The sequence below is a fragment of the Algibacter sp. Ld11 genome (assembly GCF_045066735.1).
Classification (GTDB): Bacteria; Bacteroidota; Bacteroidia; order Flavobacteriales; family Flavobacteriaceae; genus Algibacter.
In genome coordinates this window covers 115,343-160,252 of sequence record NZ_JBISHH010000005.1, presented here as the reverse complement: position 1 = coordinate 160,252, position 44,910 = coordinate 115,343, and the positions used below count along the sequence as shown (strand labels likewise).

The 44,910-nt window shown below is 33.2% G+C and carries 33 protein-coding genes (1 of these 33 running past the window's edge); 18 read left to right on the top strand and 15 right to left on the bottom strand.

The window, feature by feature from the left end; all coding sequences use genetic code 11:
• Positions 1-58 precede the first annotated feature (58 nt).
• The 7 genes from ACJJV4_RS02695 to ACJJV4_RS02665 all read right to left on the bottom strand — a co-directional run bounded on the left by ACJJV4_RS02695 (position 59) and on the right by ACJJV4_RS02665 (position 2,907).
• Positions 59-220, bottom strand: a complete 162-nt coding sequence (locus ACJJV4_RS02695) for a DUF1328 domain-containing protein (RefSeq protein WP_405291866.1) — start codon at positions 218-220, stop codon at positions 59-61.
• Between the two features lie 350 nt (positions 221-570).
• Positions 571-753 (bottom strand): hypothetical protein, encoded by a 183-nt coding sequence (locus ACJJV4_RS02690; protein ID WP_405291868.1) that lies wholly within the window; start codon positions 751-753, stop codon positions 571-573.
• A gap of 75 nt (positions 754-828) precedes the next feature.
• Positions 829-990 (bottom strand): DUF1328 domain-containing protein, encoded by a 162-nt coding sequence (locus ACJJV4_RS02685; RefSeq protein WP_405291866.1) that lies wholly within the window; start codon positions 988-990, stop codon positions 829-831.
• 241 nt (positions 991-1,231) lie between these two features.
• A complete protein-coding gene (locus ACJJV4_RS02680; protein ID WP_405291864.1) occupies positions 1,232-1,681 on the bottom strand; it encodes a PA2169 family four-helix-bundle protein in 450 nt (149 codons plus the stop codon).
• A gap of 318 nt (positions 1,682-1,999) precedes the next feature.
• The gene (locus ACJJV4_RS02675) at positions 2,000-2,206 is read right to left on the bottom strand and encodes a DUF6327 family protein (RefSeq protein WP_405291862.1); all 207 of its coding nucleotides are present in this window, start codon (positions 2,204-2,206) and stop codon (positions 2,000-2,002) included.
• Positions 2,206-2,553, bottom strand: a complete 348-nt coding sequence (locus ACJJV4_RS02670; protein ID WP_405291860.1) for a hypothetical protein — start codon at positions 2,551-2,553, stop codon at positions 2,206-2,208. Before ACJJV4_RS02670 ends, ACJJV4_RS02675 begins: the two co-directional genes overlap by 1 nt.
• 24 nt (positions 2,554-2,577) lie before the next feature.
• Positions 2,578-2,907, bottom strand: a complete 330-nt coding sequence (locus ACJJV4_RS02665) for a YtxH domain-containing protein (protein WP_405291858.1) — start codon at positions 2,905-2,907, stop codon at positions 2,578-2,580.
• 199 nt (positions 2,908-3,106) lie between these two features.
• On the opposite strand from ACJJV4_RS02665, the gene ACJJV4_RS02660 reads away from it, so the two are divergent.
• Positions 3,107-4,462 carry an NAD-dependent succinate-semialdehyde dehydrogenase gene (locus tag ACJJV4_RS02660; protein ID WP_405291856.1) on the top strand — a complete coding sequence of 452 codons (1,356 nt, stop codon included), beginning with the start codon at positions 3,107-3,109 and terminating at the stop codon, positions 4,460-4,462.
• A gap of 161 nt (positions 4,463-4,623) precedes the next feature.
• Here the strand turns inward: ACJJV4_RS02660 and ACJJV4_RS02655 are convergent, their stop codons facing one another.
• From ACJJV4_RS02655 to ACJJV4_RS02625, 7 genes are all read right to left on the bottom strand, one after another.
• The gene (locus tag ACJJV4_RS02655; RefSeq protein ID WP_405291854.1) at positions 4,624-6,018 is read right to left on the bottom strand and encodes an NAD-dependent succinate-semialdehyde dehydrogenase; all 1,395 of its coding nucleotides are present in this window, start codon (positions 6,016-6,018) and stop codon (positions 4,624-4,626) included.
• Between the two features lie 44 nt (positions 6,019-6,062).
• Positions 6,063-6,371: a hypothetical protein gene (locus tag ACJJV4_RS02650; protein WP_405291852.1), complete on the bottom strand. Its 309-nt coding sequence runs from the start codon at positions 6,369-6,371 to the stop codon at positions 6,063-6,065.
• Between the two features lie 114 nt (positions 6,372-6,485).
• A complete protein-coding gene (hpf, locus tag ACJJV4_RS02645) occupies positions 6,486-6,785 on the bottom strand; it encodes a ribosome hibernation-promoting factor, HPF/YfiA family (protein ID WP_405291850.1) in 300 nt (99 codons plus the stop codon).
• A 50-nt stretch (positions 6,786-6,835) separates the two neighbouring features.
• Positions 6,836-7,477 (bottom strand): NADPH-dependent F420 reductase, encoded by a 642-nt coding sequence (locus ACJJV4_RS02640; protein ID WP_405291848.1) that lies wholly within the window; start codon positions 7,475-7,477, stop codon positions 6,836-6,838.
• A gap of 181 nt (positions 7,478-7,658) precedes the next feature.
• Positions 7,659-8,669 (bottom strand): AI-2E family transporter, encoded by a 1,011-nt coding sequence (locus tag ACJJV4_RS02635; protein ID WP_405291846.1) that lies wholly within the window; start codon positions 8,667-8,669, stop codon positions 7,659-7,661.
• A 107-nt stretch (positions 8,670-8,776) separates the two neighbouring features.
• Positions 8,777-9,682, bottom strand: coding sequence for a YihY/virulence factor BrkB family protein (locus ACJJV4_RS02630; RefSeq protein WP_405291844.1), 906 nt, complete (start codon positions 9,680-9,682; stop codon positions 8,777-8,779).
• Positions 9,683-9,815: 133 nt separating this feature from the next.
• Positions 9,816-10,448 (bottom strand): SDR family oxidoreductase, encoded by a 633-nt coding sequence (locus ACJJV4_RS02625; protein ID WP_405291842.1) that lies wholly within the window; start codon positions 10,446-10,448, stop codon positions 9,816-9,818.
• A gap of 257 nt (positions 10,449-10,705) precedes the next feature.
• Between ACJJV4_RS02625 and ACJJV4_RS02620 the strand changes: the two genes are divergently transcribed.
• The 8 genes from ACJJV4_RS02620 to ACJJV4_RS02585 all read left to right on the top strand — a co-directional run bounded on the left by ACJJV4_RS02620 (position 10,706) and on the right by ACJJV4_RS02585 (position 26,443).
• Positions 10,706-10,858, top strand: a complete 153-nt coding sequence (locus ACJJV4_RS02620) for a hypothetical protein (RefSeq protein ID WP_405291840.1) — start codon at positions 10,706-10,708, stop codon at positions 10,856-10,858.
• Positions 10,859-11,152: 294 nt separating this feature from the next.
• On the top strand, positions 11,153-12,385 hold the full coding sequence (locus ACJJV4_RS02615; RefSeq protein ID WP_405291838.1) for a DUF6786 family protein: 1,233 nt from the start codon (positions 11,153-11,155) through the stop codon (positions 12,383-12,385).
• Between the two features lie 142 nt (positions 12,386-12,527).
• Positions 12,528-13,442 carry a family 43 glycosylhydrolase gene (locus tag ACJJV4_RS02610; RefSeq protein ID WP_405291836.1) on the top strand — a complete coding sequence of 305 codons (915 nt, stop codon included), beginning with the start codon at positions 12,528-12,530 and terminating at the stop codon, positions 13,440-13,442.
• 270 nt (positions 13,443-13,712) lie between these two features.
• Positions 13,713-14,480 carry a T9SS type A sorting domain-containing protein gene (locus ACJJV4_RS02605; RefSeq protein WP_405291834.1) on the top strand — a complete coding sequence of 256 codons (768 nt, stop codon included), beginning with the start codon at positions 13,713-13,715 and terminating at the stop codon, positions 14,478-14,480.
• Positions 14,481-14,753: 273 nt separating this feature from the next.
• The gene (locus ACJJV4_RS02600; protein WP_405291832.1) at positions 14,754-19,031 is read left to right on the top strand and encodes a two-component regulator propeller domain-containing protein; all 4,278 of its coding nucleotides are present in this window, start codon (positions 14,754-14,756) and stop codon (positions 19,029-19,031) included.
• Positions 19,032-19,225: 194 nt separating this feature from the next.
• Positions 19,226-22,330 carry a SusC/RagA family TonB-linked outer membrane protein gene (locus ACJJV4_RS02595; RefSeq protein ID WP_405291830.1) on the top strand — a complete coding sequence of 1,035 codons (3,105 nt, stop codon included), beginning with the start codon at positions 19,226-19,228 and terminating at the stop codon, positions 22,328-22,330.
• 59 nt (positions 22,331-22,389) lie between these two features.
• Positions 22,390-24,342 (top strand): RagB/SusD family nutrient uptake outer membrane protein, encoded by a 1,953-nt coding sequence (locus ACJJV4_RS02590; protein ID WP_405291828.1) that lies wholly within the window; start codon positions 22,390-22,392, stop codon positions 24,340-24,342.
• A gap of 49 nt (positions 24,343-24,391) precedes the next feature.
• Complete coding sequence (locus ACJJV4_RS02585; protein ID WP_405291826.1) at positions 24,392-26,443, top strand: hypothetical protein; 2,052 nt, start codon at positions 24,392-24,394, stop codon at positions 26,441-26,443.
• 460 nt (positions 26,444-26,903) lie between these two features.
• On the opposite strand, the gene ACJJV4_RS02580 is transcribed toward ACJJV4_RS02585, so the two are convergent.
• Complete coding sequence (locus ACJJV4_RS02580; protein ID WP_405291824.1) at positions 26,904-30,575, bottom strand: T9SS type A sorting domain-containing protein; 3,672 nt, start codon at positions 30,573-30,575, stop codon at positions 26,904-26,906.
• Positions 30,576-30,981: 406 nt separating this feature from the next.
• Between ACJJV4_RS02580 and ACJJV4_RS02575 the strand changes: the two genes are divergently transcribed.
• The 9 genes from ACJJV4_RS02575 to ACJJV4_RS02535 form a co-directional block, all read left to right on the top strand.
• Complete coding sequence (locus ACJJV4_RS02575; protein ID WP_405291822.1) at positions 30,982-32,517, top strand: arylsulfatase; 1,536 nt, start codon at positions 30,982-30,984, stop codon at positions 32,515-32,517.
• Positions 32,518-32,551: 34 nt separating this feature from the next.
• Positions 32,552-34,129, top strand: coding sequence for a sulfatase (locus ACJJV4_RS02570; RefSeq protein ID WP_405291820.1), 1,578 nt, complete (start codon positions 32,552-32,554; stop codon positions 34,127-34,129).
• A gap of 229 nt (positions 34,130-34,358) precedes the next feature.
• Complete coding sequence (locus ACJJV4_RS02565; protein WP_405291818.1) at positions 34,359-35,777, top strand: sialate O-acetylesterase; 1,419 nt, start codon at positions 34,359-34,361, stop codon at positions 35,775-35,777.
• Between the two features lie 25 nt (positions 35,778-35,802).
• Positions 35,803-37,293 (top strand): sulfatase-like hydrolase/transferase, encoded by a 1,491-nt coding sequence (locus ACJJV4_RS02560; protein ID WP_405291816.1) that lies wholly within the window; start codon positions 35,803-35,805, stop codon positions 37,291-37,293.
• A gap of 62 nt (positions 37,294-37,355) precedes the next feature.
• The gene (locus ACJJV4_RS02555) at positions 37,356-38,873 is read left to right on the top strand and encodes an alpha-L-fucosidase (RefSeq protein ID WP_405291814.1); all 1,518 of its coding nucleotides are present in this window, start codon (positions 37,356-37,358) and stop codon (positions 38,871-38,873) included.
• Between the two features lie 7 nt (positions 38,874-38,880).
• A complete protein-coding gene (locus tag ACJJV4_RS02550; RefSeq protein ID WP_405291812.1) occupies positions 38,881-40,308 on the top strand; it encodes a sulfatase in 1,428 nt (475 codons plus the stop codon).
• A gap of 18 nt (positions 40,309-40,326) precedes the next feature.
• Positions 40,327-41,922, top strand: a complete 1,596-nt coding sequence (locus tag ACJJV4_RS02545; RefSeq protein ID WP_405291810.1) for an arylsulfatase — start codon at positions 40,327-40,329, stop codon at positions 41,920-41,922.
• 304 nt (positions 41,923-42,226) lie between these two features.
• A complete protein-coding gene (locus ACJJV4_RS02540; RefSeq protein WP_405291808.1) occupies positions 42,227-43,030 on the top strand; it encodes a DUF1080 domain-containing protein in 804 nt (267 codons plus the stop codon).
• 74 nt (positions 43,031-43,104) lie between these two features.
• A protein-coding gene (locus ACJJV4_RS02535; RefSeq protein WP_405291806.1) for an arylsulfatase crosses the window boundary here: on the top strand, positions 43,105-44,910 show its 5' portion. Its footprint extends 12 nt past the window's final position; 1,806 of the gene's 1,818 nt are visible here — the first part of the coding sequence; its start codon is at positions 43,105-43,107; its stop codon lies off the right edge, out of view.

Here is a 44,910-nt window from a genome sequence, read left to right as displayed (position 1 = left end):
GGTTAATTTATTATTGGTTTAATTAATTCTTGCTCCAATATTTGCAAGGTGTGTTTATTTATACGCTTTTTTTACCTCTGATTAAAGAGACTATAAATAGTACAATAAATATGAAGAATAATATTTTAGCGATGCTTGCCGCACCTGCTGCTATTCCTCCAAATCCGAAAACTCCGGCTATTAGTGCTAATATGATAAAAGTGACTGTCCAACGTAACATAGTAATTTTTTTTAAGGTTAATAAATCAGTTGATACTTTATCAACTTCCTTTATACAAAGATGCTTATAAACTGTCGTGTAGATTGCCGTAATCAGTTCTATTGTTAATCCATATAAGTTAGAGCGTAAAAAATTAAATGAAATAATTGCAAATAAATAATGCCGCTCTTTTAGAAATGATCTCAAAAAAAAAAGGAATGCTAAACAGCATTCCTTTTTTTCATTAAACACAAGTTAACTCATGTCTAAAAATAAATTCATAGTGAATAAGTCAGAACTAATTCCTTGATAATTTATAAAAATGATAATTTTGGTTTATAATTCAGTTCTGCTGTATTCGTGTATCGATATTAACTAGCATCATCAATTTCGTCTTCAATTTCTTCAACACCTTCTTCGATATTGTCTCCAGCATCATCAATAGTTTCTTCAACTTTTTCAGATGTCGATTTTTCATCTCTACAACTTGTAAAAGAAGAGATTGAAATGGTGAATAATAAGGCGTATGCTAAGAATAAGAATGATTTTTTCATTTTCTATATGTTTTAATGGTTAATGTATTATTGGTTTAATTAATTCTTGCTCCAATATTTGCAAGGTGTGTTTATTTATACGCTTTTTTTACCTCTGATTAAAGAGACTATAAATAGTACAATAAATATGAAGAATAATATTTTAGCGATGCTTGCCGCACCTGCTGCTATTCCTCCAAATCCGAAAACTCCGGCTATTAGTGCTAATATGATAAAAGTGACTGTCCAACGTAACATAGTAATTTGTTTTTAAGATTAATTTTCAGTTGATACTTTATCAACTTCCTTTATACAAAGATGCTTAATACCTAGGATGTAGATTGCCGTAATCGGTTCTATTGTTAGTTCATTTACGAATTAACCCAATAAAGAAGGGAGTTACGGTGATTAAAGCTAATGCTATTGTATAATAAATAGTTTTAAAACAAAAAAAAGGATGCCCGAAAGCATCCCTTTGTATTATTAAATATAAGTGGTATTAACTTAGATCTTCTAAAAACTTAATGGTGTTTAAGTCCGATTTAATGCTTTGCATCTGGTTACTTAGTAGGGTAGCTGTGCTTAATGGCAATGCAGTGTCTTTTAGAGCATCTTCATATTCTGCAACGGCAGCTTTTTCACCTCTAATAGATTCTTCTAACATAGATTCGGCGTCATTTGCAGAAAATAAGGCCTTGGTGTCCATCCAGGCTCTATGTACAGTTCCCGTTACGCTGCCACCTTTTTCTGGCTCTTCACCAAATTTTAAAATTTCGGCTTTTAAGTCGTGTCCAAAATTGTAACGTTCTTTACTACGTTTTTTAAAATATGGTTTTAATAAACTGTGGTCTGTGTTTTCTGCTGCTTTAGCATAACCTTTTTCAGCATCATATGTTTTTTCTAAAATTTCGTTTAGTTTGTTTCCTATTGTTTCTGTGTAAGTACTCATAGTATTTTTTGTTTTTAAATTAGTGGACTTTCTTTAATGATACAGCCCATTTAATATCACACTCAAATTTACTATTAATGAGAGGGTAACCTTAACGGAAACCATTTAGATATTAGCTCTAATGATAACTGGTCTATATTAGAAAGAACTTTAATTGAAGATTCTTTTTTAATTGAATGAAATTAGATCTAGTTTAAACTACTGATAATAAATAAAAGCTTCGGGACTACGCTTTAGAGTAAAAAAAAACAGCTAAACCTTTTAAAGTGTTTAGCTGTTTATGAGTATTATTTGTAAAAAAATCTTGGGAATATTTTACTATTTAATCATTTTTCGGAGTAGCATTAGTACGCCGTATTTTTTAATGCCTTTAAGCGCGGTGTTAATCCAATTGGCAGGAGTTAAATCTTCTTTTAATTGATGTTTCGTCAATTTTAGCTCTTCTAAATGTATCTCGCGTTGAATACTTAATAGATGTAGTTCCGTATTAATTTCCTCTAAGGAATTATAATTTTTCTTTTTCATTAGTCAAAATAGTTTTTAGAGAGTTTTTTAATAACGCTATTTTCTATCTTTTTTCTCAGTAAGTAAACAATACCGATTAAAACAAAAAACAGTCCTGCTATGCATAAGTAACCTAGAGCCGTACTTCCAAAGTATGAGCTTAAAGCGGCTGCTCCTGCAACAGCTAAAAATATAAGCGCCAACGTACAAAGTATAGCGTACATTGCTAGTTTTATACCCGCAGTAGATAAAATTGCTAACTGTTGAAATACTTTTAATTCAAAGTAATTCTTAGAGGTTTGCACATAATTTTCTCCTGTTTTTATAGCCTTTGAGCTGGTCTCGTCTAATGCTTCAATTATTCCCATTTATGATTTTTTTTATAGTTCTTATTATGATTTTTGAAGTTTTTTATTCTTCGCTTTAAGATCTGCTAATTTCGTTTCTAATGTAGAAATAACGTCTTCTGCTTTGTGACTTGCGTCTGATACAATATTATTTAATTGCGTATCTAAAGTTTCTCTTTTAGAGGCTACAGTAGAAGCAGCTTTATCTCTCATATCCAAAGTCGTTTCTGTAATGCTCTCTTTAGCAGCTTCTGCTTGCTCGGCAATTTTTTTTCTTGTTGCAGATCCTTTATCTGGAGCAAAAAGAATTCCTAATGCAGCACCAATTGCTGTTCCTGCTAATACTCCTAAAAATGTGTTTCCATTATTGTTCATGTTGTAAATGTTTTAAATTAATATTACTTCTTGTTTCTGTTACAAAGATGCAAGCTATTTACGGTTAGTATTAACGCAAACGCATAAAATATTGACTTAGTCGGCATATATGGATATGAGGTAAAATGTAAATGGATTGTGTTATCTTTATTGTTATTATGTGCATACCTTGTTGTGGTATATTTAAAAATAAATAATTATGATAACAACTAATAATCCCTTTACTAATGAGGATATAGAGACTTATAAATTACATACTGAGTCTGAAGTACAAGAAATAATTAATAAAGGCGCTAATGCTTTTAAAGATTGGAAAATGAAATCTATTGGTGATAGAACGGATATGCTTAATAAGGTATCTCAATTGCTATTAGAAAGAAAACAAGAGTACGCAGAACTCATGACCAAAGAAATGGGCAAACCTATTTCACAGAGTATAGCCGAAATCGAAAAGTGTAGTGCAGTTTGCGACTTTTATGTAAAAAATGCAGCTTATTTTTTAGCAGATGATATTATAAAAACCGATGCAAAGGAGAGTTTTATTAGTTATGATCCTTCAGGTATTATTTTAGCTATTATGCCTTGGAATTATCCATTTTGGCAAGTAATGCGTTTTGCCGCACCAACGCTTACAGCAGGAAATACGGCGATTTTAAAACACGCTAGTAATACTACTGGTTGTGCTTTGGCGATGGAGCAATTGTTTATAGATGCTGGATATCCTGTAGGTTGTTTTCAAACTGTATTAATCGGGCACGAAGATATTGAAACCATTATAGCTCATGAAAGTATTACCGGTGTTACGCTTACTGGAAGTGAAAAAGCAGGCCGAAGTATTGCTGCTCTAGCCGGAAAGCATTTAAAGAAATCGGTAATGGAATTAGGCGGAAACAACGCTTGTATTATTCTAGAAGATGCAAAATTAGAAAAGCATATCGATACTATAGTTATGGCGAGAATGCAAAATGCAGGACAAAGCTGTATTGCTGCTAAACGTTTTATTGTGGTCGATGCTATTTATGATAAATTTATAGAGGCTTTTAAAAAACGTGTTACTGAAATTAAAAAAGGAGATCCGATGGAGGAAGCTACCGAAATAGGCGTTATGGCTAGAAAGGATTTAGTAGAAGGCTTAGAAAAGCAAGTTGAAGACTCTATTAAAAAAGGCGCCAAAGTAACTTACGGTTATAATAATAACGGTAATTATTTTGAACCTACTATTTTAGAAAATGTTAAGCCAGGTATGCCAGCAGGAGATGAAGAATTGTTTGGACCTGTAGCAGCTATTATTCGTGTAGCAAATAAGAAAGAAGCTATAGAAACAGCAACACATTCTAAATTTGGTTTAGGTACCATGATATTTACAAAAGATTTAGAAGCAGCAAGAAAACTTGTTAGTAATATTCCTGATGGGGCATTTTTTATAAACGACATGGTAAAATCTGATCCGCAATTACCTTTTGGAGGAACAAAGGCTTCAGGTTATGGTCGCGAACTGTCTCAGGAAGGTATATTAGAATTCGTAAATAAGAAAACGGTATATATCAAGAAATAGAAATCTAATAGAATAGATTGAGTTAATATAAAAAGAGCCTTGTTATTAGGGCTCTTTTTATGTTTAGTACAAACAATAACCTCATCTTGAAATTAATTTCAAGATGAGGTTATTGTTATTTAATTTTGTTTAGTTTGTAAAGTCTATTCAAACTAAGCTTATTATTTTTGTTGTGTAATGGCTTTTGCATTAGTAAACTCGCGCACACCAAAACCACCGTGTTCTCTTCCGTACCCCGAATCTTTAACGCCTCCAAAAGGCATATTAGGATATGCTAAGCCGTAAGAATTAATATGTATCATTCCTGTGTCAAAATGATTTTTTGCTAGCTCTAAAGCTTTCTCTTCGTTTTTACTGAAAATTCCACCACCTAAACCAAACTTACTATCATTGGCAATACGCATAGCATCTTCATTATCTTTTGCTTTTATTAAAGAAGCTACAGGTCCAAAAAGTTCGTCGCTATATGCAGGTTGCCCTGGTTTTACGTTATCTAAAACTGTAGAAGGGTAGAAATAACCTTTTGTGTTTGGTATTTCTCCACCACATAAAATTTTAGCACCGTTTTCAACACTTTTTGTTACTTTATCGTGTAGCTCTTCTCTTAAATCTTTTCGAGCTATTGGGCCTAGATTGGTATCGGAATTTGTGGGATCACCGAGTTCCATACTCTCCATAAGGCTTACAAATTTTTCTTTAAAAGCATTATAAGCACTATCAACCACTATAAATCGTTTAGCGGCAACGCAGGTTTGTCCGTTATTATAAATTCTAGCTTTGGCACAAACTTCTGCAGCCAAGTCGATATCCGCATCATCTAAAACTACATAAGCATCGTTACTACCAAGTTCTAAAACGGTTTTCTTTAATACTTCGGCAGATTTTATGGCTACGTGTTTTCCGGCTCCAGAACTTCCTGTTAAGGTAACGCCTCTAACGGCATCGTTGGCAATAATTTCATCCGATACATCGTGATTAATAACTAGTACCTGAAACAAGTCTTTAGGAAGTCCTGCTTCTTCATATATTTTTTTCAGCATAATAGCCGATCCTGTTACGTTTTTAGCGTGTTTAAGTAAAACACCGTTTCCTGCCATTAAGTTGGCTATAGAATAACGAATAGGTTGGTATAACGGGAAATTCCATGGTTGAATACCGTAAATTACACCTATTGGCGAATAATGTATAGTTCCTTTTCCGCCATCATAAAGTGGTCTATGTTCATCTTGTAAATGTTTAAAGCCTTCTGTAGCGGTATAGTGGCAAATGCCAATACACAATTCTATTTCTTCATAACTCTGGGAAATTAGTTTACCCATTTCTTCAGTCATAAGTTTAGCATAAGCATCTTTATTTTTTTCTAAAGTTTTCCCAATAGATTGTATAATTTTTGCACGTTCGTCTAAAGACGTTAATTTCCAATCTAAAAATGCGTTGTGTGCATCTTTAACCTTACTGGCAGCCTCTTTGCTGTCCATGTATTCATATGTTGCTATTGTCTCTCCTGTTGCGGGATTAATAGTCTCAAATTTGGTTTTATCATTTGTATTACTCATAATGTTTTCTTTTTTTAATTTATATTTATCTACTCCAGCACTTTCTATTTCTCGGTTCTGCTTACATTGGCGCGCTCTGGAGCTTCTAAATTTTCGTTATCTTCACCGCCTTGCCCAAAAAGGGTGTTTTCTTCATCTGTAATAATTTGAGTGGTAATAATACCACTTCTGTTTCTTCCAGGAATGTCTAAATCTTTTCCTTGAAAATCTACCGATTCTTCGCGATCTATTAACAATCTATCATCTTCAGAATCTGCTCTCAGGCCTTTTTCTCCTATGGCACTAATATCATCTTCTGTAATGTTAGAATTATAAGTTTTATCTGCGGTTTTTTTATTTTCTGATGTTTTCATTGTATTTTATTTTAAGGTTAAACTGAAAATGGATTGATTTTAAATGAAATAGGTCTCAACATCCAAAAGATTGTTAAGACCATATTTAATCACTTATAATTTCTTCATAAGCTCTTATCTAGCTCCCATTTTATCTTTTGTCTTGTTTAGCTGAATTTCTAGGTCTTTAATGGTTTCAGCAATAGCTGCTTCGAAAGTTTCTGCATGTGTGGATGCAAATAATCTTGGACCAGGCAAACTTAAGCGTATGTCACAAATTTGTTCTTTATCGTCTGAGCGGTTTTGTACTTTAAAAAATACATCTGCTCGATGAACAAAGTTGAATTTTTTCTGTAAGGTTTCTAATTTTTCTTTAGTGATAGCTTCTAAGCTACTGCTTGCAGAAACATCGTGATATTCATATATAATTTGCATATGTTTTAGTTTTGATTAATTTCTTTTCATGAATTAAAGAAATTGTGGTGTTAAAATGATTTTTGAGAATGGATTGCATCTAAAAGCTCGTTTTTTGAAACCGACATGCCATAGATTTCTTGATCGGGATCCATAATTTTGGTATCACTTAAGTTCCCAACATAGACGGCATCGAAACCAATATCTTCAATAAGTTCTTTTACCACGTTTTTACTCCGCTCATCTTGCGCTGCAAAAGGGACTGAAAGTCTGTCTTTCGATCTAAAAGCGTAATTTTTTAAATGTTCTGCTTTTATGGTATTAAAAGCTTTGGCTGTTTTAGCAGTACCAAACTTCATGGCGGTATATTCCGATGCATTGTAATTAGCATCTCTAACATTTTTTGCCATATCGCCATCTCGTGATGGGTACGGGTTGGTCGCATCTAGAATGATACTATTTGCATATTCGCCAGCGTAAAGTTCAGCAATTTCGTCTACAGCTTTAAAAGGCATGGCTAATACATATACATCTGCTTTAGATTCAAAAGTTTCTGCTACAGTTAAAGCTTTGGCATTTGATTCAGCATCCTTTACAAGACTCCCTAATTCTTCGGGGTGTCTTGAGCTAAATAATACGTTATGGCCTGCTTGCGCCCAATGTTTTCCTAAGTTTCCTCCAATTTTTCCGCTTCCTATTATTCCTATTTTCATAATTGTATGTTTTTTATTCTGAAGTGTTTCAGAATGGTTCATTTTTCTTATTATCTCAAAATTACAACTCAATTACCGCGTGGGTTGACTTGTTTCCGTTCTTTTTTGATGCTATCCGTTATTAATGATAAACTGGTTGAAATGAAGACTTGTAAACTATATTGTAGTTGATGTGTAGTGCTTAATTAATTTCTCCGTATTGCTTTTTGTAAATGCGCAGTATGATAAGGAATAGACTAACTAATAAAGGCCCGAAAATTAACCCGATAAAACCAAATAGTGGTACCCCAACCAAAACGCCCACTAAGGTTATTAAGGGGTGTACATCGTCGAGCCTTTTTAAAATATATAGTCTAAACACATTATCTGTGGCCCCAATAGCCACAATACCATAAATTAATATTCCCCAAGCCTGGAAAGTGTCGCCGTTTGATAAGGCTAGTAAAAACACAGGAATAGTACCTAAAGCACTACCTACAAACGGAATCATAGACCCAACGGTAACTATGGCTGCCCAGAAAAATGGGTCGGAAATCCCAAAAATTAAAAAACCTATTAAACTCACCAAGCCTTGGCCTATAGCGACCAAAGGAATACCTAAAGCATTGGCTTTTACGTTAGCATTAGTTTCTTTACCTATAGTTTTTAGATTTTCATCTTTAATGGGGATATATTCAAATAACGATTCTTTTAATTTTTTTCTGTTAGTAAGCATAAAGAATAAAAGGAAATACATCAGGGTTATAGAAATAACCATATTAAATGTACCTCCAGCAAAATTTTGTAACTTATTTGATAACCAAGATGTAATGGCTCCAGTATCGATATCTGACGCCATGTTTATATTAAAATACGATTCTACTAAACCTAATTGCTCTTTACCAGCATTAATAACTTTCTGAGAATTATCAACTGCATATTGAACTTTACTTCCCATCATAACAGCTAAACCAGCTACGGGTACCATGATACATAAAAATGACATCAACATTAAAAAGATGGCTGCCATATTGGGATACCAACCTATATCAGTTAGTTTTTTCATGGGTTTTTTCAAAATAACATAAATAGTTATTGCTCCAAGAACACCGCTTAAATAAGGTAGGATTTCTTGAAATATGAGTACGCCCATGAGTATTATAAGTAGTAGTACAAAAACTTGTCTAATAATATTTGGGCTAATTTGTTTCATAAGAAGTATTGATTAATGGTTATTTTTCCATTACTTCAAAATTCAGGATTTAAAATGAAATCAATTAATGGTATCGATTAAAAAGTTAACTCGTATAGACCTGTGAGCTATTTTTTTATAATACCGATAGTCTTTGGCTCAATGCCTTTGCCATAACGTTTGGCATAGACATATGTAAATTCTGCACCAAAGAATAAGATAAGTGAAGAGTAGGAAACCCATAATAGAATTAGAACTATACTTCCGGCTGCTCCGTAGGTGGAACCTGGATCGGCTTGACCGAAATAAATACCTAGTAATAATTTACCAACAACAAATAGTATGGCGGTTAATATAGCACCAATCCATACAGTTCGCCATTTAATTTTGGCATCGGGTAAGTACTTAAACATTAAAGCGAAAAGTACTGAAATAATACCTACAGACAATACAAAATCTAATGTGTAAGCAATGTATAATAGAACATCTGGTAAGGCATCGCGTATGTAATTATTTAATGCGCTAATGGCTGCGGTAACTATAAAACTAACTAAAAGTAAAAAGCCTATAACCAATATGAAAGCAAAGCTTAAGGCACGATCGGTAATAATTTTCCAGATTTTAGCATTAGGATTGGTTTTTATTTTCCAAATTTCATTTAATGATATTTTTAGTTGATAAAACACACCTGTTGCACCAAAAAGTAGCGTACCAATACCGATAATGGTAGACAATAAATTACTTTCTGAATTTTGAGTTTCACTAATAATATTTTCTATAGCCATAGCTGCATCTTTACCTAAGGCGGCAGAAATTTCATCGGTTAATTGCCCTTGTACAATTTCTACACCCCAAATAGCACCGATTACATTTATTATAATCACTAGTAAAGCAGGTAGTGCTAATACAGTGTAATAAGCCACAATGGCACTGAGCCTAAAAGGGTCGTCGGCCATCCAAGAATTGTATGTTTCTTTTATTAAAGACGGAAGCTCTTTGATACCAAATTGATGTGTTGTTTGTAATTGTTCCATGCTACAGCGCAGTTTTAGCTGGGTTTTAAAAACCTAGATGAATAAAAATGAGTGTATTCCATTTATTAAAAAAGGTGTGTCTTTTTTATTGAAAAATAGAAAAGATACACCTTTAATTTTGAGTAAATATTTTTTATGCAGATAAGGTATCTAAGGCTTTCCCGATAAGTGTATCACCTTCTATAATTTCAAAAGTTTGGTTTATTGCTGCATCATCATGAAGTGATCTTACTAAGGTTTGAGCAACATCAGCCCTACTAATAGACCCGCTCTTATTCAAACTTTTTTGCAGTTCAATATGGTCTGTGGCTTTATTGTCCGTTAAGCTTCCTGGTCTAACAATAGAATATGTTAATTCGCTTAGTTTTAAATATTCATCAGCATTATGTTTAGCCATTAAATAATTTTTTAAGTCGCTTGCTTTTTCAGGATTTTCGGCGCCCATAGAGCTCAACATTACAAATTTTTTGACATTGGCTTTCTTTGAGGCATCTACTAATTTTTTTGCACCTTCTTGATCTACATCAACAACATTTTTCCCTCCAGAACCAGCTGCAAATATTACTTTATCTACACCTTCTAATGTGTGCGAGATATCTTTTTCTAAATCTCCTAAAACAGTTTTTATACCATCCTTTTTAAACTGTTTTTCTTGTTCGGCTTTGCGAACCATAGCAACAGGTTTAAAATATTGAGATGCGTTTAATAAGTTTACTATTTTTTTTCCGGTGGTACCATTGGCACCAGCTACTAATATATTTTCCATAATTTGTTTTTTTCAAAATTGCGAATTTTTGAGCTTTACTTTTGATTCAAAAAAAAATATTATTAACGCTAATGCGTTTAAAGGTAAAGTTGAGTCTTTAAAAAGTTCAGTTATTTTATTGCGTTAAAAATTTACAGTATTCCGTTAATCGGTTAGTGGTATTTGAAATATATTTGAATAAACACTAAAAAATAGATGAGATTATTATAATAATTTAATGGATCTCTTTATTAATAAATCAAAAAAATATAGAAAATATGAAGCAAGGAAAGGAAGATTTTAAATTTGTAAAAGAAAAGAATGATGATAAAGGAAATTATATTTTTCAGAAAGATAAACTAACGAGGTATGGTTTCTATTTCGTAGGTACAGTATTACTTATAATCGGCATTGTGCTTTTTACAGTATAAATAGACGATTCCTTGGCTAATGTAATGTAGTTTTCAGGGTGGTTTAATGATATATTAAAAATCTCGTTTTCAATAAGAAATCGAGATTTTTTTTTGCAATGATCTTTATTGTTATCAAGAATGTAAAAAGAGAGACTTTATGTTAGCTTTATCATTATAAAATATTTTATAATCAGAATTAGCTTTTAAATTGGCTACTTTTATATATAATTGATAACTTTTAAAAATTTTATGAAACATATACATCTAAAAAAACACTGTAACATAGGTTTTTTGTTATTATCAATATTATTTATGATTTCGTGTAATAATAAAAAGAAGACAAAAGAAGAAACCAAAACTAGGAATCTTGAACAACATTCACTAAAAGAAATAGAGGGCAATACCTACGGAGATGATGTTTCTTTCATGAAAGATTATGTGGATATAATTGAACTCACTGATGATTCGAATATGTCAATAGTGGCCGTTTCTGCTGCATTGCAAGGACGTGTAATGACAAGTAGTGCTGTTGGAGCAAAAGGAAGAGGTTATGGATGGATTAATAGGGAATTATTCAAATCTAGAGATACTTTAGATCACATTAATGTGTTTGGAGGAGAAGAACGATTTTGGTTAGGGCCGGAGGGCGGACAATATTCTATTTTCTTCAAGAAAGGAACTGAGTTTACCTTAGATGAGTGGTATACACCAAAATTAATAGATATAGAAAATTTCACCTTAAAAAGTGTATCATCAAATAAGGCCGTTTTCACTAAAAAGGCGTCATTAAAGAATTACTCTGGCTTTCAATTTGATTTAGGTATTGAGCGTGAGATTGCTGTTTTATCTAAAACTGAAATCCAAAAGGAATTAGGCGTAAATGTGCATTCAGATAAATTAAAAGCGGTTGCTTATCAAACTACTAATACGCTTACCAATTTAGGGGAAACAAATTGGGAAAAAGAAACAGGTTTACTTTCTGTTTGGTTGTTGGGCATGTTTAAGCATTCACCAAACACGACAATTATAGTGCCTTATGTTCAAGGTAATGAAGCTAAATTGGGTAAAATTGTAAATGATACTTATTTTGGAAAAGTACCTTCTAATCGTTTAGTTGCTAAAAATGGCGTTATATATTTTAAAGGGGATGGAGCTTTTAGAAGTAAAATAGGTTTATCGCCAAAAAGAGCAAAAAATATTGCTGGATCTTACGATTCTAAAAATGGTATTCTAACCCTTGTAAAATATAATAAACCCAAAAATGTAACCGATTATGTAAACTCCATGTGGGAGATACAAAATAAGCCTTTTGAGGGTGATGTTATAAATGCCTATAACGATGGAGAACCAGAACCAGGAGCAAAGCCTTTAGGGCCGTTTTATGAGTTAGAAACATCATCACCTGCATTGGGGTTAAAGTCCGGAGAAAGTGGCATACATGTACAATTAACATGCCATATAGAAGGAAATGAAACTAGCTTGAATCCTATTGTAGAAAAATTATTTGGAGTTTCTATTGAAGAAATCAAAAAGGCATTTTATTAAAACTAGAGTGATTTAACCAAAAAGCAAATTTTTAATTATGATTCTATTAAATAGAAATATGAGCTATTTTTTATTTTTTTTTACTATTTGTGCTTTTGTCTTAAGTAGTTGTAAGCATAAAGTTGAAAACGTAGCTAAAGATTTGAATATAAAAAAAACCATAAGTTTTACATACCAAGATATCTCTGGTATTGGAAAAGACTCAGTATACAACAGGCGTGATAATAGTGATATTATAAAAGTAGATAATACTTATTACATTTGGTATTCCAGAATGAATAGCCCAGTAACATCCGGGTATTGGGCGACTATTTGGTATGCGACTTCTAAAGATGAAGGTTATTCTTGGCAGGAGCAAGGCATGGCATTAGGTTTGGGAGCAGAGGGCGAATTTGATAGCCATTCTGTTTTTACTCCTAATATACTATCGTATAAAGGAAAATACTATATGTATTACACAGGAGTAAAGCCCACTCCAGGAAACGCTAAAGGCCAATTTGAAGGAAATCATACCACCGATTTTACTGCTTTTGGTCTTGCAGTAGCTAATAGCCCTGATGGACCTTTTGAAAGGGTTGAAAACAATCCTGTTTTAAAAATAAGTGATATCGCGGAAGATTTTGATAGTTATAGAATTGATGATGCTAGTTTATTGGTAAAAGATGAGAAGGTCTGGTTTTATTATAAAGGGCGATCTATAATTCATGGAAAAAAAGGACCAAGATTTACAAAAATGGGTGTTGCCATGGCGGAACAACCAGAGGGACCTTTTAAAAAATATAAAGAACCGTTAATTGATAAGGGACACGAAGTTTTAATTTGGAATTACGATGGAGGTATTGCATCATTAGCATCGTTAAGCAAATCAATTTATTGGGCCAATGATGGATTAGATTTTTCTTTAATCCATGAGAACCTCAAAAATATACCAATGGCTCCAGGCTTATACCGTCCGCACTTAGAAGGTGACAATTCTAGAACAACTATTCCTGGTTGGGGAATTTCGATGAAATATAAAAAAGGGCAGACTTATTTAGTTCGTTTTGAAATGAAATAATATGCTAAGCTTTTAGATTAAATTAAGCTATTTTTTTACGGGTATAAGAGTAAGAGATATTTGTGTTACGCATAAGTATCTCTTTCCTTTATTACATCCAATGCTCATTTTTGCTATATTTAATTTTTTACTATTTACGCTACTACTGAGCACTAAATAAGCCTTTTTCACCTTTTTAAAACCATTTGTAACCAAATGGAAATCATATAAGAATTTAGTTTTAAGTAATACTAATTAGTTTTGTAACACTAAATAAATTAAATCTATTTTATGATGAAAAAATTACTTAAAAAAATTATGTTAACCATGGCAATAGGTGTCGCCTCAGCTACTTTTGCTCAAATTGATGTAACGTTTGTTGCGGCACAACCTACTCAAATTGGGGATGGTGGCATGGTATCACAATCTGCAAAAATTACTTTTACCGGTATTCCTGATGCAAACCAAGATCTTACTTTTAGAGCTAGGCTTTACAATACAGGAAGTAGTATTACAGGGGGCGGACAAATTGCTCAGTCTAACTTTTTTGATTTGAATAAAAGTATAACTTATGATAATGCACAATTAAAATCTACGGTGACTGATAATGGAATGACGTATGATGTTGAAATTGAATTTAAATTATTTGGCGACACTAGTTTAACCATTTCTAATCCACCAGCAGTACCAAACGTAGATTTTATGTTTAGAGTATTTTTAAACGGGACTACACCAGATTTTACTGGTTCAACGGTACCAGCCGAAGGAACAGCCGCGCATAGAAATTTCAGATTCAATTCTAATTTACCTATTGTACCTGAAGTAACTTTAAGCAGTAAAAAGTTAGAAAATATTTCTAAAAGCATTTATCCAAACCCGGTATCATCAGAATTAATAATTGGTAAGGATGTTAAAACTAAAACGTATAGAATAACAAATGTTTTAGGTAGCACTGTGAAAGAGGCAGAGGCAACAGGAAAATTAGATGTCTCTGATTTGAAAAGTGGCTTATACTTATTAATGACTGATTCTGGCGTAGCCAAATTTATTAAAAAATAGGAGTCTTAACTCTAGGCAAGAGAAGAGAGACAAAAAAATGTCTCTCTTCTCTTGTCTTTTTGAGGGTGATTTCTCAATGATTTTTATATTTTTCAGAAAAGAAACTATCACGTTTTAAATAATGTTATTTCTTGGTTTTATGGTATATGTGATAAATAAACCAAGGCATTTAAATAGTTTGTAAACGATAATTTTTACATTTATCACTATCTTAATTACCACTAAGTTATTTATAGCTTAGTGGTAATTGCGTAAATGATAAATTTCTAAATTATGCCCATTTTGTTATATTTGAACGAAGCTATATTTTCCACTATGACTATAAAAAACATCTTTTTAAAAAATATTAAAGCCATTCTTTCATTGACTTTTTCAGTGCTTTGTTTTAATGGAGCATTAGCTCAAAATAATATAAATTTTGAGCATATAAGCACAAATGATGGGCTTTCACAAAGCGATATAAATTGCATTTATCAAGATAAAGAAGGATTTATGTGGTTTGGTACTTTCGATGGATTAAACAAATATGATGGCTATACTTTTAAAAATTATCTTCCCAAAACTAATGATGAGACCAGTATAAGTAGCAATATTGTATTTACTATAACGGGTGATAATAATGGTGCGCTTTGGATTGGAACAACAGGAGGAGGATTAAATAGATTTGATAAGAAAACTGAAAAATTTACAAGATATAAATATGATACAACTATTGAAGGAGGTATTGATAGTGATGTTGTTCGAAAGGTGTTTGTCGATAGTAAAAATAGACTTTGGGTTGGTACTGATAAGGGCTTAAATGTTGTTAATCTATCACAAAATATTCAAAATTACAATTTTGAACACGTATTAAGCGAAAGAGATTTATCTATTAAAGCGATTTATGAAGATCTTAAAGGAAATATATGGATTTCTACTAATCGTAAACTGTTTAATGTAGTTAAAAATAAGAATGGCAAGTATGAATTTCTAAATGTAAATTTCAATAGTAAAGAAAGGCCTCAATTTATTACATCTCTAGGTGAAAATAAAAAAGGAGAGATAGTTGCCGGAACCTCTAAGGGGCTCTTTAGTATTGTAGATATTGGTAACAATCAAAAACAACTTAACATACGAGCGCTTAAAAACATTAATGTAAAAGATTTTTTAATAGATGATAAAAATCAATACTGGTTGGGCGCAACAGACGGATTGTACCTTTATCAGTTAGATGAAGGTTCCGAAATACTGAAAGAAATAAGCCACTTTGAGTACGACCCTATAGACGCAAAAAGTATAAGTAAAAATATTATAAATTGTCTATATCAAGATAAAACTGGAATTATTTGGATTGGAACTAATGGAGGAGGAATAAATAAGGTAAATCCTCAAAAAAAACGCTTTCAACACATAAAAAGAACTTCTAGCTCAACAAGTTTAAGTTATGATAAAATTCGATCGTTTTGCGAAGACAGTTATGGTAATTTATGGATTGGTACTGAAGGTGGAGGACTAAACCTCTTGTCAAAAAAAAATAATGAAAAAGGACCTTATAATCAATTTCAGGTTTTTCCAAAGATAGACCGTGTTTTTGCATTAATTGAAGCTAATATTAACGGTAAACAAAAGCTTTTAATAGGCAGTGGGACAAATAAAACAATTTATAAAATAGATTTGGAAGGTGGTGAGAATAGTGGTAAGGTGCAAATAGAACCTTTTTTTGAAACTGACCGCGCTACTTTTGCTTTATTACAAGATTTTGATAATATTATTTGGGCAGGAACGTACGGAGGTGGGCTCTATAGGATAATATTCGATAAATCTTCGAATAGTTACAAAAAGGATGTTTTTCGATATAATGCTTCCAATAATTATAGTATTTCTGATGATATTATTAGGAGTATATACGAGGATAAAAAAGGAGATATTTGGATTGGAACCGGAAACGGCCTTTCCAGATTAGAAGCTAGTGAGAAACTTAAAGATTATCCTAAATTTAAATTTTATCGAAACAAAGAGGATGATACAACTTCCATAAGTCATAATTATATTATGCCTATTTATGAGACCAGCAAAGGAGAGCTATATATTGGTACATTTGGAGGGGGAATTAATAAATTTGTGCCAGGTAAGGACGGTAGCGAAGATAAATTTGTATCTTATAATCTAGACGATGGTCTAGCAAACAATGTTGTTAAATCTATTTTAGAAGACGATTTAGGTAACTTGTGGTTATCTACTAACAAAGGCTTATCCAAATTCAACCCGAAGACAAAAGTTTTTAAAAATTACGATGTTAATGATGGACTTCAGGATAATGAATTTCAAGAACTAGCAGGTATAAAAAGAAAAAATGGAGACTTAATATTTGGAGGTATTAACGGGTATAATGTGTTTTCTCCTAGCGAAATTAAAAATAATGATGTAGCTCCTGAAACCGTTATTTCAAGCTTTTCTGTATTTAATAAAGAGGTGGAAGTTGGTAAAGAGTATAGCGGTAAAGTGCTTTTAGATAGTGCTGTAAGTTACACCAAAAAAATTCATTTAAAATATGATCAAAATAGCTTTTCTATAGAGTTTTCGGGACTTCATTTTGCTGCGCCTTTAAAGAATAAATTCTTGTACCAGCTAAAAGGATACGACCAAAATTGGTATCCTTCTAGCTCAAGTAAAAAATTTGCTAATTACACCAATATTCCACCAGGCAACTATATTTTCAAAGTAAAATCTTCCAATGGCGATGGGGTTTGGGATAAAACTCCAAGTAAAATAAAAATTATAATATCTCCGCCATTTTGGAGAACTTACTTAGCTTATATTTTATATGGTTTGCTAATTGTAGGCTTATTGATAGCGTTTAGAAGGTATGCTATTATAAGTACTACCAAAAAGCATCAGTTTGAACTACAAGACCTAGAGAAAGAAAAAAACGAAGAGTTACAACGCGATAAATTAGAGTTTTTTACAAACGTATCTCACGAATTTAGAACGCCACTTACCCTAATAAAGGGGCCACTAGAATATCTTAAGGAATCTAAGGCTATACTTGATAATGATGTGTTGCTAGAGCAATGCGAAGTCATGGATAGTAATGTAGATTATCTCATGCGCTTGGTAAATCAGTTACTTGATTTTAGAAAAATCAATCAAGGTAAAATGCAATTGGTAATTAGACATACTGAAATTATTAAGTTTATTAAAGACATCGGAGAACCATTTCAGTTTATAGCTCACAAAAAGAATATCAATTTTAATATTAAGTCTGAAAATAAAACAATAAAAGCTTGGTTTGATCATGACGCTTTAGAAAAGATAATGAAGAACTTATTGTCTAATGCCTTTAAGTTTACTCCTGATAGCGGAGAAATAAATGTTGAAATTGCTAAGGAAGATGCTGCAAATCATGATGAATGTTTTGTTGTTATTAAGGTTAGAAATTCTGGGAATGGTATTTCTAAAGAAGAAATTGAAAATATTTTTGATAGGTTTTATTCCAAAACTAAAAAAATAGAAAATACTCAAACTAGCTCTGGTATTGGTTTAGCTTTTACAAAAAGCTTAATAAACCGTCACAAAGGAGAGATTGAAGTGGAGAGTGAACCAAATGGAATGATTTCCTTTAGCGTTAGGTTACCAAGAAAGAAAAGTATCTACGAAAATATAGAGGAAATTAGTATAAAGGAAAAAGATGATAGTGATTTCTTGATAAGAAGCTCAGAGTCCGAATCATTAGCTATTGATTTAAATGACGAAATTGAAGACGCTCCAATAGGAAATAAACGTTCTAAGTCACCAATATTATTAGTTGTAGATGATAATAAGGATATTAGAAAACTTATTAAAAATGCCTTAAAGAGTACTTTCGAAATATTAGAAGCGGCCAATGGTGTTGAGGGGCTTAAAATTGCTAATGAAGTGATACCAAATATTATTCTTACCGATGTATTAATGCCTGAAATGGGAGGTATAGAGTTTTGTAACCAACTAAAAAGTAATAATAAAACTAGCCATATACCTGTAATTATGCTTACAGCAAAAACTTCAAAAGAAAGCGAGATAGAAGGCTTAACTATTGGGGCTGACGGATATGTAAAGAAGCCATTTGATTTAAAAGTTCTAAGATTAAAATTAAGTAATACCTTAAATTATAGGCAAGAACTTAGGCGTAAGTTCAATAGAGAGGTAACCTTACAGCCAGAAGAAGTTACGGTGACTTCTATAGACGAAAAGTTTTTAGAAAACGCTATTAAAGTTGTAGAAAAACATATGATGAATACAGACTTTAGCGTAGAATTGATGGTACAAGAAATGGGACTTAGTAGAAGCCATTTGTACATAAAAATTAAAGAGTTAACAGGGTTATCTTCCAGTGCTTTTATTAGAAATATTCGACTTAAAAGAGCGGTGCAGTTGTTAGAGCAGAGTAATTTTACTGTTAAAGAAATAATGTACATGACTGGGTTTAATACGTCTTCTTACTTTTCAAAATGTTTTAAGAAACAATTTGGAGTTCTTCCAAGAGATTATATTAAAAATTTAAAGGCTGAAAAAGCAAAATTGAAAGACTCTTAAATAAAATCATTTCGTCTTTTTTACAGTAAAACCCTTTAAATAAGGTATTTATACGCATTGAACTCATATGTGCTAAAATTGAACTCATATAAGAAGCTTAAATAAATCTTAAATTTTAACATTTGGGGTAACTAAATTTAAACTAATTAAATATGAATTTGAAATTTTTGTTTAACTGCAAAGTTAAAACGTTCATGGCCGTATTACTAGGGCTATTAAGTTTTAGTCTTGCGAGTGCGCAGAGCAAGACAATTAATGGAAATGTGTTGGCAGAAGGCCAGCCACTTCCAGGAGTAAGTATTCTCGTAAAAGGCACCAACGTAGGTGCTGTTACAGATTTTGATGGCAACTACTTTATTAAGGCTAATCCAGATGCGATTTTAGTCTTTAGCTATGTAGGGTATGAAACCAGATCAATTTCTGTAAACGGAAAAACTACTTTAAATGTAACCCTTCAAACAGATTTGTCTACTTTAGATGAAGTTGTTGTTGTTGGTTATGGTAGCCAAAAAAAGCAAGAGGTTACTGGAGCGGTAGGCCAAGTTAAAGCAGAAGTGCTTGAGCAAACAACTACTGTAGATATTGGAGCTGCATTACAAGGGCAAATAGCTGGTGTAAATGTTACTTCTAGTTCAGGAGCTCCAGGAGAAGCTTCAAACATCTTAATTCGTGGGTTTAGCTCGCTTATGGATGGCCAAAATAGTCCACTTTATGTGGTGGATGGTATTCCTTTCGATTCGGATCCACAACTAAGCATTAGTGAAATTGAAACCATAAATGTGCTAAAAGATGCTGCATCAACTTCAATATATGGAGTAAGAGGTGCAGGAGGTGTAATTTTAATTACAACCAAGCAAGGTAAGGTTGGCCAAATGGATATTCGTTTTAATACGGAATATGGTATGCAACAAATTCAGTCAACGTTTAACAACATGACTAGGGAAGAGTATTCGTATCTTCATTTATTAAGATCAGCATTAAATACAAATAAACCTCAAGGAGGTGTTGATGGCGACATTCATAGAAACTCTAGTTATTTTACTAATGATACAGATATAAGTGATGTATTATTAAATAACAACGCTATTATTGAAAACCATTCCCTAAATATATCTGGAGGTAACGAAGGCTTAACCTATAATTTTAATGGTAGCTTTTTTCAACAAGAAGGTGTGTTTTTCAATTCTAATTACAAAAGGTTTAACGTGCGTGCCAATACACAGTTTACCAAAGGAAAATGGAAAATTGTAACAGGTTTAACTTTTAAAAGAGATGATAAATTGGTGCCTTGGGGAGGTATGATGAACCGAATTATGGATTATCAAAGTTTTAAACCAGCTATCGATTTAAGTGACGATGCTATTGCAAATATTTCTGAAGTAAGCTTGGATGACCCCTTGAATGATTGGCAACTTAATGAAGCGAGAAATTTAGCAAATGCTTTAAGAAATATTAAAACCGAAGAAAATAGGGCCGGAAATAGCCATACCGGGAATTTGCAAGTGGAATATGAAGTTTTAGATGGATTAAAATTAACCACGAGATTTGGCGCCACTTTTAATGATGAAAAATGGGTTAGAATTGTACCAAGGTATGATATTTATAATACTGAAGGTAGATTAATTACCAACCCTAATAATATTACACAGCAGAGAATTACAGATTTAACGTCGTCTAAAGTAACATCTGAAATGTTTGCAACATATAACAAAAAATATGGTAAGCATAAATTTAACTTACTTTTAGGAACATCTTTTGAAAAATCGAAATATGAACGTTACAGTTTAGAGGTTAGAAATAACCTAAACCCAGCCATTACAGTGTTAGATAATTATGAGTTACTTTGGGATATTGAGTCTGGAGGTTTCGATTATACTAGAACACTATCAGGTAACATTGCTAGACTACAATATAATTTTGCTGGTAAGTATTTATTAAGTGCAAGTGGAAGATATGATGGGTCTTCGCAATTTAGCGAAGGAAATAGATGGGGATTCTTTCCTTCTGCTTCAGTGGGTTGGAACGTAGATAGAGAAAATTTTTGGAAAGCTTTAAAACCTGTAGTGAATTCGTTTAAAATAAGAGCTGGTTATGGTACTGTGGGTAACGATAGGTTTGCTACTTATAGTAACCAAACGGTGGTGGAACCAGGAAGAGATTATGTATTTGGAAGTAATGATGTTTCAGGTGATATTAATAACGGAGGATCTGAACAAGGAGCTTTAGGTACAACACAATTAGAATATTCTAATGAAAACTTAGGCTGGGAAACCTCTGTTGAGCAAAATATAGGACTTGATCTTGGGTTATTTAAAAATAAGTTTACCATTACAGCAGACCTTTATAAGAATGAAAAGAAAGATTTATTATACCAAATTGTAAATCCGCCATCTACAGGAGTTTCTGGAGCATATCGTAATACAGTTTTTAATGTAGGTAATATGGAAAATACAGGTTTCGAACTTGGTACCAAATATAACTATAGAAAAAATGATTTTAACTTTAATATTTCAGGTACGTTCACAACTAACACCAATTTAGTAACCAAAACAAGTGTAAATAACCCAATTATTTTCTTAGATAGAGGATTTATATCAACTAAAGGGACTCAGGAAATTGTTACGGTTATTACTGAAGGTTATGAAGCGGCTTCTTTCTTTTTAAGAGAAACAGCAGGCATTATTAACACACCAGAACAATTATCAGCATATCAATTAATCGACCCTAGTGCTCAAATGGGGGAACTCATGTATGTAGATCAAAATGAGGATGGTGTTATTGATGGTGATGACAAGGTATATGCCGGTAGTGGAACTCCAGATTTTGAAACAGGTTTAAATATTTCGGCTAATTACAAAGGCATTGATTTTAGTATGCAGTGGTATGGAGCATTTGGTGCAGAAATAATGAATGGTAACAAGGCTTATGCTTACCAAGGTGGTGTGCATAAAGATTTATTTTACTCTTGGACAGAGAATAATACCAATGCAAATATTCCTTGGTACAATGGTAATAATACCAGATCATACAGAGGTGGATCAACTTTCTTTTTAGAAAATGGAGATTTCCTTAGACTTAGAAGTGTTATTATCGGTTTCTCATTTCCAAAAGATATTATTGCACAAATGGGCTTAAGTAAATTTAGGTTTTATGTTCAGGGACAAAATTTACTTACTATTACAGATTACACAGGGTTCGATCCCGAGGTAGGAGGTAATGGTTTAAGTACCAGAGGTATTGACCAAGGAAGATATCCTTTATCTTCTCAAATTAAGGCGGGTATCCAACTTCAATTTTAATTTAAAACAAGATGAAGATGGAATATATATATACAGAATTTAAAAAAATAATGTTCACAATGAAAAAGACATTTTTAAAAGGAATAATTCCTCTACTAGTGTTGGCTGCTACTTTGCAGTCATGTGTAGATGAGTTAGAACAAGTAAACCCTAATGCGCTTACTCTTAGTACGTTTTGGCAAAACTCTGGAGATTTAAACACAGGTTTAAATACGGTATACGCTGCATTACGAGACGAAAATATTCTAGGAATAGAATGGGATTATACACGAACGGATATTGCAGTACCATTTTCTATGAGAAGCAATACGTCAGGAAATCCAATTTATGAGCAATCGTTCGATTTAACAACCAATCAAGTTCAAAACAAATGGGATGCTTGTTTTCTAGGTGTATTTAGAGCAAATCAGGTTATAGACGCATACAAAAGGCTCGAACCTTCCCTTAATGGCGAAGAAGCCAAAACATCAGCTAGTTTAATATATGCTCAAGCTAGAGCTTTGAGAGGTTATTTTTATTACGTTTTACATCATTCTTATAACAATGGTAGCCTACCAATTTTTAGCACAGTTCCTATTGATATTGACGATTTTCAAGTTGCTTTTTCTTCCTCTGAAGACGTTAAAGAATTTTATAGAGAAGATCTTAACTTTGGTCTAGGTAATTTACCAGGAACTTATAACTTGTGGCAATCTGAAGTTGGTAGCGGTAATTTAGGCCGTATTACGGGTGGTTTTTGTGAAGCTTTAATTGCAAAAAGCTATATGAATGAAAACGATTTTACTAATGCAGAGTTGTATTTAAAAAATGTAATGAATAACTACGGTTATGAACTACAAGACGATTTAGCCAAGTGTTTTACAGGAATTGCAGAGTTTAATAATGAGTCTATTTTTGAAGTGAATTATTCTTACGATGCCAATCCGCTCGGAAACGATGAGCAAAACTTGTCTCAAAGAATTTCTCATAGATTAAACGATGGTAACCAAGTTCAATTTACAAGTTGGTTAACACTTAAGTATAGAAATGAGAGACCAGATCCAGCTGATGATGCGAATTATGTAGATAGAAAAATTTATGATGAGCAAGGTAATGCTGTGTTAGATCAATTTGGTAACGATAGTTTACAGGTTGATGTTTTAAGAATGTATGGCTGGCGTATGAATAATTCTATGTCTTCTGTAGACGATAGAGATGATTTAATGTATGGTGTTGAATCCGCAGAATATGGTAGATCGACTACCGCATCTACACATTCAAGACAATTTCCAAATTTTATTAAGAAATTTACAGGATGGAATACTGATAACGGAGGTTTAGGCGAAGATGAAGCGACTGAGAAAAATGATAGATCTGATATAAATATCCCTATTATGCGTTTAGCTGAGGTATATTTAATGTATGCTGAATGCATGATTGAAAAAGGAGATTTGTCGGAGGCGTTAAGATATATAAACCGTATTAGAAAACGTTCTCACTTAATATTATTAGGAAGCAGTAGTGATGCTGGTGCCGAGTTTGTTGGAAATTCAACATACTATAATGATATAGATTTAGATCCTTCAAATGGTGAAGAGGCGGTTACTTTAACAAATTTAATGGAGCATTTAAGATTTACCGAAAAACCATTAGAATTGTCGTTAGAGGGAGATAGAACTATTGATTTAAGACGATGGAACGTTTGGAAACAACAACTAGAGCATATATCTACTTTTGAGTACGATGCATGGCATTTTAGAAATAATGAAATGGGAAAAAACCCTATTAGATTTAGATGTTTTATAACACCTGCTGGTGTAATACCATCATTAGATCCAGCATATTTAAATACAGATACTCCGGATTATGCTTATAGGTTTCCAAACAATTTGCAAGCTAATAACAACAGGAGAGCAAATGAGCCGCATTTAAGAGATCATTTAGTAGGATCACAAAACTTTATAGAAAATGTGCACTCATATCTTCCTGTACCACAAGATGAGATTAATTCGAACATAAAATGGAATCAATAATTTAAATATTCAAATTAAAAATTGAAGATTTATTATAAAATATAAGATTATGAAAAATTATAAAAACATATTAAAATCATTGTTTTTGTTACTTCTAATGTTAACAATTTCCGTTAGTTGTAATAACGATGATGAATACATACCACCCGGTTCTTTTACCGATCTATCTATTACCATGACATCTGGAGCCGCTGCAGTAAGAGAGGCTGAAGTAAATGGGTTTTTCTCCTTTTCAGATATTTCTGCAGGGGCGCAATCAACAAGTTGGACTATTCCGGATACTTCTTTTTTCTTAGAAGGACCAATACCGAATAACCTCACTAATCATGACGATTATATTATAGAGGATGCAAACCGTAAATCATCTGGAGAAAAAACAGTACATGTTATGTTTAAAAAAGGAAACTCCGATACTAAAATAAAGTATCGCGGTGTTTTCTTAGATTCAACGTCATTTATATTCCCTGCGTATTGGGATGCAGATTTGAATACTGCTGTAGAAGATACTATTAAAACAGTGCGGGTAAATGATAAATGGGTTGCAGAATATTGGTTTTCAATAGATGTTTACGATACCGTTTTAGCAACACCGCAAGTGAGATATTTGGATGAAACTATTCTAGACCATACAAATACAAACACCGTTACAGTAAATTTTGGAGATAAAATGATTTTTGAAGATTTAAGTGGGGTGTTAGCAGACAATAATGCAAGACCAAACACAACGCTTTGGAGAATGCATAGCATTGAGGAGAATGAAGAAGACCAAGAAAATGTTTTAAGAAGAACAAGTACTAGGGTAGAGCTAGAAGAGCCTGTGATTGATACGCTTACTTTTAGTGAATTGGGTGAATTTAGAGTGGAGTTAACCGCTACAAGAGAACGTACCGAAAATTTAAAAATAAGTCAGGATATATATGATATTCCTACAATATTTAAAGTTGTTCCTTTAACAGATCCGTTAACGCAAATAGGTAATGTTCTAGAAACAGATATGAATGTTGTTGAGGTTACTTTAAGCCATAAAATTATTGAGTTAGAAAGTTCTGTGTTAAATAATTTTAAAGTTGAGGTAGATGGTGTAGAAAAAACTATTACTTCTGTTGCGAGAAATGCTAATGGCACCAAATTACTAATTAATTTAGACGATGATCCTATACTTCCAACTGATGACGGGAAAATGGTTACTGTTTCTTACGATGGTAGCGCTAGTGATATACTTCAATCATTCGATGCTCGACCTTTAGAAGCGTTTACTGATGTTGCTATAGAAGTTTATGTACCAACGCCAGTTATTCTAACCGGTGAAATTATGGAAGCTGAAGATGAAACGATACAAGTAACTTTTGATCAGGAGATAAATCCCGATACTTTAGGAGCTAATGCTACAGATGGATTTGAAGTTTTGGTTAATGGTATTGGTTTTTCTATAGCTTCAATATCACTTAATTCAAGTGATGCAAGCATTTTGGATATTGTTTTGAATGACCCTATTTACAATTCAGATGCTATAACGGTATCTTACGATGGTTCTGGAAGTATTCAATCTATTGGAGAAGGTGCTGTACAGGCATTTACAGCTCAATCGGTAACGCCATTTATTAATAATCTTTTAGAGAACTATGGATCTTTCGAAGGTACGCTTGGGGATAACTGGATAGAAGGAGCTAGTGGTACGGGAGCTATTGTAGAATTTACAACCGAACAAGTACATTCTGGAAATCAAAGTCTTAAAATGACTAATGATAAACCAAGGTTAGAAAACATTGGGGCAAATACATTAAGTTATGAAGATGGAAAAACATATATCATTTCATATTGGAGATATATCCCTTCTACAGTTGTGTTTGACAATGGTTTTAGAGCTGGCGATGCGGGCTTAAAAATATGGTTTATGCTCGGTACATCTAATGCGGCTGTTACACCGCGTTGGTTTGCTAATGGAGACCCAGTGCAAGATACATGGGAATATGTTGAAGCAGAATTTACACCTGGAGCGACATCAAACTCAGGTTTAAGACTTCAGCCAGTCCCTACATCTGGTACGGAATACACTCTGTATTATGATGATTTTATGATTTACGAAAAAGAGGCGAGATAGTAATTTAGTTTTAGTTTTTATAAAAAGCCAAACCAATATTTAATTGGTTTGGCTTTTTTTTGCTTAATTTTTTTAAGATTAGATATATTCTGCTGAAACTTTAAAAAATTAAAAAACTATTAGAAGTATCGATATATTAGGAGCTTCTATAAAAAGTCGATTATGTATTGAAATTAAGCTGATAGTAATATGCTTTGAACTTTATTCTTGTGTCTTCGGAATTATTGAAAAGGATATATTACTATTATTCTTTTGAATCACTAAGAATTCGTTTTTATCAGACAATCAGTAAAAACTAGGTTTCAGAACATAAAAAAGTGCCCTCAATGTAGAGAGCACTTTTTTTATTTATTATTGCGTGTATGCACTATAATTCAGACACTTTTAATTTGGAATGAATTATTTTTACCAGAAGGATTCGAGATATAAATGTTAAGGATAGTTCTGAAATTAAAATAGTTTAATTAATTAAAACTTTAAGAGTTGAAATTTCTGTTGAAGTTGAAATTTTTACAATATAAAGACCTGTATTTAAGCCCGTAACAAATATCATTTTATTATTTGAAGTTATTCCTTCTTGTATTTTTTTTCCTTGAATGCTCCAAATAGAATATTTAGCATCACCTTTAATATTAGCTATTTTAAAGCTACCTGTTTTAACAGGGTTTGGGTAGATCTTGATGGTCTTGTTGTATTCAATACTGTTCTCATCCGCAGATAGGCTAGTGGTATTGATACTAGCTTTATACCAACCGCTGCCCCAACCAGCAGACCAAATAATATTTTGATCATAAGGGTCTGGTTTTAAATCGACTATTCTGTCGGCGTGTGCTAAGCCTTTATTAATTTTTTTCCAAGTAACTCCTGCATCAAGAGAAAGGTAGGCTCCCGGATTTTTAAAATTATCAATCATAGAATAAATTTGAGCCGCTGCAGAAATTAAAATAATATTTGCGTTTACAGGAGAGGTTTCTGTTTGCCATATAAAAGGGGCTTCAAAAATACGTTCCCAATTGGCTCCGTCATCAGTACTTCTCCAAACACCACCGGCATTGAGAGTTCCAGAACGTGAACCTGCAGAAAGAAACATGTGTTTAGTATTTCTATCAATAAATATATCGTTAATAGACTCTATTTCAGAAGGAATACTCATTTGTGTCCAATTTACAGCACCATCAACAGATTTATATAATGTTCCAGGAAAATTTAATGATGCAAAAATGGTTTGAGGATTGTCTGGATGCATAGCTATCTCACTTACGCTAGCATTAGATTGCGGGTTAGGATTGTTAACAGACCATGTATAGCCTCCATCATTAGATCTGTAAATTCCATATTCACCTTGAGTTAAAGTAGGGCCTGGGCCAGTTCCTCCAACCCCTCTTACATTTCGATTCACTGCAATAAAATACATATTATTGGGAGTAACGGGGTCTATTAGAAAGGAACGCTGATGTGCAACACTTGAAGAGATGTTTGAATCCGCATCAAAAATGGTTGCTATGTTTGTCCAAGTCTGGCCACCATCTGTAGATTTGCGTACTTTTCCTCTGTGAGTTTGGCGGTCTACTAAAGTATAAATAGTGTTCGGGTTATTAGGGTGCACGGCTACTGTAGATATTGAATGTGCAGATTTATAACCTCCAGTATCAAAAGTTTGACCTTCTATTTGTTCTATCACAACTGCTTCTGTATTGGACCAACCATCTAAATTTGTGGTTTGCCATAAGCCGTGCTCGCCACTGCATAGTAACTTACGATCTTGCATGCCTGTTTCAAGTAACATAAATCTACCAGGTAGTGCATTGTTACCTCGTCCTATCCATTTGTTACTACCAGTATTGGTTTCAAAATCATCAATTTGCTCCCAGCTATCCCCGTTATTATTGGATCTAAAGGTTTGTTGTGCTATAACGGTAAATACATCACCATTGGCATTAATGGCCAATGCTCGAGCACCTTGAATTTCCTTAAGTTCATCCATTTCTGTTTGTACATGAGAGAAATCCATATTAGCAGTTGTTGTGCTAAGACCGGTTTTGGTATTCCAATAGCCGGTATTACTATTGCTTAGCCAGTATGCGCCGTTTCTAGCACAAGGAAACCAAGTGGCACCTCCATTTTCTGTTTTCCAAATATCACCTGGGCCAAAACCATAGTCGTGCTTTGTATTTTGAGAAATATAAATTTCATTTTTGTTTAGAGGATTAACAACTATTCTGTTAAATACAGATAATACATTAGATGGATAAGTAGTGTATGTCGATTTAGAAGTATTTGTACCAATACCAAACCAATATCCTAAAGATCTATGGTAGCGATCACGTGCCGACCAATCTGTAATTGTTGTAAAATCTATGCCTAAATTACCTGTAATATTGATCCAAGTTGCACCGTTATCTGTACTTTTATAAATACCTCCAGTAGAGTTTATAGCTGTACCGTTTGCAGTAAAAACAGTTTGCTCTACTAGAAATAAAGTGAAATTTCCGGTGGAAGCATCGAAATGAGATGTTAAATCTCGCGGTAAGTTATTAGGTAAACCTGCTGAACTAGCTATCCACGTTTCTCCAGTGTCACTACTTATAAAAACACCATGGCTAGTTGCCATAATCATATTTTGTGGACTGTTTGGGTTGAATATAATTCGTCCCACGTCTAAATCATTAGAAAGGTTTGTAGCTACTTTTGTCCATGTTGCGCCTTTATTTATTGTTTTCCAAACGTATCCATAGCTAGCTCTACTTTGTTTTTGCCCGTGAGGATTTGCTAGGTTTCTACGTACATTTTTTACGTTCCAAAAATCACCGGCTCCTAAAAACCAGATATTATCATTTGTCGGGTGAATAGCAAGTTTTGAATGTACTAGGCCCATATTAGAAACGGGAGTCCAACTTCTTCCTCTGTCATTAGTTTCATAGATTTCACCTCTTGTATTTGTAGAGGTTTGGTTACTAGAAAAAGCTATTCCATAATCTGGATTTTGTGTTGAAAATTGAATATCAATCACGCGTCTCATATCTAATCCGGAGCCATCATAGTCTTTTAAGGTTTGCCAAGTTTGTCCGCCGTCCCAAGTACCAAAACTAGCATGCATATCTGGTCCGCTAAACATAACATTTACGTCTGTTGGGTGGCACCAAAACTCCTCGCAATAGCCAGATGTACCAGGAGCAAAGTTTATCCATTCTACATTTTGATCTGATGTCATCCGTTCTGTTTTTATTTTTTCAAAAAAAGATAATTCAGGATCACTTATCGAGCTTTTGATAATGGCATATTTTAGCATACTATCTATTTCCCAAATGTTATTAAAATCAAAGGTGTTATAGCTAGCGGAGTTTAGTAATTGTGCTGTGTTTAAAGCTGTTGCATGGGCATCAGTAGCACCAGTAGATGCTGCGTAATATGCATTTGTTGGGGGAATACCATCCTTTTGTGAGTTACCGGTTTGTACTGTTGTAATGGCTTGATTAGCTCCACTTATTGATCCGTAAAATGCAACTCTGTTAATGGTATGCTGGCCGCGAATAGAACCTACAATACCTCCTGAGCCCCAATTAGCAGTTATTGCAGTAGAACTATAGCAATCTTCTACTTTTTGCGTGCCTCCTACCATCATAACGCCAACAATTCCACCTAGCCATCCAGAGCCATTTGCGATAATGGCGCCTCCTTTTGTATAGCAGTGTGTTACCGATGCATTACCTTCCGTAAAGCCAACAATTCCGCCAATGCGGTTATTGGTACCTGAAGCGGTAATACTTATGTTGTTAATACCTAGTCGATTTATACTTCCGGTTAACGCACCTATAAAGCCTGTTCCAATATTGTTTCCGTTGGGAGTAATAGTTAAATTAGAAATGATATAATTATTTCCTTCAAAAGTCCCTGAAAAGTATGTTGTAGAATTTCCTATTGGTGTAAAAGATTGGCCAGACATGTTTATATTATTGCCTAGCTTAAAGTGTTTACTCCAATCGCCAGAACTTGCTGATAAATGTTCTAATTGGGTTGTTGTTTTGATAATATATGGGTCTTCAGAAGTTCCAGAACCTGAATCGTATTGAGCATATAAATTGATTTGAAAAAGTAGAAATAGTAAACAGACTATTTTAATATTTGCTTTCATTTTAGTTTAATTTAGTTGTATTCTACAAAGCTAGTTCTATCCAAGGGTAAGTGCGTATTTATATGTTTTCAATAACACTACATATGATCTGTGTTTGGCGTCATAAAGTAATTAATGTGTTTTTCTATTCTAATCTCATCGCTAAATAAATAATAATTTATGCTGGTTATTTATGTTTCTAATTAACGTTGGGAGCGTTCTTAGTCTAAAAAAAGCCTTATCAAAATCATATGTAGCATGAATCATTCAGTTTGGTGTTTTTACCACTCAAGAGCAACATTATATTTGTTTTACAAATTACAGTTCCAGATAAATGCTATGTATCTGCTTTTCTAAGTGGGTTTTATATAGTGAAAGAATATTAAATATCTGCTAACAAGTAGTATTGTAACTTAAAAAAAACATAATGAGAAAATTAATCGGACAATCTATTTTATTACCTGTTCTGCTTACTATAGCTATAAATGCTCAAGCACAAAATTCAAAATCTCCAAATATTATAGTGGTTCTTGCTGACGATATTGGTGTTGGTGATATTTCATCTTACCGAAGGTTGAGTAAAGGACAAATTGTTTTAGAAACGCCAAACATAGATAAGCTATCAGAACAAGGGGTAATGTTTACAAATGCTCATGCACCAGCTGCGCTTTGTGCAACATCAAGATATGCAATAATGACGGGGCAAAGTTGTTATCGAAGTTCTGCGCCATGGGGTGTCTGGGGGGCTTATAATAAATCGGCTATTGAGCCAAATCAATTAACCTTAGGACGATTAATGAAACAAGCAAATTATAAAACCGCTTTTCTAGGAAAATGGCACTTAGGCACAAGTTTCGCGAAAAAAGATGATCCGAACGAAATATTTGTAGAAAATAGAGGGAAACCAAGTATTAATGTGGATTTATCTAAAATTATATCGGGTGGTCCGGAGTCTTTAGGCTTCGATTATAGTTTTTGTTTACCTGCGGGTATTCAAAGCGTACCGTATTTAGCTTTTGAAAACAGCAAGTGGTTTCCTCTAAAGAAAGATTCAGAAATAGGGTTTGTGGATAAGATATTCATGGAACGATTAGGTTTGGAATTGGAGAAAAAGGAAGGCTTAGGAGATTCTAATTGGAATCCTAAAGATATAGGGCCACTATTGGCAAATAAGGCCGTCGATTACATTAAGGCTTATGCAAAAAGTAAGCAACCTTTCTTTATGTATTATTGCTCTCAAGCAGTACATACACCACATGCGCCAATAGATGAATTAAACGGAATAAAAATCGCTGGTACTACACCTTCTAAGCATATGGATATGATAAAAGAGTTAGACGTACAAGTCGGTATGATGGTAGATGAACTGAAAAAACAGGGTATTTACGAGAACACAGTATTTATTTTTACTTCCGATAATGGTGGATTACATGTGGATGGAAATACCTGGAATGCCCATCACGAGCCTAGCGATATTTATAGAGGTGCAAAAAATGATCCTTATGAAGGCGGGCACAGAGTTCCATTTATTGTGGCTTGGCCAGAAAAAGTTAAGTCTCAACTAAAATCGTCAAAGCCCGTTTTAGGATTGGATATAATGGCAACATTAGCGAGTATTACAAATCAAAATGAAGATTTTCAAGACTCTTTTAATTTAGAACCAATAATAACAAATAAAAAAAATAAGCACATTGCAGAACGTGACTTTTTAATAGTGCAAGGAGGAAGTAGAAAAGAAAGAACCATTATTAAGGATGGTTGGAAACTTATTGTACAATATGATAAAAAAGATAAAACCGATAAAACCAAAACACCTGTAGCTCTATTCGATTTAAACACGAATCTAACAGAAGATGAACGGTTTAATTTAATTCATAATAAAAAATACAAAACTAAAGTAAACGACCTGTTTAGGTTATTTAATAATGCTATTGAAAATAAAACCTCTTTGGTAGATTATTAGTGTATAGAAATTGTAGTATTTAAAATGTAAACATATGAGATTAATTCAAGTTATAAAGAGGCATAAACCTTCTGTTTTTTATAGTTTTTTAATGGGGTTTATACTTTCTATAGGAGCTCAAGAACGTCCAAATATTGTTTTTTTATTATCCGATGATCAAACAAGTATTGCAACAGGTTGTTATGGAAATGATCAAGTTGTTACACCAAACATGGATAATTTAGCCAAAGATGGCGTGATGTTTAAAAACCATTACAACACTACGGCTATTTGCATGGCAAGTAGAGCAACTGTAATGACTGGCATGTACGAGTATAAAACGGGGTGTAACTTTTTACACGGACCATTACATCCACAGAAATTTTTAAAATCGTATCCCGTAATTTTAAAAGAAGCAGGTTATTTTACTGGGTTTGCGGGTAAGTTTGGTTTCGCAGTAACCGAAGGTACAGATTGGGATGATAAAAATATTAAGGCAATTCCAAGCGATGCCTTTGATGTTTGGGGCGGTGGACCAGGTCAAACAGATTATCAAACGGCAAAAAATCAATCTATTGCGCACTATGCAGAAAAATATCCACATAGCACAAGAGCTTATGGTGCGTGGGCGAACGATTTTATAAAAACAGCTAAACAATCTGGAAAGCCATTTTGCATGTCTATTAGTTTTAAGGCTCCACATTTGCCTTTTAAACCAGATCAATATTTTGATTATGTATACAATGGTAAAACATATCAAAAACCGCCTAACTACGGCAAAGAAAAAGCTGGGCATTTGTCGCCACAATCTAAATCAGGTAGACAATATAACGAATATACGTTTTGGAGAGATTCCGAAGAAACTTATCAAGATGCCATCAAAAAATACAATCAGTTAATTCATGGTGTAGATTATGCTTTAGGAATGATTCGTAAATCTTTAGAAGAGCAAGGACTAAGCGGTAATACCATTATTATTTTTACTAGTGATAACGGGTATAGTTGTGGTGCACATAATTTTGGAGGTAAAGTATTGCCTTATGAAGAAGCTTCAAAATCCCCATTAATTGTATTCGATCCTAGAGAACCTCAAGAAAAGCGAGGAATGGTAATCGAGAGCATTACGGGTAATATTGATTTAGCTCCAACAATTTTAGAATATGCAGGCATTAAACCTCTAAAAAACATGGATGGTGAAAAGTTACAATGTATCATTGGGAAACCCAAAAAATATCAAAATAGAGCATTGACTTTAACAAATATGTGGGGAAATGATGAAATTCAAGAAATGGCTGTTGTTACCAAAGACTGGAAATATATTTATTGGCAATATGCTGATGATAGGATGCAACCTACAGAAGAATTGTTCCATATTGGAAAAGATAGATATGAGTTTGATAATTTAGCAAATGATGAGGTTTATAATAAGCGATTAAACGTTATGAGAAAGTTATATGATAAGGAGTATAACTATATGGTAAAGCACATGATGCAAGGAAATGATTACCCAAAGTATGAAGTTTTATTTAATAGAAATACTCTTGCTGTTAACAAAAAACCATTTTTAATAGGCACATATTCGGAAAGGAAGGCTGAAGAAGACCGAATTAAGAAAGATAAAAAGAAACTTTAAAACCGTGTTGCATATTATTAGCATTGATTTACTAGTTGTTTTTTTAAAATTTAATTGATTAAATAATACTTCGTTGTTGTGTTGCTTAAATCAATTATAGTATTTCAATGTTTTTAACCAAGAAGTCGCAATCATCAATTAAAATCATATGTGATATTAATTGATGATTGCGGTATCCTTATTTACTCCACATAATTATACTTTTAACCAAAGGAAATAATAAGAGTTCATGAAAATTAAGAAGTATAAAATAATAATAATAGCCATTTTTTTAATGGCATTTATATCTCATGCCCAAGTGAGTTTGCCAAACATCTTTAGCGATCATATGGTTTTACAAAGACATCAGGAAAACCTTGTTTGGGGAAAATCTAATATAGATGAAGAGGTTATAGTTTCAATAGCTGGTCAGGTTCTAAAAACTAGAGCCGATAAAAAAGGCGATTGGAGTGTGAAATTAAAACCAATGGATGCTGGAGGGCCATTTAAATTAATAATTCAAGCTTCTAATAAAATTACATATACAGATATTTTGGTTGGTGAGGTTTGGTTATGCACGGGGCAGTCTAATATGGCTATGAAACTTGAAGGTGGTCCAGGTCAGCATATAGAAGGTAGTAACCATGCGATATTAAATAGTACTAATTTAAACCTTCGCTTATTTACTGTTGACAGTGCTGTTAGTGATACACCTTTAGATGTTTTGGAAGGGAACTGGGAAACATGCAATCCTAAAACTTCAGCAAAATTTAGCGCTGTTGGTTATTTTTTCGGAAAAATGCTTCAAGAAAATTTGGGAATACCAATAGGTTTAATTTCTAGTAGCGTAGGAGGAACACCTGCACAAGCTTGGACATCAAAAGAGGTTTTAAGTATTGAGTTTCCAGAGTTTAATAAAGCATCTAAAATAGTTGAACCTACAAAACAACCGTCTGTTTTATATAACGGCATGATACATCCATTAATACCTTATGGAATTAAAGGAGCAATTTGGTATCAAGGAGAAGGCAATAGATGGAATCCCGAACAATACTCAAGGTTATTTCCTGCAATGATTAAAAATTGGAGAACCAAATGGAAACAAGGAAACTTTCCTTTCTACTTTGTGCAATTGGCTCCTTATGGATTTAAAAATATTGATGGTTGGGTTGGTGTTCAGCAGGCTCAGTTAAAAACCATGTTAACTGTCCAAAATACTGGAATGGCAGTTATTAATGATATAGGTTACAAAACACGAATACATCCTCCTAAAAAGAAAGAAGTTGGAGAACGTTTGGCTTTTTGGGCATTAAAAAAAGATTATAATATTGAAGGTATAACACATTCTGGCCCTATTTATAAATCAATGATAATAGAGGGAGGCAAAGCATTAATAAGTTTTGATGAAGCTCCTAGAGGCATAACATCTTTAGGTAAAATTTTAGATAATTTTGAGATTTCTGGAGCCGATGGCGTTTTTTATAAAGCAGAAGCTAAAATTCTGAATAAAGGCGAAATATTACAAGTTTGGAATGATGAAGTGGCAAGTCCCAAAAATGTTAGATATGGTTGGAATAGCTACATAGAAGGTAGTCTGTTTAATACTGCAGGGTTACCAGCTTCTAGCTTTAGTACAGAAACTTGGAATAGCATTTTAAATAGTAAATAATCAAAAAAGTAATTAATTATATAATATGAAAAATAAAATTCTATCGCTTCTAGTTCTTATAAGTTTAAATTCGTGTGCGCAAAAAAAGCACGTTTTAAAAGAAGAAATAGATAAACCAAATATTATTTGGGTTATTACAGATGAGCATAATTTTAGAACGCTAGGGTGTTATCGCGATTTAATGGCTTCTGATCAGGCTTTACAATGGGGTGCTAATGTTGTAGAAACACCTAATATAGATTGGTTGGCAGACAATGGGGCAATATTTACTAGCATGTATGCAAGTTCGCCAGTGTGCTCTCCTTCTAGATCTAGTATGTTTACTGGGCAATATCCGCAAACGGTTAATATGCAAATTAACAATAAGGTATTGGATAAAAGTTATCCAACCATTGCAAATGTTTTAAATAAAGAAGGGTATAAAACTGGTTATGTAGGTAAATGGCATTTAAGCGGAAATGATAAACCTGGTTGGTCTCCAACAGTTGCACATGGCTTCAATAGTAATAAATACATGTTTAATCGCGGGCATTGGAAGGTTTTTGGAATGGAAAAAGACGGAACACCATTTATTGCAGCCAAGAACAACAAAGGAGAACCTAGTTATGGAATGCAAGGTGCCAATAAAGAATCGTATTCTACAGATTGGTTGATGAATAGAACTCTAGATTTTATAGAAGAAAATAAAAAAGCACCATTTTTTTGTGTTGTTAGTTTGCCAGAGCCTCATGGTCCAGACGCTGTTAGGGCTCCTTATGATACAATGTATAAAGATATTAATTTTGATATGCCTAGAACATTTTTAGAAGCGCGTTCAGAACATGATCCGAAATGGAGAAAATTTGATAAACGCGTTAATGAACCTGAAAAGATGCAAAACATGATTTCTACATATTTTGGATCTGTTAAATGTATTGATGATAATGTAGGTAGATTAATTAATTCTTTAAAAGAGGATGGTATTTTGGAAAACACTATTATTGTTTTTTCTTCAGACCATGGAGATTTATTGGGAGAACATAATCAAATAAATAAAGGGGCTCCTTTTGAAGGTGCTGCTTTAATTCCATTTGTAATCTATCATGGTAAATCTATAAAGCCTGGTACTATAGTTAATAGTGCTGTGAATAATACAGATTGGATGCCAACAATTTTAAATATGGTAGGTGTTAAAAATAAACCAAAAACAGCAGGGAAAGATTTATCACCGCTTATGCAAAACGAGACAGAAACAGAATTGGGCAATGTTACTTTTAGCAGAATTCATAACAGTTGGTTAGCCGCAATTTCTGATAGATACAAATTAGTAATAGATATTTCAAAATCATCGGAACCTTGGTTAATAGATACAAAAATAGATCCGGACGAAATAATTAACTTTTATGGTAAAAGTGAATATAAAAAAGTGACTATTGAATTGGCTAAACAGATGAACAACTATATCATTAAACAAAGTGATCCATTTAAAGAAAACGTAGTATTTAATCAAAAACTCCAAAAGCTTTTAGTCTATTAATCTTTTATTGCACGTATGGGAAAGAGACAATAATTTAAGAAATACTAGAAACTACTACAACAATGAAAAATAGATTGTTAATAGGTTTAGTAGCCATATTTTCTGCATTAACCCTAAGTAATGCACAAGAGAAGTTTAAGCCAGAATGGGAAAGTTTAAAAAAGCACAATGCGGCACCAGAATGGTTTGCTGATGCCAAACTAGGAGTTTATTTTCACTGGGGAGTATATAATGTTCCTGCAAACGGAAATGAGTGGTATGGTCGTTTTATGTATGAAAAAGATCGTCAAAAATCTTGGGGTAAGGATATTTACGATTACCACACAAAAACGTATGGTAGAGATGTAGATTATCATGATTTTATTCCACAATGGAAAGCTGAGAAATTTTCCGCAGAACGCTGGGTCGATATGTTCCAAAATATGGGAGCTAAATTTATTGGTACTATAGCAGAACATCACGACGGTTTTTCTTTATGGGAAAGTAAAGTGAACCCTTGGAATTCCTTTGATAAAGGCCCAGGAATTGATGTGGTAAAAGAAATTGGTCAAGAAGTTAAGAAACGCGATTTAAAATTCATGACAACTTTCCACCACGGATTTCACATGCATTTTTATCCAAAAAAAGAGAACAGTTTTCTACGTCCTTTAAGTATGCATGCCGCAACTTATAAAAATCCAGAAGTTCCTCAAGGTGAAAAATACCGTATTCTTTACGGAAATACAACATATAAGGAAGAATGTGATATTTGGTTGGGTAAATTAAATGAAGTGATTGAATCTAGTTGTCCAGATTATATTTGGATGGATTTTGCTCAAGGATATATTCGAGAAGATTACCGTATGCAGTTTTTAGCTAATTATTTCAACAAAGCAAAAGAATTAAACAAAGATGTAGTTGTAAATACAAAAGGAGCATTTTTTCCAACCAATTTAGCTGTAGTTAATGTTGAAAGAGCAACTATGGAAGATATTACTGATGAGGTTTGGGTAACCGATTTTCAATTGGGTAGTTCTTGGGGTTATAATAAAGACAAACGTACTGCCGTTGATCCAAAAAAATTGATAAGAATTTTAGCTGAAGTTATCAGTAAAAACGGGGTGATGATTTTAGCTGCTGCACCAATGGCTGAAGGTGTTATTCCTGTGGAACAAGCCAAAACTATGGCAGAAATTGGAGCTTGGTTACAGTTATATGGAGAATCAGTTTACAATACACGTCCTTTTGTTGAATTTGGTCAAGGACCAACTAAAATGAGACGAAATCCAGAAGATGAATGGAATGATTATGGAGCTATTAAAGCTGGTTTAAACGATTTAAATAGTGAGGATGTGCGTTATACTAAAAATAGTAAAAACGTATATGCAATTCAATTAGGTTGGCCAGGTTCTAAAAAAGAAATTGTGCTTAAAACTTTTGCTGGAAAAGGCAAAGATTTAAAGGTTAAATCTGTTTCTGTTTTAGGTTCAAAAGAAAGAATTAGCTGGAAAAAAAAGAATGAAGGATTGGTAGTAACTTCTCCAATAAACAAGCCTGCTGAAGGTGATGCAGCCATAGTTTATAAAATTAAATTGAAATAATTGTTTTATGAAATATAGAATCCAAATTTTTATTTTTTGTTGTTTTCTAGGGCTGAAGACACTTAGTGCACAAGAGCAACCTAATTTTATTGTCATTTTTACTGATGATCAAGGGTATGAAGATTTAAGTTGTTTTGGTTCAAATAAATTGAAGACACCAAACATTGATAAAATGGCAAATGAGGGGATGAAATTAACGAGCTTTTATGTAGCTTCTTCAGTGTGTTCTCCTTCAAGAGCAGCTTTACTTACAGGGAGAATGCCAAAACGCGTAGGTGTTCCTGGAGTTTTATTTCCGAAGAAAAACGAAAAAGGACTTTCTACTGAAGAAATAACAATTGCAGAATTATTGAAAGAAAAAAATTATGCAACAGCATTAGTTGGGAAATGGCATTTAGGTCATGATAAAAAATATTTACCTTTAAATCAAGGGTTTGATTCGTATTTTGGAATTCCATATAGTAACAATATGTCAATTGCATCGGGAATTGATATTTCGCCAAACATAGTTTTTAATGATGGCTATACGCTCGAAAAAATGCATTCGGATATTAGTAGAGTTGAAGTGGAGTCTAAAAAAGGACCAAAAAATGCATTGAAAAATAAACCACCATTAATGAGAGGAAATCAAATTGTTGAGTATCCTACCAATCAAACAACTTTAACCGAAAGATATACGAATGAAGCAGTTTCATTTATTCAAAAGAATAAGGAAAAACCATTCTTTTTGTATTTGGCGCATTCGTTTCCTCACGTACCAATTTTTGTTGGAGATAAATTTAAAGGGTCAAGTGGAACAACACCTTATTATGATGCAGTTCAGGAAATTGATTGGAGTGTTGGTGAAGTTTTTAAAGCGTTAAAAGAAAATGGTTTGGATAAAAATACGATTGTGATTTTTACTTCAGACAATGGACCAAATAGTCACGGTTCAGCAAAACCATTAAAAGGAAGAAAATTTGACACGTATGAAGGAGGGCAAAGGGTTCCTGCTGTTTTTTGGGCGCCTAATAAAATTAAACAAGGAGTTGTAAGTGATGAAATTGTTTCTTCACTAGATATTTTTCCAACCATTGCGAAGTATGCTGGTATTTCTATGCCAAAAGGTAGAGTTTTTGACGGATATGATATTTCAAAGTTTCTGAAGGGAAAATCGAAAAAATCACCTCGTAAAGAAATGTATTTCTATGGTTCTAATTCAACTAAAATTGATGGAGTTCGTGTTGGTGATTGGAAATATGTAATTAATGGCTACAGAAAAACTTCTTGGAGAAAACTTACCAAAGAAGACACTAAAATCAAATTATTCAATTTGAAAGAGAATAAATCAGAGGCAGAGAATGTAATCGATTCAAACGCAAAAAAAGCAAAACAGCTTTTAAAGCAAATGACGCGTTACGATGCTAATTTAGAAAAAGATATTTCAAAAAAGTAATTCTAGAGAACTGTTATTATGACTGGTAAATTTTATTTATTGAGTGTGTTGTTAATTCTGTTATCAGTTCAATTCTATGCTCAAAAACAACCAAATATTGTTTTAATAATGGCCGATGATATGGGGTTTTCAGATATTGGTTGTTATGGAGGTGAAATTAAAACACCAAACCTTGATAAATTGGCAGAAAATGGAGTTCGATTTAGTCAGTTTTACAATAATGCCAGATGTTGCCCAACACGTGCAGCACTTTTAACTGGGTTGTATCCTCACCAAGCAGGAGTTGGAGGAATGGTTGGCCACGGTCACGGAGATTTAAGCAATAAAGCAGTTACAATTGCAGAAGCACTAAAAACAAACGGTTACCAAACCTATATGACTGGTAAATGGCATGTTGCAGATTCAAATACAAATGATGATATCCATAATTGGCCAAACCAAAGAGGTTTTGATGAGTTTTTTGGAACCATTAAAGGTGTTGGAAGTTACTTTGATCCATATACCTTAACCCACAATAATAAAGAGGTAAAATTAAAACCAGAAGATGAGTTTTATTATACCGATGCAATTTCAGATTCTACAGTAACTTTTTTAGATAGACATTTTAAAGAAAAAGCAGAAAAACCATTTTTCTTTTATGTAGCATATACTGCTCCACACTGGCCATTACACGCTTTAGATAAAGACATTGAAAAATATGAAGGTGTTTTTGATAAAGGTTGGGATGTATTAAGAGATGAACGTTTGGCGAGAATGAAGAAATTAGGAATTGTTCCTAGGAAAACCAAATTGAGTGAGCGCGATTTTCGTGGAAAAGAGTGGAAATCTGCTGAAAATAAAAAGTGGGAATTAGAAAGAATGAAAACCTATGCCGCCCAAATTGATAATATGGATCAAGGTATTGGAAGAATAGTTGATAAATTAAAAAAAGAAGGAGAGTTAGATAATACGTTAATTGTTTTTCTATCTGATAACGGAGGTTGTGCAGAAGTTTTAGAAGGTGTTGAACAATGGGTAAGTGAAAAAGAGGTTACAATAACTTTAAAAGGAGAGAAAATCACACCAGGATTAAAACCAAGCATAATGCCTGGACCTGCTACAAGTTATATGAGTTATGGTCCAAGTTGGGCAAATTTAAGTAATACACCTTACAGAAAATATAAAAAATCTGGTCACGAAGGTGGTTCAGCTACTCCGTTTATTATGCATTGGCCTAATAAGTTAATAAAGAAGAACAGCATAAAAAAGGACGTTGCTAGCATCATTGATTTAATGCCAACCATTCTCGATATTTCAAAAACGGATTATCCGACTTCATACAATGGAAATGAAATTCAGCCAATGGAAGGTTTAAGTTTAATGCCTGTTTTTGAAGGTGAAAACCTAGATAGAGATGAATGGTATATGGAGCACGGAAGGAATAAAGCATATAGAAAAGGAAGCTGGAAAATTGCTTGGTCAAGAGATAAGGATGGTCAAAAATGGGAGTTGTTTAATTTGAAAAAAGACCCAACGGAAAGAAAAGATTTAGCAGTTAAGTATCCAGATAAATTGAATGTAATGATTGACAGATGGTATGTATGGGCAAAAAGAGTTAAGGTTATAAAAAATTAAAAACAAATCAATGAAACAATATTTATAACTATCAATATTCCTGCTAACTAGTTTACTATTTACCGGAACTATAAAATCTCAAGAAACAGATTTTGTAATTCATACGGATATGAATACAGGGGGAATCCAAAAAATTATTGAAACGAATGAAGAGTTTTGATGCTGAATTAGAAAAAGATATTTCAAAAAAAAAACTATTAAACAGTTTTAATTATGAAGTATAAAATAGTAATAGTTATTTTGGGAATCACAACTTGTAAGTTCTATCATAGGAATATGTAAAATAATATTAAATTTTAAAAATATGTTTAAAACATCGAAGCTTAATAACACAGTGTTTTTTATAGCCTTAACCTTATCTTTTATAAGTTGCGGAAATATTAACAAGCCCAATTCCAAAGAATGGCAGACTTTATTCAACGGGAAAAATTTAAATGGATGGGTGGTAAAATTAAATCATCATGAATTAGGAGATAATTACGCAAATACTTTCAGGGTAGTTAATAACGTAATACAAGTAAATTATGATGGTTACAGCGAGTTTGGCGAACGTTTTGGCCATTTATTTTATCAAATACCTTTTTCAGCGTATCATCTTAAATTCGAATACCGTTTTACAGAACAATGGATGGATGAGGCTCCTAGCCATGCTTACCGCAATAGTGGTATTATGTTTCATTCACAAAATCCAAAAACTATTTTAAAAGATCAAAAATGGCCCATAGCCGTAGAGTTTCAATTTTTAGCCGAAGAAAAAGAAGGCGAGCCACGATCTACAGGAAATGCATGTAGCCCCGGAACTCACATTTATAAAGACGGTGTGCTTCTTAAGCCACATGTTACTAAGTCTACTGCTAAAAATTACAAATGGCATCAATGGATTAAAGGCGAGTTAATCGTGGATAAGCAATCTAATATCACACATATTATAGAGGGTGATACGGTATTACAATATTCTAATCCTATAATTGGAGGTCGCTCTATAGAGGGCTCTAATCCAGATCTTCAAATTGATGGTAAAGCAATAACTAGTGGGTTTATTGGTTTGCAGGCAGAGGGGCAAGGAGTGGAATTTAGGTCTATCACAATTAAAGATTTAATGCAATAAGAATAAAAAATAAAATAGTATAAATCTATTTCAAATTGAATTGAATTCAGATTAATAATTTTAAAGTAAATAGAATGAAAAGTGAGAATAAAAAAATTATAATAGTTGTACTACTAACATTGATAAGTGCATATTTTGGTAGAGTATTAGCGCAGCAAAAACCGAATGTAATTTTAATTATTACCGATGATCAAGGTTATGGTGATGTCGCTGCAAATGGCAATAAAATTATTAAAACCCCAAGTATGGATAAAATTCATAATGAAGGCATTCGTTTAACTAATTTTCACGCAGGAACTACTTGTGCACCTAGTCGCTCAGGTTTAATGACAGGTGCAGAAGGTAATCGAGCAGGCGTATGGCATACCATTGGAGGATGCAGTTTAATGAGAGATAAGTTTGCAATTATGCCTCAAGTATTTAAAGAAAGTGGTTACGCAACGGCTATGTTTGGAAAATGGCATTTAGGTGATGAGTATCCATATCGTCCAGAAGATCGCGGTTTCGATGAAACTGTTTACCATGGAGCAGGAGGAGTAGGGCAAACACCAGATTTTTGGAATAATGATTATTTTGATGATACGTATTTGCATAATGGAGAACCTCAAAAATATAAGGGTTACTGTACCGATGTGTTTTTTTCTGAAGCGCTAGATTTTATTGAGAACAAAAAAGATAAACCATTCTTTCTCTATTTATCTACTAATGCACCACACGGGCCTTATAATGTTCCCGAAGCGTATTTTAATTTATACAAAGAGGAACCTCTTCTTAATGAAGTGCAAAAAGCATATTATGGAATGATTACCAATATTGATGATAATATAGCTTTGCTTGAAAAAAAACTTGAAGTATTAGGAATAAAGGATAATACTATTTTAATTTTTACTACCGATAATGGTGCTGCATATCACACGGTTAAAGATGGCAAAAGCCAATACAAATATAATGCGGGAATGAATGGTTATAAGGGATCTGCTTACGAGGGGGGACACCGCGTTCCTTTCTTTATAAGGTGGAAAGATGGTAAATTAATAGGCGGACATGATGTTAACCAATTGGCTATGAATTACGATATTCTTCCAACTTTAACTAATTTATGTGGTTTAAACAAAATACCGAACACTGGATCCGACGGTCGAGATTTAACACCACTATTAAAGAAAGAAGTTCAAGATTGGTCGCAGCGATATTGCGTTGTTGATAATAACCGTTTTCAACAACCTGTAAAATGGAAAAATTCGGCAGTAATGGATAATACTTGGCGATTAATAAATGGTAAAAAATTATTTGATTTAAATAAGGATCCCGGACAAACTGAAGATATTGCAGTTATGCATCCGCAAAAAGTAGAAGAAATGAAGGCGGCTTATGAACGTTGGTGGGCGTATACCTCTCGTGATTTTAGTCATTACGAAGCCTATAAAATAGGTAGTCCGCAAATAAAAGAAACTATAATTACAGCTCATGATTTGCATACAATTGCTCCAGTAACTTGGAATCAATCTTACATTAGAGATCCCTATAGCTCTAAGAAACCAGCCATGGGTAATGGTTATTGGATGGTTGATGTTCAGCAAGAAGGAGCTTACCAAATAGAACTAAGGAGATGGCCTAGGGAATCCAAACTAAAATTTAATGATACTACACCCATTTTAGGCAAGGAGTCTGAATGGTATGATGCAAAACCAGCAGGTATCGTGATTGATATAGAAAAAGCAATTTTAGATATTGAAGGGCTTCATTTGGAAGAACCCGTCAATATGGTAGATAACAAAGTATTATTCAAAGCTTATTTATCAGAGGGTAGGCAACGTTTACAAGCAGCTTTTGTTAACAAGGAAAATATTGACTTTGCAGCTTTTTATGTGTATATCAAA

What these genes read in the sequence shown, in the direction of transcription:
- ACJJV4_RS02695 (WP_405291866.1), bottom strand. Translation starts at nt 220, where the DNA reads ATGTTACGTTGGACAGTCACTTTTATCATATTAGCACTAATAGCCGGA.
- ACJJV4_RS02690 (WP_405291868.1), bottom strand. Translation starts at nt 753, where the DNA reads ATGAAAAAATCATTCTTATTCTTAGCATACGCCTTATTATTCACCATT.
- ACJJV4_RS02685 (WP_405291866.1), bottom strand. Translation starts at nt 990, where the DNA reads ATGTTACGTTGGACAGTCACTTTTATCATATTAGCACTAATAGCCGGA.
- ACJJV4_RS02680 (WP_405291864.1), bottom strand. Translation starts at nt 1,681, where the DNA reads ATGAGTACTTACACAGAAACAATAGGAAACAAACTAAACGAAATTTTA.
- ACJJV4_RS02675 (WP_405291862.1), bottom strand. Translation starts at nt 2,206, where the DNA reads ATGAAAAAGAAAAATTATAATTCCTTAGAGGAAATTAATACGGAACTA.
- ACJJV4_RS02670 (WP_405291860.1), bottom strand. Translation starts at nt 2,553, where the DNA reads ATGGGAATAATTGAAGCATTAGACGAGACCAGCTCAAAGGCTATAAAA.
- ACJJV4_RS02665 (WP_405291858.1), bottom strand. Translation starts at nt 2,907, where the DNA reads ATGAACAATAATGGAAACACATTTTTAGGAGTATTAGCAGGAACAGCA.
- ACJJV4_RS02660 (WP_405291856.1), top strand. Translation starts at nt 3,107, where the DNA reads ATGATAACAACTAATAATCCCTTTACTAATGAGGATATAGAGACTTAT.
- ACJJV4_RS02655 (WP_405291854.1), bottom strand. Translation starts at nt 6,018, where the DNA reads ATGAGTAATACAAATGATAAAACCAAATTTGAGACTATTAATCCCGCA.
- ACJJV4_RS02650 (WP_405291852.1), bottom strand. Translation starts at nt 6,371, where the DNA reads ATGAAAACATCAGAAAATAAAAAAACCGCAGATAAAACTTATAATTCT.
- hpf (WP_405291850.1), bottom strand. Translation starts at nt 6,785, where the DNA reads ATGCAAATTATATATGAATATCACGATGTTTCTGCAAGCAGTAGCTTA.
- ACJJV4_RS02640 (WP_405291848.1), bottom strand. Translation starts at nt 7,477, where the DNA reads ATGAAAATAGGAATAATAGGAAGCGGAAAAATTGGAGGAAACTTAGGA.
- ACJJV4_RS02635 (WP_405291846.1), bottom strand. Translation starts at nt 8,669, where the DNA reads ATGAAACAAATTAGCCCAAATATTATTAGACAAGTTTTTGTACTACTA.
- ACJJV4_RS02630 (WP_405291844.1), bottom strand. Translation starts at nt 9,682, where the DNA reads ATGGAACAATTACAAACAACACATCAATTTGGTATCAAAGAGCTTCCG.
- ACJJV4_RS02625 (WP_405291842.1), bottom strand. Translation starts at nt 10,448, where the DNA reads ATGGAAAATATATTAGTAGCTGGTGCCAATGGTACCACCGGAAAAAAA.
- ACJJV4_RS02620 (WP_405291840.1), top strand. Translation starts at nt 10,706, where the DNA reads ATGAAGCAAGGAAAGGAAGATTTTAAATTTGTAAAAGAAAAGAATGAT.
- ACJJV4_RS02615 (WP_405291838.1), top strand. Translation starts at nt 11,153, where the DNA reads ATGATTTCGTGTAATAATAAAAAGAAGACAAAAGAAGAAACCAAAACT.
- ACJJV4_RS02605 (WP_405291834.1), top strand. Translation starts at nt 13,713, where the DNA reads ATGATGAAAAAATTACTTAAAAAAATTATGTTAACCATGGCAATAGGT.
- ACJJV4_RS02600 (WP_405291832.1), top strand. Translation starts at nt 14,754, where the DNA reads ATGCCCATTTTGTTATATTTGAACGAAGCTATATTTTCCACTATGACT.
- ACJJV4_RS02595 (WP_405291830.1), top strand. Translation starts at nt 19,226, where the DNA reads ATGGCCGTATTACTAGGGCTATTAAGTTTTAGTCTTGCGAGTGCGCAG.
- ACJJV4_RS02590 (WP_405291828.1), top strand. Translation starts at nt 22,390, where the DNA reads ATGAAAAAGACATTTTTAAAAGGAATAATTCCTCTACTAGTGTTGGCT.
- ACJJV4_RS02585 (WP_405291826.1), top strand. Translation starts at nt 24,392, where the DNA reads ATGAAAAATTATAAAAACATATTAAAATCATTGTTTTTGTTACTTCTA.
- ACJJV4_RS02580 (WP_405291824.1), bottom strand. Translation starts at nt 30,575, where the DNA reads ATGAAAGCAAATATTAAAATAGTCTGTTTACTATTTCTACTTTTTCAA.
- ACJJV4_RS02575 (WP_405291822.1), top strand. Translation starts at nt 30,982, where the DNA reads ATGAGAAAATTAATCGGACAATCTATTTTATTACCTGTTCTGCTTACT.
- ACJJV4_RS02570 (WP_405291820.1), top strand. Translation starts at nt 32,552, where the DNA reads ATGAGATTAATTCAAGTTATAAAGAGGCATAAACCTTCTGTTTTTTAT.
- ACJJV4_RS02565 (WP_405291818.1), top strand. Translation starts at nt 34,359, where the DNA reads ATGAAAATTAAGAAGTATAAAATAATAATAATAGCCATTTTTTTAATG.
- ACJJV4_RS02560 (WP_405291816.1), top strand. Translation starts at nt 35,803, where the DNA reads ATGAAAAATAAAATTCTATCGCTTCTAGTTCTTATAAGTTTAAATTCG.
- ACJJV4_RS02555 (WP_405291814.1), top strand. Translation starts at nt 37,356, where the DNA reads ATGAAAAATAGATTGTTAATAGGTTTAGTAGCCATATTTTCTGCATTA.
- ACJJV4_RS02550 (WP_405291812.1), top strand. Translation starts at nt 38,881, where the DNA reads ATGAAATATAGAATCCAAATTTTTATTTTTTGTTGTTTTCTAGGGCTG.
- ACJJV4_RS02545 (WP_405291810.1), top strand. Translation starts at nt 40,327, where the DNA reads ATGACTGGTAAATTTTATTTATTGAGTGTGTTGTTAATTCTGTTATCA.
- ACJJV4_RS02540 (WP_405291808.1), top strand. Translation starts at nt 42,227, where the DNA reads ATGTTTAAAACATCGAAGCTTAATAACACAGTGTTTTTTATAGCCTTA.